A 50,495-nucleotide genomic window follows, 5' to 3' on the forward strand; every position below is an offset into this window, starting at 1 on the left:
AATTCCTGTTTTGCCAATCGGAAACCGCTTGACCACTATCTTTGCTTACTCTAAAGTGGGCAACTGTGTGAAAAAGTGTGTTTTTGTGGGAAATTTCCCCTTTTCATCATGATGCGCAAGCGTCGCAACCCAAGCTCAAAAAAGGTCTTCCGTGTTTCAAGGCGCGTCCGCAATCAATCTCGATGCCAAAGGCAGGATGTCTATCCCTGCCAAGCACCGTGACGCGCTGGCGATTCAATGCGAAGGCCGTTTGACCCTGACCAAGCACCCCGATGGCTGCCTGCTGTTTTTCCCCCGTCCCGTGTGGGAAAGCCACCGCCAGCAAATCGCCGCCTGGCCCATGTCGGCGCGCGCCTGGCAGCGCATCTTCCTCGGCAACGCCGTCGACGTCGAACTGGACTCGGCCGGCCGCGTGCTGATCTCGCCCGAATTGCGCAACGCCGTGGGGCTGTCGCGCGAAGTCATGATGATCGGCATGGGCAGCCACTTTGAAATATGGGATGCCGCCAGGTTGGCCGACAAAGAACAGCAGGCGATCGATGCCGGCACCCCCGATGTACTTTCCAATTTTTCTTTCTAAGGCTCCGTAATGACACAACTCACGGTGCCGGAATTTCAGCATCGCACGGTGCTGCTCGATGAAGCGGTCGATGCGCTCGACCTGTCGGGCGACCGCGCGCACGGTATTTACGTCGATGGCACGTTTGGCCGCGGCGGGCATAGCCGATTGATTTTGTCGCGCCTGGCCGCTGATGCGCGCCTGATCGGCTTCGACAAGGATTTGCAAGCCATCGCCACGGCCGAACAGATCGGCGACCCCCGCTTTGAAATTGTCCATGACAGCTTTGCCACCATGACGGCCAGCCTGGCCGCGGGTGGCGTGCAGCAGGTGGACGGCATCTTGCTCGACCTGGGCATCTCGTCGCCGCAGGTCGACGACGCGGCGCGCGGTTTCAGCTTCCGCAACGACGGACCGCTGGACATGCGCATGGATACGACGCGCGGCATCTCCGCGGCCGAATGGCTGGCGGTGGAAACCGAGCAGAATTTAGAGAAAGTGATACGCGATTATGGGGAAGAACGGTTTGCTTTTCAGATTGCAAAGGCGATTGTTGCTGGCCGGGCAGTCCAGCCAATTTCAAGCACACGACAGCTTGCCGGCATCGTGGCAGGCGCCGTCAAGACCCGCGAGAAGGGTAAGGACCCCGCTACCCGCACCTTTCAGGCAATCCGCATTTTCATTAACAAAGAGCTCGAGGATCTCGAGATCGGTCTGAACCAGGCGTATGCCTGTCTGGCGCCCGGCGCGCGCATGGCCGTGATCAGTTTTCATTCGCTGGAAGACCGCATGGTCAAGCGCTTCTTCGCCTCGAAGGCGAACGTGGAGCAGCCTGACCGCCGCCTGCCGATCCGCGCGGTCGACTTGCCGCAGCCGGAAATGAAGCTGATATTGAAGATGAAGCCGTCCGATGCCGAGATCGAGGGCAACCCGCGTTCGCGTTCGGCCGTGATGCGCGTGGCGCAGCGTTTGCCCATTCCAGTCAGTGGCGGCGTCCGATGACTGGCAAGCTGTGTGTCGTGCTGTCGGCGCTGCTGGTGTGCTGCGGCCTGTCGCTGGTGAACGCGCAGTACCAGTCGCGCCACCTGCTGATCGACCTGGAGCGCGCGCAAGCGCTGTCGCGCCAGCTCGACATCGACTGGGCACAACTGCAGCTGGATCAGTCCACTTTGGGCAAGCATGAACGCATCGAATCGATCGCACGGCGCGACCTGAGCATGACGCCGCTGACGGCGGCGCGTACGCAATACCTGACGGAGGGCGAATAATGAAGTTGGGCGGTAACAGCAACGGCCGGGTGGCGGCATCGAAAGGCGTGCCATTCTCGAAGAACCCCGTACTGGCAGTGCGTCTGCCCGTCTGGCGTTCGCGCGTCGTGCTGTTCCTGCTGTTCTTCGCTTTCGCCGGCCTGGGCGCGCGCGCCCTGTGGCTGCAGGGCGTGTCGACGCAGTTTTTGCAAAAGCAGGGCAAGGCGCGCTATGAGCGCACGCTGGAATTGCCGGCCACGCGCGGCAAGATCACCGACCGCAACGGCCAGGTGCTGGCGTCGTCCGTGCCCGTGAAAGCCATCTGGGCCATTCCCGACGACGTGCTGCAGGCGTCGCCCGAAAAAATCAACGCGCTGGCCGGCCTGCTGGAAATGAACGTCAACGAATTGCGCAAGAAGCTCGATTCGGACCGCAGCTTCGTTTACCTGAAACGCCAGGTCGAGATGGACGTGGCCGACAAGATCTCCAAGCTGGGCATCGACGGCATCGACGAGCGCAAGGAATACAAGCGCTTCTATCCACAGGGCGAAGTGATGACCCACGTGGTGGGCTTTACCAACGTGGAAGACGTGGGCCAGGAAAGCATGGAACTGGCGCAGCAGAAAACCCTCGTCGGCACCACCGGTAGCCGCCGCGTGATCAAGGACCGCCTGGGCCACATCGTCGAAGACATCGGCTTCATCCACGAACCGCATGACGGCAAGGACCTGACCCTGTCCGTCGACAGCAAGATCCAGTACATCGCCTTCACGCAGTTGAAGGAAGCGGTGGAAAAATTCAATGCCAAGGCCGGCGGCGCCGTGGTGCTCGACGTGCACACGGGCGAAGTGCTGGCCCTGGCCAACTACCCGAGCTACGACCCGAACGACCGCCGCAAGCTCACGGGCCAGCAGCTGCGCAACCGCGTCATGACCGACACCTTTGAACCCGGTTCGACCCTGAAGCCGATCACCGTCTCGCTGGCGCTCGACACGGGCCGGGTCAAGCCGACCACCCTGATCGACACGGGCCCGGGCCGCTACACCATCGCCGACCGCACCATTACCGACACCAAGCCGCACGGCGTGATCAGTGTCTCCGAAATCATCGAGATGTCGTCGAACATCGGCACCTCGAAAATCGCGCTGGGCATGCCGTCGCAGGAAATGTGGGAAATGTTTACCAAGGTGGGCTTCGGCCAGCAGCCGAAATGGGGCTTCCCCGGCGCCGTGGCCGGCCGCGTGCGTCCGTATAAATCGTGGCGCCCGGTGGAGCAGGCCACCATGAGCTACGGTAACGGCATTTCCGTGTCGCTGATCCAGCTGGCGCGCTCCTACATGATGTTCGCGCGCGATGGCGACACGATCCCCCTGTCATTCCAGAAGGTCAATGAGCTGCCCGTGGGCCAGCAGGTGATCAAGCCGAAGACGGCCGCCGAAATGCGCGCCATGCTGGAACTGGTGGTCTCCGGCGCGCACGGCTCGGCCAAGCGCGCCCAGGTCGCCGGCTACAGAGTCGGCGGCAAGACGGGCACCGCCTACAAGGTGGAAAACGGCCGCTATGCGATGCCGCGCAAATACATCGGCTCTTTCGTGGGCATGGTGCCGATGTCGGCGCCGCGCTTCATCATTGCCGTGATGATCGATGAACCGACCGGCGCTGCCCACTATGGCGGCCAGGTTGCCGCTCCCGCTTTCGCGGCGATTGCGACCAACGCGCTGCGCGCGATGAACGTACCGCCCGATTCCTCCGTTACCGAAATCGTGGTCCCGGCCAATGCCGGCCCGGAGGCCATGTGAAGTCACTCATGACCATACAAGACATCAGTTTGTGGATCAAAGCGGCTGCCCCGTCCGGGCAGCTGACGTCCGACTCGCGCCGCGTGCAAAGCGGCGACGTGTTTTTCGCCTATGCGGGCGCCACCGATTTTATCGCCGCTGCCATCGCGCAGGGCGCCGCCGCCATCGTGCATGACGCCGTGGAATGGAACGCCGCATGGAATGTGCCTCACCTGCTGGTCAGCGACCTGAAACGCCTGGCCGGCCCCGTGGCGCATGCTTTTTACGACATGCCCGACAGTGCCATGTTCAGTGCCGGCGTGACGGGCACGAATGGCAAGACCTCGTGCGCGCTGTGGCTGGCGCAGGCGCTGGCACGCCTCGGTGTAACCTCGTCCGTCATTGGGACTTTGGGCGTGGGCCTGTGCAAGCCGCGCGGCGCCATCGAATTCGACGTCACCGGCTACACCACGCCCGACGCCGTGCTGCTGGCGCGCAAACTGGCCGCCATGCGCGACGCCGGCGCCAAAGCCGTTGCCATCGAAGTGTCGTCGATCGGCCTGGACCAGGAACGCGCGGCCGGCATGCATTTCGATGTCGCCATGTTCACCAATTTGACGCGCGACCACCTCGATTACCATGGCGACATGGCCACCTACGAGGCCGCCAAAGTCAAGCTGTTCGACTGGCCCGGCCTGAAAACGGCCGTCATCAACCTCGATGACGCCATGGGCTTGCGCCTGGCGGCGCACGTGGACGGCAAGCTGGCGGGCGAATATCCCGTCATCGGCTATACCTTGCAGGATGCAGCCAGCCAGCCGGACTTGCCGGGTGTGCTGATGCTGCGCGCCAGCCAGTTCCGCAGCCGCAATGCCGGCACCGACTTCCACCTGGAATGCGCGCTGGGCGTGGCGCTGGTCAAGACGCAACTGGTGGGGCACTTCAATATCAGCAATGCGCTGGCCGTGCTGGGCGCGTTGCTGGCGCACGGCACCGGCCTGCGCGCCGCCATCGACGGCATCGAATCCTTGCAGCCGGCCCCGGGCCGCATGCAGCAGGTGGGCGGCCAGGAAGCGCCGATGGTCGTCATCGATTACGCGCATACGCCGGACGCGCTGGAAAAGACCCTGGCCGCCTTGCGCCAGGTGGCGCAGGAACGTGGCGGCCAGCTGTGGTGCGTGTTCGGCTGCGGCGGCGACCGCGATCCGGGCAAGCGTCCGCAGATGGGCGCCATCGCGCAGCTGGCCGATCACGTGCTGGTCACCAGCGACAATCCGCGCAGCGAAGATCCGCACGCCATCATCGCGCAGATCGTCGCCGGCATGCGTGCCGACGGCCCGCAGCCGCAGGCCATCGAAGATCGCGCCGCGGCCATCCTGTCGGCCATCAAGCACGCCGCCAAGCCGGACGTGATCCTGTTGGCGGGCAAGGGCCATGAGCCGTACCAGGAAATCAAGGGCAAGAAACTGCCGTTCTCCGACGCCGATCATGCGCAGCTTGCCCTGTCCGCGCGCCTGACCATGATGAGGACGAACTGATGCGCGGCACCCTGACAGAACTGATGCCGTCGCTGGACGGCGCGCAGCTGACGGGCGACGCCGTTTTTGACGGCGTGTCCACCGACAGCCGCAGCGCCCAAGCCGGATCGCTCTTCGTCGCCTTGCGCGGCGAGAGTTTCGACGCCCACGATTTCCTCGAGCAGGTGGCCACGCGCGGCGTCGCCGCCGTGGTGGTCGAGCGCCTGCCCGCAGGCTGGGACAGCGGCAAGGTAGCGGCCATCGTGGTGCCCGATACCCTGGTCGCGCTGGGCCGCATCGCCAATTTCTGGCGCGGCCGTTTCAATGTGCCCGTCATCGGCGTCACCGGCAGCAATGGCAAGACCACCGTCAAGGAGATGATTTCGTCGATCCTGGCGGCGGCCTTTGGCGAAGAAGCGCGCCTGGCCACGCGCGGCAATCTGAATAACGAGATCGGCGTGCCATTGACCCTGTTCCGCCTGAATGTAGAACACAAGGCGGCCGTCATCGAGATGGGCATGAACCATCCGGGCGAAATCGCGCGCCTGGCGGCAATCGCCGCGCCGACCCTGGCGATGGTCAACAACGCGCAGCGCGAGCACCAGGAATTCATGCATACGGTGGCAGCGGTGGCGCGCGAGAACGGCGCGGCGCTGGCGGCATTGGCCGACGACGGCGTGGCCGTCTTCCCGCACGGCGATGAATTCACGCCCGTGTGGCGCGAGCTGGCCGGCGCGCGCGCCGTCATCACCTTCGGCCTGTCGAAAGAGGCGGACGTGAGCTGCACGCATCGCGCGGCCGAGGATTTTGGCAGCGACATGTTCGTCAGCGTGCGCGCGCAGGACGGCAGCTTGCGCCAGTTCTTCGTCGGCTTGCAGGCGGCGGGCGAGCACAATGTGCGCAATGCGCTGGCGGCCGTGGCATGCGCCGTGGGCGCGGGCATCGCCATCGACCATATCAAGCAGGGCCTGGAGGCGTTCGCGCCCGTGAATGGCCGCCTGCAGAAAAAACGTGCCGCCAACGGCGCCACCATCATCGACGACACGTATAACGCCAATCCGGATTCGGCGCGCGCGGCCATCGATGTGCTGGCGCAGGCAGCAAAGCCGCGCATCCTGGTGCTGGGCGAGATGGGCGAAGTCGGCACGCAGGGGCAGCAGTTCCACGAAGAGATCGGCGCCTACGCCGCCGCCAAAGGCATCGAACACGTGCTGGCGACGGGCGGCCTGGCGCGCCATCTGGTGAATGCGGCGCAGGCTGCCGCCAGCCAGGAATCAGGCACGGTCGTGGAGTATTTCGAACAGTTCGACGGTTTGCTGGCGGCGCTTGATGCGCATTTGTCCGGCCGTTCGGATGCAACAGTATTAATCAAGGGCTCCCGCTTCATGAAGATGGAACGGGCCGTGCAGCATTTGATTGGTTCAAACAACAATAACAAGGAAGCTCACTAATCATGCTGCTCTGGCTCGCTCATTATTTCCAGGACGACATTGGCCCATTGCGGGTCTTTAACTTCATCACTTTCCGCGCCGTCTTCGCCACCCTGACGGCGATTTTGATCGGCCTGTGCGCCGGTCCCGCCGTGATCCGCATGCTCACGCGCATGAAGGTCGGCCAGGCCGTGCGCACGGACGGCCCGCAGACGCACCTGAAAAAACACGGCACGCCCACCATGGGCGGTGTGCTGATCCTGATCGCCATCGGCATTTCCACCCTGCTGTGGGCCGACCTGTCGAACCGCTTCATCTGGCCGGTCCTGATCGTCACCCTGGGCTTTGGCGCCGTCGGCTGGGCCGACGACTACCGCAAGGTGGTGCACCAGGATCCGGAAGGCATGCGCTCGCGTGAAAAATACTTCTGGCAGTCGCTGATCGGCATCGTCGCCGCGTTTTACCTGGCGTTCTCCGTCTCCGTGTCGGAACCGGACGCGGGCCACGTGTGGAATCTGATCTACGCCTGGGTGCAGTCGGGCTTCGCCATGGACCTGCCGCCGAAAGCCGATCTGATCGTGCCCTTCTTTAAAACCATCAGCTATCCGCTGGGCGTGTGGGGCTTCATCGCGCTGACCTATTGCGTCATCGTCGGCACCAGCAACGCCGTCAATTTCACCGATGGCCTCGATGGCCTGGCCATCATGCCGACCGTGATGGTGGGTACGGCCCTGGGCCTGTTCGCCTACCTGACGGGTAACGCCACGTATGCGCGCTACCTGTTCATTCCGCACATTCCAGGCGCCGGCGAACTGGTGATCTTCTGCGGCGCGCTGGCCGGTTCCGGCCTGGCCTTCCTCTGGTATAACACGCACCCCGCGAAAGTGTTCATGGGCGACGTGGGCGCGCTGGCACTGGGCGGCGCGCTGGGCACCGTGGCCGTCATCGTGCGCCAGGAAATCGTCCTGTTCATCATGGGCGGCATCTTCGTCGTCGAAACGCTGTCCGTGATCATCCAGGTCGTCTGGTTCAAGTACACCAAGAAGCGCTATGGCGCTGGCCGCCGCGTTTTCCTGATGGCGCCACTGCATCACCATTTTGAACAAAAAGGCTGGAAAGAGACGCAGGTTGTCGTGCGTTTCTGGATCATCACCATGATGCTGGTGCTGCTCGGCCTGACCACCTTGAAGCTGCGCTGATGATGTACGACGCTAAAACCGCACTGGTACTGGGCCTTGGGGAGTCGGGCCTGGCCATGGCCCTGTGGCTGGCCCGCAGCGGTGCGACCGTGCGCGTGGCCGATACAAGGGAAACCCCTGAGCGCCTGGCCGCGCTGCAGACCGCCGTGCCGCAGGCGCGGTTCATCGCCGGCGCCTTCACGGCCGAGCTGCTCGATGGCGTCGATTTCGTCGCCGTCAGCCCCGGCCTGGCGCCGCAGCGCGAACTGGCGCAGATCGCGCCGGCCGCAGCCGAGAAAAATATCCCCGTGTGGGGCGAGATCGAACTGTTCGCCCAAGCCTTGGCCGCGCTCAAGGCGGAACGCGGCTATGCGCCGAAAGTCATCGCCATCACGGGCACCAACGGCAAGACGACGGTCACCAGTCTGGTGGGCCTGCTGTGCGAACGCGCCGGATTGGTCACGCGCGTGGCCGGCAATATCAGCCCGGCCGCGCTGGACGTGCTGCGCGAAGTGCTCGATGCCGAGCCCGCGCCGCTGCCGCTCGATGCGGACGCTGAAGCGGCGGAACCGGTCGCCAGCACCTTGCCGCAAGCGTGGATTTTGGAGTTGTCCAGCTTCCAGCTGCACACGACGTTCAGCCTGCAGGCCGATGCGGCCACGGTCCTGAATCTGTCGCAGGACCACCTGGACTGGCATGGCGACATGGCCTCCTATGCGAGCGACAAGGCGCGCATCTTCGGCGACCAGACCGTGCGCATCCTGAACCGCGACGATGCGGCAGTTATGCACATGGCCGATCCGCTGGCCGCGACGATCACCTTCGGCACGGGCGAACCGGCGGAAGTCGACAGCTTTGGCCTGGTGAATGAACGCGGCATCTTCTGGCTGGCGCAAGCCGTGCCCAGCGAAGAAGTCATCGAGAAAAAACGCCGGAAGAACGATCCGGCGCCGGAACCGGTGCCGACGATGGCCAAGAAACTGATGCCGGCCGACGCGCTGAAGATCCGCGGCCAGCACAATGCCTCGAATGCGCTGGCGGCGCTGGCCCTGTGCCGCGCCATCGGCCTGCCGTTCGCGCCGCTGCTGCATGGCTTGCGCGAGTACCAGGGCGAGCCGCACCGGGTGGAACTGATCACCGCCGTGAATGAAGTCGAATACTACGACGACAGCAAGGGCACCAATGTGGGCGCGACCGTGGCTGCGTTGTCCGGCCTGGGCAAGGCGTTTGGCGGCGCGGAACAGCGTTTGGTGCTGATCGCCGGCGGTGACGGCAAGGGGCAGGATTTTTCGCCGCTGGCTGAACCCGTGTCGCGCTACGTGCGTGCCGTGGTGCTGATCGGCCGCGATGCGCCAGCGCTGCGCGCTGCTCTGGAGCCGGCTGGCGTGGATATCATCGACTGCGCCACCTTGCCGGAAGCCGTCAAGCGCGCCAGCAGCCTGGCGCAGGCCGGCGATGCCGTGCTGCTGTCGCCCGCCTGCGCCAGCCTGGACATGTTCAAGAACTATGCGCACCGCGCGCAGGTGTTTGTCGACGCCGTGCGCGACATCGCGCTGGAAAACGGACAGGATATCTGATGGCCTTCCAACTGCCCTTCAGCTTTGGTTCCGGCTCGGCTGCCAAGCCGCTGGATAGCCGTGCGCGGCAATCGAAGATGATGGACTATGACAAGCCGCTGGTGTGGGTGGTCCTGCTGCTCATGTTGCTGGGCATGGTAATGGTGTATTCGGCGTCGATCTCGCTGTCGGACGCGCGCAAGTTCGCCGCTTACACGAACAATTACTTCGTCGTGCGCCAGGCATTGTTCATCGGTATATCGATCATCGTCGCCGCGCTGGTGTTTCGCATCCGCGTCGCTACCTGGCAAAAGATCGCGCCGTGGCTGTTCATCGGCACCCTGGTGCTGCTGGTGATGGTCTTGATACCGGGCCTGGGCGTGTCGGTCAACGGCGGTCGCCGCTGGCTGAACCTGCCGGGCCTGCGGCCGCAGCCGTCCGAGCTGATGAAGGTGGTGATGGTGCTGTACGCGGCCGATTACACGGTGCGCAAGCAGGAATACATGCACAAGCTGACCAAGGGCTTCATGCCGATGGCGCTGGCTGTGAGCTTCGTCGGCCTGCTGCTGCTGATGGAGCCCGATCTGGGTGCTTTCGGCGTGATCGTCTGCATCGCCATGGGTATCCTGTTCCTGGGCGGCGTCAACGCCATCTGGTTCGGCGGCATCGGCGCCATGCTGACGGCGATCTTCGTCACCATCATCGCCTTGTCGAAATTCCGCCGCGAGCGGTTTTTCGCGTATCTCGATCCGTGGCAGGAAGACAATGCCCTGAACAAGGCTTACCAGCTGACGCACTCGCTGATCGCCTTCGGGCGCGGCGAACTGTTTGGCGTGGGCCTGGGCGGCAGCGTGGAAAAGCTGCACTACCTGCCCGAAGCGCATACGGACTTCTTGCTGGCCGTGATCGGCGAGGAACTGGGACTGGTGGGCGTGCTGATCGTGATCGGCATGTTCTACTGGATTATCAAGCGCGCGTTCGACATCGGCCGCCAGGCGATCGCCATCGACCAGACCTTCGCGGGACTGACGGCGAAAGGCATCGCCATCTGGATCGGCGTGCAGACCTTCATCAACATGGGCGTGAACCTGGGCCTGCTGCCGACCAAGGGCCTGACTTTGCCCCTGATGAGTTATGGCGGCACGGGCGTACTGATTAACTGTATCGGCCTGGCGATCTTGCTGCGCATCGATTACGAAAACCGGATCCTGATGCGCGGAGGCCGGCTATGAACAACGTGACGAACTTGAAAACGACGAAAAGACTGATGATCATGGCGGCCGGCACCGGCGGCCATATTTTCCCGGGCCTGGCGATTGCGCAGACCATGCGCGCGCGCGGCTGGGAAGTGAGCTGGCTGGGCACGACCCATGGCATGGAGCAGGAACTGGTGCCGAAGAGCGGCATTCCCATGGACGCCATCGAATTTTCCGGCATGCGCGGCAAGGGCCTGGCGCATACGCTCAAAGGCGGCTTCAGGATGCTGGCCAGCCTCTTTGCCATCCGCCGCTTCATCGCCAGCCGCAAGCCGGACGTGGTGATGGGCATGGGCGGCTACGTCACCGTGCCTGGCGGCCTGATGGCGCGCCTGAAGGGCGTGCCGCTGGTGCTGGTCAATGCCGATGCGGCGCTGCTGTTGTCGAACAAGACGCTGGTGCCGCTGGCGCAGCAGGTGTGCTTCGGTTTCCCCGCCGATTTCGGCAGCGCCGCCGGCAAGGCCGTCGTCACGGGCAATCCCGTGCGCGCCGAGATCCTCGCCATGGCGCCGCCGGCCTCGCGTTTCGCGGGCCGCAGCGGGCCGCTGCGCATCCTGGTGGTGGGCGGCAGCCTGGGCGCGAAAGCGCTGAACGACAATCTGCCTGCCGCGCTGGCACTGATGCCGGAGGGCGTACGTCCGCGGGTGACGCACCAGTCGGGCAAGAAGAATATCGACGCCCTGCATGCCGCGTATGCGCAGGCGGGCGTGCAAGCCAATGTGGTCGACTTCATCGACGACATGGCCAGGGCGTATACCGAGGCCGACCTGGTGATTTGCCGCGCAGGCGCCATCACTCTGTCGGAATTGACGGCGGCCGGCGTGGCCAGCGTGCTCGTGCCGCTGGTGGCGTCGACCACGAGTCACCAGCGCGACAATGCGCAATGGATGGCAAAACAAGGCGCGGCGATTCATCTGCCGCAGACGGAAATGAGTGCGGCGTCGCTGAGCACCCTGCTGGCGTCCTTGACGCGCGACAGCTGCCAGCAGATGGCGCAGGCGGCACTGGCAGCAGGCAAGCGCGACGCCAATGAGGCGATCGCACACGTATTGGAAAAACTGGCATGAGGTTAGCTCTGTGAAGCATAAAGTAAACAATATCCACTTTGTCGGCATTGGCGGCAGCGGCATGAGCGGCATCGCCGAAGTGCTGGTCAACCTCGGCTACAAGGTGTCGGGTTCCGACCTGGGCAGCAATGCGGCGACGCAGCGCCTGGCGAGCCTGGGCGCGACTGTCATGCTCGGCCACGCGGCCGAGAATATCGGCGACGCCGACGCGGTGGTGACATCGGGCGCCGTCCCGCAAGACAATCCGGAAGTGGTGGCCGCGCGCGCGCGCAAGATCCCGCTGGTGCCGCGCGCCGTGATGCTCGGTGAATTGATGCGTTTGAAACGCGGCATCGCCATCGCGGGCACGCACGGCAAGACGACGACCACCAGCCTGGTCGCGTCCGTGCTGGCGCAGGGCGGCCTCGACCCGACTTTCGTCATCGGCGGACGCCTGACCAGCGCGGGCGCGAACGCCAAGCTGGGCTCGGGCGACTACCTGGTGGCCGAAGCGGACGAATCGGACGCCTCGTTCCTGAACCTGACGCCGATGATCGAAGTGATCACGAATATCGACGCCGATCACATGGACACCTACGAGCACGATTTCGAAAAGCTCAAGCAGGCCTTCGTGCAGTTCACGCACCGTTTGCCTTTCTATGGCCGCGCCATGTTGTGCATCGACGATCCGCACGTGCGCGCCATCATCCCCTTCGTGACCAAGCCGGTCACCACCTACGGCTTCGCGGAAGATGCCGAAGTGCGCGCCATCAATGCGCGCGCCGTGGGCCTGGAAATGCATTTCACCGTGCTGCAGGAAGGCTATCCCGACCTCGACGTGGTGCTGAACCAGCCCGGCATGCACAATGTGCAGAATGCCTGTTCGGCGATCGCTATCGCGCGCGAAATCGGCATCGCCGACAGCGCCACGCAGCAGGGCCTGGCGGAGTTTTCCGGCGTGGGCCGGCGCTTCACGCGCTATGGCGACGTGGCGCTGCCGAACGGCGGCAGCTTCGCCCTGGTCGACGATTTCGGCCACCATCCGGTGGAAACGGAAGTCACCCTGGCCGCCGCGCGCGCCGCCTATCCTGGCCGCCGCCTGGTGCTGGCGTTCCAGCCGCACCGCTACAGCCGCACGCGCGACCTGTTCGAAGATTTCGTCAAGGTGCTCGGTGCGCCCGACGTGCTGCTGCTGTCCGAAGTGTATGCGGCGGGCGAAGCGCCTATCGTCGCCGCCGACGGCCGCGCCCTGGCGCATGCGCTGCGCGCGCGCGGCAAGATCGAACCGATTTTCGTCGAGTCCATGACGGACATGGCCGACACCATCATGAGCGTGGCGCGCGACGGCGACGTCGTGCTGACCATGGGCGCCGGCTCGATCAGCGGCATCCCGCAACAACTGACAACGTATCAATCTCACACTGCAAAGGCCTGACGTGAACCAAGCTTCAGCTATCGACGTTAAACAATTGGGCAAGGTCGGCGTCCTGTTCGGCGGCCGCTCGGCCGAGCGCGAAGTGTCGCTGATGTCCGGCGCGGGCGTGCTGGCCGCGTTGAAAAGCCGTGGCGTGGACGCGCATGGCTTCGACACGGGCGAACGCAGCCTGGCGGAACTGGCCGCAGAAAAATTTGACCGCGTCTTCATCGCGCTGCACGGCCGCTTCGGCGAAGACGGCAGCCTGCAGGGCGCGCTGGAACAACTGGGCATTCCCTACACGGGCAGCGGCGTGATGGCTTGCTCGGTGGGCATGGACAAGGTTTACACCAAGATGATCTGGCTGATGCACGAGCTGCCGACGCCGAAGTACGCGGTGCTGGACGACAGCTCCGACCTGGCCAAGGTCGCCGCGCAACTGGGCTTGCCGCTGATCGTCAAGCCGCCGCATGAAGGTTCGAGCATCGGCATCACGACCGTCAATGAGGCGTCGGCCTTCCAGGCGGCCTATGACATCGCCGCCGGTCTCGATGATTCGGTGCTGGCCGAGGAATTCATCAAGGGCCGCGAGTTTACCGTCGCGATCCTGGGCAAGGGCGCCGCGGCGCGCGCGCTGCCGCCGATTGAAATCGTCGCTCCGCAAGGCAATTACGATTACCAGAACAAGTACTTCACGGACGATACGCAGTATTTCTGCCCGCCGCAGCTGGACCCGGCGATCATCGCCGAGATGGAACGCATCGCCCTGGCAGCGTACCGCGCCCTCGGCTGCGAAGGCTGGGGACGGGTCGATGTGCTGATGCGCGCGGCCGACAGCAAGCTGTTTTTGCTGGAAGTGAATACCTCGCCCGGCATGACGGGCCACTCGCTCGTGCCGATGGCGGCGCGCGCGGAAGGCACCTGCTATGAAGACCTGTGCCTGGAAATCGTTTCCGGCGCAAGCCTGAAAATGCACAAGGGACAGCGCTGATATGTGGCATGACGCTAAAAGCCTGAATACGACTGCCAACGGCTTGTTGGCCGCGGTTCTGGTCGTATGCGTGGCGGCCGGCGTCTGGTGGGTGTCGCAGCGTCCCATGTTCGACCTGCGCAGCATCAAGGTGGAAAGTGTGGACGACAAGGGTCTGCGTCACGTGAATTACCTGACCCTGCGCAGCGGTACCTTGGGCCGCATCAAGGGCAATTTCTTCACGACCAACCTGGAAAGCGTGCGCGGCGTGTTCGAATCGGTGCCCTGGGTGCGCCGTGCCAGCGTGCGGCGCGAGTGGCCGAACCAGCTGATCGTGGCGCTGGAAGAACACGAAGCGCTGGGCACCTGGGGCGAGGATGGACGTCTGCTGTCGGTCAAGGGCGACGTGTTTACGGCCAATGTGGCCGAAGCCGAAGATGACCATGAATTGCCTGCCTTCGCCGGCCCCGATGGCAGCGAGAAGGAAGTGCTGGCCACCTACGTGCAGCTGGCAAAGTGGTTTTCACCTTTGAAGATGGTGCCTGAATCGCTGTCGCTGTCGAGCCGCTATGCGTGGACGGTGAAACTGGATAACGGCATGAGCGTGGCGCTCGGGCGCGAGCAGAATCATACGACCCTGAAGGCGCGGGTCGACCGGCTGGTGGGCATCTACCCGCAGCTGGCGAGCCGGCTGGAGAATATCGACACGATCGATATGCGCTACCAGAATGGCCTGGCGCTCAGTTCCGCCGGCCTGGTGATACCGGCCGAAGGCAAGGATGGCAGGCCGGCGCCGGCGATCAGGAAGAAGAATGGCAGTCCGATTAAAAAACCGACTTAACCCAATAATTTTAATTTATAGCCCATACAGTAGGCGACAGAAATGACAAAAGACGCGAAAAACCTGATCGTCGGCCTCGACATCGGCACCTCGAAAGTGGTGGCGGTGGTAGCCGAAGTGATGTCCGACGGACGCCACGAAGTGATCGGGCTGGGCCAGCACGAATCGAAGGGCCTGAAAAAGGGCGTGGTGGTCAATATCGAGGCCACGGTGGAATCCATCCAGCGCGCGCTGGAAGAGGCCGAGCTGATGGCTGACTGCAAGATCCGCAATGTGTACGCGGGCATTGCGGGCAGCCATATCCGCAGCTTCAATTCCAGCGGCATGGTGGCCATCAAGGACAAGGAAGTGACGGCGACCGACGTGGCGCGCGTCATCGAGACGGCAAAAGCGGTTAACATTCCGACCGATCAGCAATTGCTGCACACGGTGCCGCAAGAGTTCATCGTCGACAGCCAGGAAGATGTGCGCGAGCCTATCGGCATGAGCGGCATCCGCCTGGAAGTGAAGGTGCATATCGTCACCGGAGCCGTGTCGGCGGTGCAGAACATCGTCAAGTGCGTGCGCCGCTGCGGCCTGGAAGTGTCGGACCTGATCCTGCAGCCGATGGCGTCTGCCGATGCGGTGCTCACGCCCGACGAGAAGGAACTGGGCGTGGTGCTGATCGACATCGGCGGCGGCACGACCGATGTGGCGGTATTCTCCGATGGCGCGATCCGCCATACGGCAGTCATTCCCATCGCCGGCGACCAGATCACCAACGACATCGCCATGGCCTTGCGTACCCCGACCGCGGAAGCGGAAGAAATCAAGATCCGCTATGGCGTGGCCAAGCAGGTCCTGGCCGACCCTGGCGAATCGCTGGAAGTGCCAGGCTTGGGCGACCGCGGCCCGCGCAACCTGTCGCGCCAGGCGCTGGCGGCAGTGATCGAGCCGCGCGTCGAGGAACTGTTCGCGATGGTGCACCAGGTGGTGCGCGAATCCGGTTATGAAGGCGTGCTGTCGTCGGGCATCGTGCTCACGGGCGGCACGTCCATCATGCCCGGCATGGTGGAAATGGCGGAAGACATTTTCCTGAAACCGGCGCGCCTGGGCACGCCCGAGTATCGGGGCCAGCTGGCCGACGTGGTGCGCAGTCCGCGCTATGCCACGGTATTGGGCCTGCTGCTGGAAGCGAAGAAGCAATACCTGCGCGGCCACATTGTGACGCGTCAGGACGGCTCGGTGAAGGCAGTCTGGCAGCGCATGAAGGAATGGTTTTTAGGCAATTTTTAAGGGCGTACTTCAAGCCCGGCAGCACAGGTTTTTTGGCAGCATCGCAGGTACACACACATAACTTTATTTTATATTTAACCGCAGTTTTCAATCTCCAGTTCTCCTACCAATATGAGGCCTGGCGCTTGGAAACCGCATCTGATAGGAGCACATCATGGAGTTCGATATGGTCGATAACACAGCTATAGGTACCGTCATCAAGGTCGTCGGCGTCGGCGGTGCGGGTGGCAATGCAGTCCAACACATGATCAACAAAGGCATGTCGGGTGTGGAGTTCATTGCCGCCAACACCGACGCACAGGCCCTGTCGACATCGAAGGCGCACAACATCATCCAGATCGGCGATACCGGCCTGGGCGCCGGCATGAAGCCTGCCGTCGGCCGCCAGCTGGCAGAGGAATCGCGCGCGCGCATCGCCGACGCGCTGCGCGGCGCGCACATGGTCTTCATCGCTGCCGGCATGGGCGGCGGCACGGGCACGGGCGCGGCGCCTATCGTGGCCGAAGTGGCCAAGGAACTGGGCGCGCTGACGGTCGCCGTGGTATCGAAGCCCTTCTCGTACGAAGGCCAGAAGTGCATGGACATCGCCGACGAAGGCCTGGAGCAGCTGTCGCTGCACGTCGATTCGCTGATCATCATCCTCAACGAAAAACTGGAAGAGATCTACGAAGACGAAAGCATGCTGGAATGGATGCAGCACGCCGATGATGTGCTCAACAACGCGGTGGCCGGCATTGCCGAGATCATCAACGTGCCGGGCCACATCAACGTCGACTTCAATGACGTGAAAACCATCATGGGCGAGCAGGGCAAGGCCATGATGGGTACGGCGACCGCTTCCGGGGTCGACCGCGCGCGCATCGCCGCCGAACAGGCTGTCGCTTCGCCGCTGCTGGACGGCATTGATCTCTCTGGCGCGCGCGGCGTGCTGGTCAACGTCACGGCCAGCCGTGGCTTGAAAGGTAAAGAGATCAAGGAAGTCATGGCTGCCGTGCGCGCGTTTGCCGCGCCGGACGCGTCGATCGCGCAAGGTATCGCCTACGACGACGCCATGGGCGACGACATCCGCGTCACCGTGGTGGCCACGGGCCTGGGCCGTGCCAAGAAAAACATCCAGCTGGTACCGCAGCAAGTGCTGCGCACCGGCACCCACAACAGCCCGCTGACCCCGTCGGCTGCCATGGGTAGCGCGCAAGCGGCGACGACGACGGTTGGCGTGGCCACGCCGGCAGCCGGTTTCGACGGCATGAAGGCGCCGGCGGTATGGCGCCGCGAATCGGCTTCCGAGCAGGTGCGCGCGATGGAAAAGAATGGCATGGAAACGTATGACATTCCTGCCTTCCTGCGTAAACAGGCTGATTAAGGTGGTTTGATGCAAGCAACGATAACGGCGGCCTGAGGGTCGCCGTTTTTTTGCCGTTTTTTGACTTTTGCCTTTGCCTTTCCGGCCACTTTCTGCACAAATACGGCAAGTCAGGCATACTATCGCGCAGTGTCGGCATCATGCCGGCAGCATCCTCAACCGACAGTACACAAGGAGTCAACATGACCATCAAGATCGGCGACACCCTGCCAGAAGGCACCCTGGCCGAATTCATCGAAAGCGAAACCGAAGGTTGCGCACTGGGCCCGAACACGTTCAACGTGCAAGACCTGGTCAAGGGCAAGAAGATCGCCATCTTCGGCCTGCCAGGCGCGTACACTCCGACCTGCTCCGCACAGCACGTGCCAGGCTATGTGCAGCACGCTGCCGACCTGAAAGCCAAAGGCGTCGATGAAATCTGGTGCATCTCCGTCAACGACGCGTTCGTGATGGGCGCCTGGGGCCGCGACCAGAAAGCCACGGGCGTGGTACGTATGATGGCTGACGGCAATGCCGCCTACAGCAAGGCCCTGGGCCTGGACGCCGACTTTTCCAAGCACGGCATGGGCACGCGCTCGCAGCGCTACTCGATGCTGGTCGACAATGGCGTCGTGACGCAATTGAACGTCGAGCAGGGCGGCAAGTTTGAAGTGTCGAATGCCGAGACCTTGCTGGGCCAGCTGGCGTAAGCCGACGTGCGGAATTGGCATCACGTTTGCTCTGGCATTGTTGGATTACGCGCTGCGCGCTAATCCAACCTACGCAATAAAAAACGGCGCCATCGGCGCCGTTTTCACATTTACTGTACCTGCGGCTTGGTCGCCTCGAACATGGCCGCATCGATGCTGAACGAATAATCGTCCTGCAGCGCAAAATATCTGCGTGCTTCTTCGGGTGCGCCATCGAACAGGTTGCGGATGGCCGCTACGCGTTCGGCGGGCGTGCGCATGCGCGCCACCCACTCGTCGAACTGCATCGTCAGCTTCCACACGCTGCGCAAACTGTGCGTAAAGCCCGCGTTATTGAATTTGGCGCCCCACTCGCAGCTGCGGTAATCGCGCACGTGCGACGCGTCGCGCAGCATTTCCACCGCCTGCAGGGTGCTGTCGTACAGGGCCGTCTTGGGCGCGACGATATCGACCACTAATAACGTGCCGTTCGGGCGCAGCACGCGCCAGGCTTCCGCCAAGGCGGCGGCCACGTCGTTCCAGTGGTGCGCGGAAAAGCGCGTGACGACCATGTCGAAGCTGGCGTCGGAAAACGGTAACCGGGCCACATCGCCCTGTTGCGTGCGGATGTTGTGCAAGCCGCGCTGCACCCTGGCGCAGTCGACCACGTCGAGCATCGGCTGCGCCAGGTCGTAGGCGACGACGGATGCGGCCACGGGAGCGACGGCGAAGCTGGCGTGGCCGGCGCCGCAGCCCAGGTCGAGTACCACCGGCTTGCTGTGGCGGCGCGCGCACTCCTGCATCAGCACCAGGTCGGCCCCTTGCGCGTGGATCGCGCTGCTCAGGTAGGCATTCGCCGTCTTGCCAAACTGTTCGGTAACGACATCGTGCTGTTGCATGGTTTTCTCCTGTTGATGGGTGAGTTCCTGCAGAATAGGGATAAAATTATCCTGTAACAAGACCATAACTTATACTGGTATATTTACTACCATGCATCCCTGTCATGTCGAGCAAACTCGCTGAATTCATTCGCGCCCGGCGCGAAGACGTCACTCCCGCCATGGCCGGCTTGCCTGGAGGTGGGCGCCGCCGCACGCCGGGCTTGCGGCGCGAAGAGCTGGCGCAGCTGTGCGATGTCAGCCCCACCTGGCTGACGTGGCTGGAGCAGGGGCGGCCCGTGTCGGCGTCGGCCAAGATGCTTTCTCGCCTGGCGCAGGTGCTGCGGCTGAGCGCGGCCGAGCGCGCCTATCTGTTCGAGGTGGCCGACAAGCATGACCCCAGCCACGGCACAGGCGAGGGCGATGGGCCCGCTAGCGCCGAGTTGATGGCCATCGTCGCCGCCATCGACGCGCCCGCGTACATCCTCGACCGCGAATGGAATGCCGTGGCGTGGAACGGAGCCGCGTCCAGCTTGTTCACGGGCTGGCTGCATGGCAACGGGGACGCGCCGAACCAGCTGCGCTTCATGTTCCTGGACGCAGGAGCGCGCGAGCTGGTCGTCGGCTGGCCCGAACGGGCGCAGCGGCTGGTGGCGGAATTCCGCGCCGATATCGGCCGCCAGGCGGACCAGGCGCCGCTGGCCGGCCTGATCGCGGAACTGGCCGGTGCCAGCCTTGAATTTCGCCAGTGGTGGGGCGCGCAGCAGGTGCAGGGCCGCGATGGGGGCTTGCGCCGCTTCCAGCATGCGCAGCAGGGGCTGCTGGAGTTCAATCAGGTGACCTTGCACCTTGCACGCCAGCACGACTTGAAACTGGTGATGCTGTTGCCGGTGTCATAAGGTAAACGGTCGCGCTTGCTATAATCGGGCTGACGGTGTGGCCTTGCCAACCGGTCCTGGCTCCGGCCGTCGCCATGATGACGGTCCCGTTCTTTTGCCCGGAGTCTGTCCTGTTACCCCGCAACCAAAACCTGCGCAGCATCTATGTGATGCTGATCGCCGTCGCCATGTTTTCCCTGATGGACACAGCCATGAAGCTGTTGTCCGCCCATTATCCGCCCATGCAGGTGACGGCCTTGCGCGCCCTGTCGTCCTTGCCGCTCGTGTGCCTGTACCTGCTGTATCGCGGCGCTTTCAAGAACGTGCTGAAGGTGCGCTGGCCGCTGCACTTGCTGCGCGGCGCGCTGGGCGTGCTGATGATCACCTTGTTCGCCTACGGCTTGAAGCGCATGTCGCTGGCCGAGACGTATGCGCTGTTCTTCGTCGCGCCCTTGCTGATCACGGTCCTGTCGGTTTTTATTCTGAAGGAAAAAGTCGATGTCGCGCGCTGGTGCGCCATCGCCGTGGGGCTGCTGGGGGTGCTGGTGGCGCTGCGTCCGGACGGCTCGGGATTCTTTTCGCTGGCCGGCCTGGCCGTGCTGGGTTCGGCCGCCTGCTACGCCATTTCGGCCGTCACGGGACGCATCCTGAGCCGCACGGACGCCAGCGAAAGCATGGTCTTCTGGCTGATGGTGATGATGGCCATCGGCGGCGTGGCCCTGTCGGCGCATGAGTGGGTGAGCATCCGCCGCGAAGACTGGTGGCTGCTGGCGGGCTTGTCCGTCAGCGGCTTCCTGGGCCAGCTGGCCATCACGGAGGCATTTCGCTTTGGCAAGGCGTCCAGCGTGGCGCCGTTCGAATACTCGGCCCTGGCCTGGGGCATGGCCCTGGACTGGCTGCTGTGGCGCGCCTTGCCCGACGAATACACCCTGATCGGCGCGGCCATCATTATCGGCAGCGGCATTTACCTGGTGCGGCGCGAAGCCGTGCACGCCGAGAGCGAACATCCATGACGGCCGGATGTGGTTTTTCTGGCGTGGCTCATGCCGCGCCGCAACGAACATTGAGCAAATAGATATAATCGACAGATGTTAAAACAACGCACTATCAAACAACAGGTCCGCACCATCGGTGTCGGTTTGCACTCTGGCACCAAGGTCGAGCTGACCTTGCGTCCCGCCGCGATCGACACGGGCATCGTGTTTCGCCGCATCGACCTCGATCCCATCGTAGAATTTCCCGCCAGCGCCATGGCCGTGGGCGATACGCGCATGGCTTCCGTGCTGATCAAGGATGGCGCCAGGGTGTCTACCGTGGAACATCTGATGTCGGCCGCGGCCGGCCTGGGCGTGGACAATATGGTTATCGACGTGAATGCGGAAGAAATTCCCATCATGGATGGTTCCGCCTCGTCCTTTGTCTATCTGCTGCAGCAGGCTGGCGTGGAAGAGCAGCAGGCGCCGAAGAAATTCATCAAGGTCATCAAGCCTGTGGAAGTGCGTCACGGCAAGGGTGACGCGGAGAAATGGGCGCGCCTGTCGCCGTACGACGGCTTCAAGCTCGATTTCTTCATCGAATTCAACCATCCTGCCGTCGACGGCACGATGCAGCGCGCCTCCGTCGACTTCGGCGACGTGTCGTATGTGCACGACGTGGCGCGCGCGCGCACCTTTGGTTTCATGCAGGACGTGGAAAGCTTGCGCGGCATGGGCCTGGCGCGTGGCGGTTCGCTGGAAAACGCCATCGTCATGGATGAATACCGCATCTTGAATGCCGATGGCCTGCGCTATGAAGACGAGTTCGTGCGCCACAAGATCCTCGACGCCATCGGCGACCTGTACCTGGTGGGCCACCCCTTGCTCGCGTATTACACGGCGCACAAGTCGGGCCACGCACTGAACAACCAACTGCTGCTGGCGCTGCTGGATCAGCCGGATGCGTATGAAATCGTCTCGTTCGATACCAACGAGGCGGCGCCGCAGTCGTATCTTCGTCAAATGGAGCGCGAGTGGTCGTTGACGTAGGTCGGATTAGGCCGCAGGCCGTAATCCGGCAACCCCGCAGGCGCCAACAATGTTGTCGGATTACGGCCCGAAGGGCCTAATCCGACCTACGTGCTGCCGCCTGGCGTTGCTAATCTTTAGGTTCGCGGTGGTGGCGGACCATATTGCGCAGCGCCGCGATCAATTGCTCGTTTTGCTTCGACGCGGGCAGGGCCGTGCTCAGCTCTTCCAGGGCCGACATGGCTTTTTCCGGCAAGACCAGCGCCCGTGTATGCACGATAGGCGCGATGCTCTTGATGACCTGCACTTTCAGCTTGATGCCTGAAATTTGCCAGCCCTTTCTTTCCAGTTCCCCTTGCAGTTTCGGCAATTGCTGCTTGAGCTTGGCCGCCAGCGCCGCGTTCGGCGTGGCCAGCACCAGCTGGCCGCCCTCGAATTGCAGGATGTCGCAATGCTCGAACATCGCCGGCAAGGCCTTGGCGCAATCTTTTTGCAGGGCGGCCAGGCGCGTGACGGTGGGCATCAGGGATGCCATCGTCGCATTGCCGCGCAGAAAATCGGTCGCGCCCGTCGCGGCCGGGCCTGAGCGGGCAAAGCCGTAGCCGCGGCGCGGTGCCGGAGAATAAGTGGGAGTTCGCATGGCCGAAACATAGCACACTCGCCCGCGCATGACGAGTGCGGCGGCGGGTGCGGCGCAGGCGGGCAGGCCGTATTGCCTTACAGTATGGGAAATGTCCGCACTTTCTGCCATTTGTTTGTCATTAAGCTATTGTTATATGGTGCATTAGCCCAACCTTGGCGGGAACGCATGATAAAATCATCGTCTTTTGCCATAGTCGAACTCCGTGCGGTCACGCGATTGTTACCTCGTTGTCACCTACCGAGCTTTTTTTAACGGCGTTTTTTCAAGAATTCAAGCATGTCATTACTGACCCAGATTTTCGGTAGCCGCAACCAGCGGCTGCTCAAGCAATACCAAAAAACGGTACGCGAGATCAATGCGCTCGAGCCGGCCATCGAAAAGCTGTCGGATGCCGAGCTGCAAGCGAAGACGCCTGCCTTCAAGGAACGCATCGCCGCTGGCGAAGCGCTCGATGCCTTGTTGCCGGAAGCATTTGCCGTCTGCCGCGAGGCCAGCAAGCGCGTCCTGCGCATGCGCCATTTCGATGTGCAGATGATCGGCGGCATGGTCTTGCATTTCGGTAAGATCGCGGAGATGGGCACGGGCGAGGGCAAGACCCTGATGGCCACCCTGCCAGCCTATCTGAATGCCTTGTCGGGCAAGGGCGTGCATATCGTCACCGTCAATGATTACCTGGCGCAGCGCGATGCCGAGACCATGGGCCGCCTGTATGCATGGCTGGGCCTGTCGACTGGCGTGAACATGTCGCAGATGGAGCACAGCGCCAAGCAGCAGGCGTACAACTCCGACATCACGTATGGCACGAATAACGAATTCGGTTTCGACTTCTTGCGCGACAACATGGTCTACGAAGCGCGCGAGCGCGTGCAGCGCAGCCTGAACTTCGGCATCGTCGATGAAGTCGATTCGATCCTGATCGATGAAGCGCGTACGCCGTTGATCATTTCGGGCCAGGCCGAGAACCACACGGACCTGTATTACAAGATCAATGAAGTGCCTGCACTGTTGACTTTGCAGATCGGCGAAGAAACGCCGGACGGCAAGGGCAAGGTTGACGTGCCGGGCGACTACACCAAGGATGAAAAGGCGCACCAGGTGCTGCTGACGGAAGCGGGCCACGAAAAGGCCGAGCGCATCCTGATGGAAATGGGCCTGCTGCCGGAAGGCGCTTCGCTGTACGATTCGGCCAACATCAGCCTCGTGCATCACCTGTATGCGGCCCTGCGCGCGCATGCGCTGTACTTCAAGGATCAGCACTACGTGGTGCAGAACAGTGAAGTCGTCATCGTCGATGAATTCACGGGCCGTCTGATGACGGGCCGCCGCTGGTCCGATGGCTTGCACCAGGCCGTCGAAGCGAAGGAAGGCGTCAAAATCCAGAACGAGAACCAGACCTTGGCCTCGATCACCTTCCAGAACTACTTCCGCATGTACGCCAAGCTGGCCGGCATGACCGGTACGGCCGATACCGAAGCATACGAGTTCCAGGAAATCTACGGCCTGGAAACGGTCGTGATCCCGCAAAACCGTCCGTTGCAGCGCAAGGATCGCCAGGATCAGGTCTACAAATCGTCGGCGGAAAAATACAACGCGATGTTGAACGACATCCGCGACTGCTACGAGCGCGGCCAGCCCGTGCTGGTCGGTACGACCTCAATCGAGAACTCGGAACTGCTGTCGGGCATCCTGACCAAGGCCGGTTTGCCGCACAACGTGCTGAACGCGAAGCAGCATGCGCGCGAAGCGGAAATCATCGCCCAGGCAGGCCGTCCGAAAGCTATCACCATCGCCACCAACATGGCCGGTCGCGGTACGGACATCGTCTTGGGCGGTAACGTCGAAAACCAGATCAAGTTCATCGAAGCCAATCCTGAACTGAGCGACGCCGAGAAGGCCGCCCAGTCGCAGACCTTGCGCGATGAATGGCAATCCTTGCATGACCACGTGGTCAATGCGGGCGGTTTGCACATCATCGGCACCGAACGCCACGAATCGCGCCGCGTCGACAATCAGCTGCGTGGCCGTGCCGGTCGCCAGGGCGATCCGGGTTCGTCGCGCTTCTACCTGTCGCTCGACGATGCGCTGCTGCGCATCTTCGCCGGCGACCGCGTGCGCGCCGTGATGGACCGTCTGAAAATGCCGGAAGGCGAACCGATCGAGGCAGGCATCGTCTCGCGTTCGATCGAGTCGGCCCAGCGCAAGGTCGAAGCGCGCAACTTCGACATCCGCAAGCAATTGCTGGAATACGATGACGTCGCCAACGACCAGCGTAAAGTCATCTACCAGCAGCGTAACGAGTTGCTGGAAACGACAGACATTTCGGACATGATCGGCTCGCTGCGCCATGGCGTGTTCACCGACCTGGTGCACGAGTACGTGCCGCACGAATCGGTCGAAGAGCAGTGGGATATCAAGGGCCTGGAAAATACCCTGTCCAGCGAATGGCAGCTCGACTTGCCGCTGCAGCAAATGCTGGAAGCCGATTCGACCCTGACGGACGAAGAGATCCTGGAAAAAGTGCTGCTCGCGGCCGATGCCGTGTACCAGTCGAAGATCGATATCGTCGGCAAGGAATCGTTTAATGGCTTCGAGCGCAACGTCATGCTGCAAAGCGTGGACAGCCACTGGCGCGAACACCTGGCGGCGCTCGATCACCTGCGCCAGGGTATTCACCTGCGCGGTTATGCGCAGAAGAACCCGAAACAGGAATACAAGCGCGAAGCGTTTGAACTGTTTGGCCAGATGCTCGACATGATCAAGAACGACGTCACGAAGCACGTGATGACGGTGCGCATCCAGTCGCGCGAAGAAGTCGATGCGGCCGAACAGGCGATGCAGCAGTCGCACGTGGAAAACGTGCACTACCAGCACGCCGAATTCGACCCGAACGCGGCGCCGGAAGAACTGCTGGCGCCTGTCGCCGGCGGCAACACGGACAACGTCGACGACATGAGCGTGAGCATGGGTGTCAAAGTGGGCCGCAACGACCCATGCCCTTGCGGCAGCGGCAAGAAGTACAAGGCTTGCCACGGCAAGCTGGCCTAAAGCCTGCTTGACTGCCTGAACAAGAACGGAGACCGCGGTCTCCGTTTTTTTATGTCCGCGATGGCATGAGTTGCGTGTTCATGTGTTCAGGGAAATGCCCAGTATTGCGGCGCCTGCGAGGGAATGCCTTTCAATCCGCCGCGGTTCCTTGCCCGTTGCCCCGTCTTGATCATGGTGGCGATATCGGTCAGCAGGACGCGGTTGCTGGCGAAGTAATCGTGTCCCATGAAGTTCATGATGACGGCCGAGGCATCGACGAGTTCCATGCCGGGGATGCCGACGACGGGGCCGCGGATGTCGCCTATCCTGTCCCAGTCGGAAAAACTGTAGGAAGCGCGGATGGCCTTGTCGTTCGCGGACGCATACAGGGTGGCGGGAAGCTTGAGGCTGGCAAAACGGGGAGCGATCTGCTCGCGGAAGATATCGGCATTGATGTCCGGCGCCGCCAGCACCACCTGCTTGAACAGGGGCCGCAGCTCGGGGCGCTTTTCCAGCAGGTTGGCCAGGGCCACGGTCATCGGGCGGTTGCCCATGCTGTGGGCGATGATGTAGATATCGGTGGCGGAAGAATGGTCCGCGAAGTCGGCCAGGAAGGCCTGCAGGTGCGCCTGCGTCCATTCGGCGGAATTTTCATCGAACTCATAGCCGGCCAAGGTGCCTTTCGACGGCCAGCTGTAGAACACGGGCAGGGCGCCGATATCGAGGTCGACCGCCATCTGCGCCGTGCGCCGGGCGGCGTCGTCAAACGAGTTGCTGTAGCCATGGATGTAGATGAAGGCGGCGTGCCGTTCCGGGGCGGCCTGTATCCTGGCCTTGACGGTGGCGAGAAAATCCGCGCGCGACAGGCGCGTGGTTTCCTTGATCAGCACATATTTTTGCGCATTGTCGCCGGACAGAATGGCGTACCAGGGTGGCAACGGCAGCTCGCCCGGCGCTCTTTTTTCAGGGATGCTGACCACGACGCTGCCATAGCTGAGGTAGGGCGCCGCACGGTTGGGCTGCCAGCCATAATTGTGGCTGCTGGCCTGGTATTGCCTGTCGGTGGCGTAATACACGGTGACGTGCGTGGCGCCGGCTGGCGCGATCTCGTTGCCGGACGCCAGCGTGCCGCCGCTGCCGGTGCTGCCGACCAGATTGCCGAGGCTGCCCGCCAAGCCGCCCGTGCCCGACCATGCGCTGCTCCACGGACTGGGCAGTGATGGCCGCGGTGCCGCGGCAGGTGGTGGAACTTCAGCCGCGGGCGGCGCTGCGGATGCTTGTTCAGTGACGTGGGTGCTGGCGCCATCTGCCGGGCCGCGCGGCACCGTACAGGCTGTCAACCAGCCCAGCAGGCAAAACAGGCATAGCCGATGCAACAGGCACGACAGGCCTGAAGCGCTGCGCCGCATCCTGTTTGACTGACCCTGCGCCATGACATCCTTCCCTGGACGGTGCGATTGCATGACTCACCATCGTCCATTCCCATACCTTAGCGCCGCCAGGTGGCATGGTTCTGATAAATCGCAAGCCTGGCGGCGCTGCCTGCCTGCCCGCTGCGGCGCAGCCGGGGCCAGCGCGACTATTCACTTGCCGCATGTTCACCCGCGCCGCGAAGGCGCTACAATAGCGCTTCCATTTTCCCTCGCAGAAGAACTCCTATGGCCGTCAATTCTCCCAAGCCCGTCGCCGCCGACTTGAAAGCCGTCGCCGGCATTGAAATCGGTGTTGCCGAAGCCGGCATCAAGAAACCCAACCGCAAGGATTTGCTGGTATTGAAACTGGCGCCGACGGCCACCGTGGCCGGCGTGTTCACCTTGAACCGCTTCTGCGCCGCGCCCGTGCAAATTTCGAAAGCCAACCTGGCCGCCGTGACGGCCGGTGCCGCGCCGATCCGCGCGCTGCTGGTCAATACGGGCAACGCGAATGCGGGCACGGGCGAATCGGGCCTGGCCGACGCGCAGGCCAGCTGCGCCGCGCTGGCCGAACTGCTGGGCTGCACGCCGCAGCAAATCCTGCCGTTTTCCACCGGCGTGATCCTCGAACCGCTGCCCGTGCAGCGCCTGGTGGCCGGCTTGCCGCAAGCCGTGGCCGCGCTCACGTCGGACAACTGGTTCTCGGCCGCCGAAGCCATCATGACCACCGACACGCAGCCGAAAGCCGGTTCGCGCACGGTCACCATCGGTGGCCACGCGGTGACCCTGACGGGCATCAGCAAGGGCGCCGGCATGATCAAGCCGAACATGGCCACCATGCTGGGTTTCCTCGCGTTTGACGCCACCGTGGCGCAACCGGTGCTGGACCAGCTGGTGAAGCAGGCGGCCGACAAATCGTTCAACTGCATCACCATCGACGGCGACACGTCCACCAATGACTCGTTCATGCTGGTGGCGACGGGCGCCGGCAGCCTGGTCATCGATTCCATCGATTCGCCGCACTATGCGCAACTGGCGGCCGCCGTCACCGAATTGTCGACGTTCCTGGCGCAAGCCATCGTGCGCGACGGCGAAGGCGCCACCAAGTTCATGACCGTGACCGTGGAAGATGGCCGCAACGTGGAAGAGTGCCGCAAGATCGCCTATTCCATCGCCCATTCGCCGCTGGTGAAAACGGCCTTCTTCGCGTCCGATCCGAACCTGGGCCGCATCCTGGCCGCCATCGGCTACGCGGGCGTGGATGATCTGGACGTGGGTCAATTGAATTTGTACCTGGACGACGTGTGGGTGGCCAAGAATGGCGGCCGCAACCCCGACTACCAGGAACAGGATGGCCAGCGCGTGATGCAGCAAAGCGAAATCACCATCCGTGTAAAACTGGCGCGCGGCGATGCCACGGCGACCCTGTGGACGTGCGACCTGTCGCATGACTACGTGTCGATCAACGCCGACTACCGCTCATGACCGGTCTCGATCAATTCCTGCTGCGCGCGGAAAGCTTGCTGGCGCGCGTGGAAGCGATCCTGCCGCAAGCGACGCCCGCGCCGGACTGGACCAGCTTTGCCTTCCGCTGGCGCCGGCGCCAGGGCGCAGCAGCTTATTTGCAGGCCGTGGCCCACGTGTCGAACATCGCGCTGGATGACTTGCACAATATCGGCACGCAAAAAGCGCAAATTGAACAGAACACGCGTCAGTTCGTCAGTGGCCGTCCGGCCAACAACGTGCTGCTGACGGGTGCGCGCGGCACGGGCAAGTCGTCGTTGATCAAGGCGTGCCTGAACCAGTTTGCCGGCCAGGGCCTGCGTCTGATCGAAGTGGATAAAGCGGACCTGGCCGACCTGCCCGACATCGTCGACCTGGTGGCGGCGCGTTCCGAGCGCTTCATCATCTTTTGCGACGACCTGTCGTTCGAAGAGGGCGAGAGCGGCTACAAGGCGCTGAAAGTGGCGCTCGACGGCAGCATTGCCGCGCAATCGGACAATGTGCTGATCTATGCCACCTCGAACCGCCGTCACCTGATGCCGGAACGGATGTCGGACAACACCAGCTACAAGACGGACGACGACGGCGATCTGCATCCGGGCGAGACGGTGGAAGAGAAAATTTCGCTGTCCGAGCGCTTCGGCCTGTGGCTGTCGTTTTACCCGTTCAAGCAGGATGATTACCTCGATATCGCGGCCCACTGGCTCGCTTCGTTCGGCTGCACGCCGGAGCAGATCGCGGCAGCGCGCGGCGACGCCCTGCGCTGGGCCTTGCAGCGCGGTTCCCGTTCGGGCCGTGTCGCCTGGCAATTCGCGCGCGATTATGCTGGGAAACTACCTGCGGGAAAGTTGCCGCAATGAGCGATGTGAAAGTGACACCGGTGGACGTCGCCGTCGGCATCCTGATGAAACCGAATGGCGACGTGCTGCTGGGCCAGCGCCCGGCCGGCAAGCCGTATGACGGTTATTGGGAATTCCCGGGCGGCAAGGTCGAGCCGGGCGAAGCCATTTTTGATGCCTTGAAACGCGAGTTCGTCGAGGAGTTGGGGCTGTATATCGACAGCGCTGAAGCCTGGTGCGGCGTCGAATATGTGTATCCGCATGCCCATGTGCGCCTGCATTTCTATATCAGCCGCGAATGGCGGGGCGAGCCGCAAAGCCTGGAAGGGCAGGCGTTCGCCTGGCAGGGTACGGTCGGCGTGGAACCCTTGCTGCCGGCCACCATTCCCCTGCTGGAATGGCTCGATGAGGTACGCCTGGAATCGCTGGCCTCGGCCTGATCTGGTGCCAGCGGGTAGCTTCATGCTGCGCGCTGGCGCAAGCTTTCCTGTGACTTTCCTTGTATCGTGCGCGCTTTGCGCTACAGTGCTTGCATCAAGCACCGGGGAGTCTCGCATGCCGCTGACACTGACCTTTACCGATACCGATGAATTGCTGATCGCCGCGCTGCACAAGCGTGCCCGCGCGCATGGGCGCAGCATCGAAGAGGAGCACCGCGACATCCTGCGCAGCGCCTTGCGACCGCTGCCGAAGCGTCCGCTCGACGATATTTTGCGCAGCATGCCCGACGTGGGGCTGGACGCGGATTTCCAGCGCCGCTCCTGACCCGCCATGCCTATGCCCGCCTACCTGGTCGATACGGATGTGATCGTTTCTGCGCGCAAGGGTAGTGCTGCGCCGGCGGGTGTGGTCGCATTTTTCGAGCGGGTGGCGCCGGAGATGCGTTATGTGCCGGTGCAAGTGATCGCGCAATTGCGTGCGGGTATACAGCGCAGCTGGCGGCGCGAAGCGGCGCTGGAAGCACTGGCGCTGGAAGGCTGGCTGGAAGCCGTGCTGGCAGAGTATGCGCCGCGGCTGCTGGAATTCGACCTCGATTGCGCACTCGTGTGCGCGCGGCTGCATGCTCGCGGCCACGCGCACGGCGTCGATGGACAGATTGCGGCGATGGGCATCGCCTACGGCTTGACGGTGGTCAGCGGTAGGCTCGACAGTTTCGCGGCGCAGGGACTGCGCCTGGAAAATCCGTTTAATTGAGGCTGATTGCGGCTTACTGCGGTTTGTTGTCTTCGTCCGCGAGGGGATCTTCGAACGGATCGGCGGCGGGGATCGTGTATTTCTCTTCGGCCCAGGCACCCAGGTCGATCTGTTTGCAGCGTTCCGAGCAGAAGGGGCGGAATTTGTTGGCTTCAGTCCATTCGACTTTGGCGGCACAGGTAGGGCAGTTAACGACGGTCATGGCAATTACAGTTAAAAATTACAGAGCGTGAGCTCGAACGGAACATCGACTTCCAGCGGCTTGGGTTTCAAGTCGCCACCCTGGGTAGTGAAGCGTACCCACAGCATATATTTGTTGGCGGAAATTTCCGGGATGGCGCCGATGTTTTCATCCAGGCTCAGACGCAGCATCTGGTATACCTTGCCTTGCAGCATTTGCTGGTAGCTGCCGCCATTGGCGATCAGTTTAACGGGTCCGCCGGAATCGCGCAGCAGGCGCAAGACCAGGGCCAGCGCATCGAACAGGGGCGCCAGCGGGGCGAACCAGGCATGGATATCGGTCAGGCGCTGCTCGCAGCTGCGTTTTTGCCAGGCAAAGTACGAGGGCAAGTCGAATTCGCAGGCGCCGCCCGGGATGATGGTGCGGCCGCGGATGCTCATCAGCCATTCATTGTCGCGGATATTCTGCCCCGTCTTGCCTTGCGCCGCCACCAGGGCGCCGCTGACGCTGTCGAGTTCGCCGAGGATGGCGTCCAGGGTTTCCGGCTCCACATTCGGATTGCTGCGGTAACCCAGCAGGCTCTGGCGCTGGCGCTCGAGTTCCTGCAGCAGGTCGGACTTCAGGTCGGCGCGACCGGCCACTTCGAGCATGTCAAAAATGGTTGCCAAGGCAACATGGTGCTGCATTGCGTGCTCTTGCTGGATGAAGAACTTGAATTTGTCGTACAGGTCTTCCAGCCGCAACAAAGTACGTATGCGTTCGTTGAAAGGGTATTCGTAGACAATCAAAATAATTCCCTTAAGTAAGGACCTGCAAACAATCCCGTGATTTTGAACCAAGCGTCGACAAATTACAAACGTTGCGGCCCGATTCCGGCCATTCTTTTTGAAAATGCCAGATATAAATCGTGCAACTGGGCAATCTGCGGCGCCAGGGCGGCCAAATCGCCATTATTGTCGATCACGTCGTCCGCCGCCGCCAGGCGCATGGCGCGCGTGGCTTGCGTGGCCATGATGGCTTTGACTTGTTCTTCCGATAAGCCATTGCGTGCCATCACGCGCGACACTTGCAGGCTTTCCAGGCAATCGATGACCAGTACCCGGTTGACCCGCTCCACCCATCCGCCTGACTCGACGAGCAGGGGCACGGCAAAGATCACATAGCTGCCCGTCGCTTCGGCGGCGGCCGCCAGGGTGGCCTGGCGGATGCGCGGGTGCAGGATGGCTTCCAGCCTGGCCTTGGCGGCGGCGTCGGCAAACACCAGGTTGCGCATTTTTGTACGGTCGAGGGCGCCGCGCGCATCGGCGTAGTCGGGGCCAAATTCCGCCACCAGGGCCGGCATGGCGGCGCCGTTCGGTGCCGTCAGGCTGTGGGCGATCTGGTCGGTATCGACGATGGTGGCGCCGTGCGCGGCGAACAGGTCGGCCACCGTGCTCTTGCCGCAACCGATGCCGCCGGTGAGGCCCACGCTGAAATAGGGGGCGTTTTGTATTTGCATGTGTTGATCCATAAGGGGCAGGTCAGCCGGCCAGGCCCAGCGTCAGCTGCGACAGGGGCGTGCGGTACAAGAGGGCGATCAGGCCCGCCGCCGCCAGGTAGGGGCCGAACGGAATCGGCTTGTCGCGCCCGCGCCTGGCGAAGACGATCAGGCCGATGCCAACCACGGCGCCGACCAGCGACGACAACAATATAATCGTCGGCAACATGGTCCAGCCCAGCCACGCACCGAGCGCCGCCAGCAATTTGAAGTCACCATAGCCCATTCCCTCCTTGCCTGTCGCCAGCTTGAAGGCCCAGTACACGGCCCACAGGGCCAGGTAGCCGGCGGCCGCACCGATGACGGCGTCTTGCAGGGGCACGAAGGTGCCGTTGATATTCACCAGCAAGCCTGCCCACAGCAGCGGGAAGGTCAGGTCGTCGGGCAGCATTTGCGTGTCAGCATCGATGAAGGTCATGGCGATCAGCAGCCAGGCAAACACGAGCGTGGCCAGGCCCGTCCAGCCGCTGCCGAAGTGCCAGATCAGGAGCGCCGACAGCGCGCCCGTCAGCAGTTCCACCAGCGGATAGCGTACGGAGATGGGGGCCTTGCAGGCGCTGCACTTGCCGCGCAGCAGCAGGTAACTGATGACAGGGATGTTCTCCATGGCCGTGATGCGGTGGCCGCAAGCGGTACAGTTCGAGTGCGGCAGCATCAGGTTGTAGCGGTCCGTATGCGGCAAGGGCAGGCCGCTTTCTTCCGCCACATAATTATCGGATTCGCGCTGCATCATTTTCGGCACGCGGTGGATCACCACGTTGAGGAAGCTGCCGACGATCAGGCCGAACAGGGCTGCGACGAGGGCGACGGGCAGGTTGCCGGGGGCGGCGAACAGCAGGGTATCTTGCAGCATGGTGGATTTGTCTGAGGTGATGATGTTGCCGCGCAAACATTGCCTGGCACTGCCGCAGTGTAAAACATCTGCCAGCACATGGGGATGTTTTGCGCAGGGTGCAGTCAAATCACGGCGCCCAGCTTGAAAATCGGCAGATACAAGGCGATCACGAGGGCGCCGACCAGCACGCCCAGCACCACCATCAGCGCCGGTTCCAGCAGCGTGGACAGGGTGGCCACGGTGGCGTCGATGTCGGCCTCGATGATGTCGGCCGCGCGCGACAGCATGGCGTCGAGCGCGCCCGATTCCTCGCCGATCAGGGCCAGTTGCGTCAGCAGCGGGGGAAACATGCCGCTGTGCTCCATGGCCAGGGCCAGGCTGCCGCCGGCGCGGATTTCACGCTCGATGCGCGTCGTCGCTTCCTGGTACTGCGCGTGGCCGGAGGCGGCGCCCACCAGGCCGAGCGAGTCGAGCAGCGGCACGCCGGCGGCAAACATGGCGGCCAGGGTGCGCGTCCAGCGGGCGATCGCCGCCTTGCGCAAGAGGGGGCCGAAGACGGGCAGGCGCAATGCCCGCAGTTGCGTGTTGCGCCGCAAGGCGGGCCAGCGGCGCCAGGCCAGGTGCAGCAGCAGGCAAGCGAGCACGAGCGCCGCCAACAGAGCCAGCCAGTAGCGGACAACAAAAGCGGATAAGTCCATGACGAGCAGGGTGGGCAGCGGCAAAGGTGCGCCGAAGCTGTCGAATACCTGGCGGAAGGCGGGCACGACTACGCTCATGATGATGGCCGTGACAGCGATGGCGACGAGCACGATGACCAGCGGATACATCAGCGCGCCGCGCACTTGCCGCCGCAGGGCGATGGCTTTTTCCTGGTGCGTTGCCAGGCGTGCCAGCAAATCCTGCACGATGCCGGCCTGTTCGCCTGCCGCCAGCAGCTTGCAATACAGCTCGTCGAACAGCAGGGGGAACTGGCGGAATGCCTGCTGCAGGCTGCTGCCCGCTTCGATGGCGTGGCGCAAGTCGCGCATCAATTCGGTGACGGCGGGTTTGGCGTGGCCCTTGCCGGCGATGTCGAAGGCGTGCAGCAGCGGCACGCCGGCCGCCATCATGGTCGACAGCTGGCGCGTGAACAGGGCGATATCCTTGCGCGTGATGGCCTTGCCGGGCGCGGCGCGCACAGCCTGAACCCGGGAGGCCAGGATGCCCTGGCGTCGTAGCGCGAGCGTGGCCGCGCCGGCGTCGGCGGCGCGCACGATGCCATCGACCGCGTGGCCATGACGGTCCGTGCCCTTCCATGCAAAGCGCCGCTCGGCCGCCATGTGCACCTCCTGCCGTCACGGTAGCAGCGTCAGGAAAAAGCACCAGCGGCGCCGGCGGCAAGCTTGAGGTGGCTCAGCCTTTTGTGATTTGTACTTCCGTCTGTACCAGGGCCTGGGCCTTCACGTCGGCCGCCTCTTCCTCGTCGCTGTCCGTGCCCTTGCTGATGCTTTCGCCATCGTCGCGGCGCAGGGTCCAGAAGGTCAGCGAGGACAGTACCGTCAGGGCGGCCAGGGTCAGGAAGGTGTGGTGCAGGGCGGTGCTGAGCATGGCGCGGTCCGACTGCGGCATGTCGCCCAGGTACCAGCCCGTGATCAGCGAACCGAAGGCGAGGCCAAAGCTCATCGACAGTTGCTGCATCGAGCTGGCGATGGTGCTGGCCATGCTGGAGTCGCTCTTGTCGACATCGGCATACGCGATGGTGTTCATGCTGGAAAATTGCAGTGAATTGAAAAAGCCCATGCACAGGCTGATGCCGACGATCACGTACAGGGGCGTGCCCGCGCCCACCTGCGAAAACATGGCGATGGTGATGCCGATCAGCACGGTATTGACGATCAGCACCTGGCGGTAGCCGAAGCGGGCCAGCACGCGCGCGGAAATGAATTTCATGCCCATGGCGGCCGCCGCCGACGGCATCATCAGCAAGCCCGATTGCCAGGCGGGCAAGCCCAGGCCCAGCTGGTACAGCAGCGGCAACAGGAAGGGCAGGCCGCCCACGCCCAGGCGCGTGACGAAGCCGCCCACCACGGAGACGCGGAAGGTGCGGATCTTGAACAGGGTCAGGCGCAGCAGCGGGTGCAGCACTTCGCTCGAATGCCAGGCGTACGCGGCCAGCAGGCTGACGGAAATGAGCAGCAGCACAGCAAACGAGGTGGCATCGATGCGATGTTCTCCGAAAATTTCCAGCAGCCACGACAGCAGCGCGATGCCCGTGCCGAACAGCACCAGGCCGATCAGGTCCAGCGGACGGGGCTTGTCGCCATAGTAATCGGGCATGTAGCGGTGCGCCAGGTACAGCGCCACCAGGCCGACAGGCACGTTGACGAAGAAAATCTCGCGCCACGACAGCCAGTGCACGATCAGCCCGCCCACGGTAGGCCCCAGCAGGGGGCCGATCAGGGCGGGGATGATGACGAAGTTCATGGCCGCCAGCAATTGCGACTTGGGAAAGGTGCGGATGATGGTGAGCCTGCCCACCGGCATCATCATGGCCGCGCCCACCCCTTGCAGCAGGCGCGCGGCCACCAGCATGGGCGCATTCACGGACAGGCCGCACAGGATGGAGGCGAGGGTAAAGATGGCAACGGCGGCGGAAAACACGCGCCGCGTGCCGAAGCGGTCGGCCATCCAGCCGCTGATGGGAATGCACACGGCCAGGCTCAGGATGTAGCTGGTGACGACGGCCTTCAGGCTCAGCGGCGTCACCTGCAGGCTGGCGGCCATGGCGGGGATGGCGGTGTTGACGATGGTGGAGTCGAGTTGCTCCATGAACAGGGCAGTGGCGACCACCCAGGGAAGGTAGCTTTTAATCGGGGAACTGGTCATGGATGTGAGCCTGAGGAGGAAGAACGGAGCCGACAGTACGATGAATTGTCACATAAATGGCGCAGGCGTGCCGCCCGTGCCCGTCATTCTGGCAGCGTGCGGGGGGAGGCGTCCATGGAACATTTGTTCCATGGCAATAGATTGCGGGCAAGGCTAGGATGTGTTTCTGGCAGCTCCGGCCTCCTCTTTTTCCGAAAGTCACACTACATGAAAAATGCACTTACGTTCCTTGTTCTGGGCGCGGCCCTGTCCGCATGCGGTGGCGGCAGCGATGGCGGTACGCCGGAAGCACCGGTCACGCCACCCGTCGTGGTCACACCACCTGTCGTGGTGACGCCTCCCGTCGTCCCCGCCGACAGCGTGACGGTGGCATCGGAAGCCGTGGCGAAAGAGGCTGGCCTGAATGTCATTGCCGGTGCCAGCGCTGACGAAAGCGTGTATGACGTGGCCGCCGATATCGGCGACACCTGGCGCATCACGTTTGACAGCGTCAAGAAAACCTATGCCATCCGTGTCTTGTCGACGCAGTTCGGCTTGAGCGACCGCAGCGGCACGTTCAGCGCTGTCACCACCGGTAATCTGACCACCTACACGGCAACGGATTTCAGCGTTACCGTCGATGCGCGCACGCGTCTGCTGTCGGGCAATATCAAATTGGGTAACATGGTCTCGACCGTCAGCGGCAGCGGCTATGCGGTGGGTGACGTGGCCAAGCTGGCCGGCAACTATATTTTCCTGGGTGCCATGCGCAATGCCTCGAACGGCGCTGACCGCTTCAATCCGAAAGGCAGTCTCAAGATCGCAGCTGACGGAGCGGCCCAACTGTGCAATGGCGGCGTGTTCAACGCGCAAGGCGTGTGCTCCGCGGTATCGCCGCAGCTGGAAGCGGAAAACGCCAGCCTGACCCTGGTCAAGGATGCGAAGACCGGCTTGCTCGTCGCTCGCCAGGGTGGCCAGGACTTCGGCATCGTGCACGTGCATGCGGGGGACCGGGGGCTGGCGCTGTTCATCGACCGCTACAGCCGCAACCAGCAGAACGTGTTGCGCGTGGGCACCATCGTGGCGGCCAAACAGCAAAAGATCGGCACCGAAATCGCCGGCAGTTACGCCTGCGCGGCGTCGGGCATCAGCGCGAACATCGTCGTTGCCGGCAGCACCGCCACCATCACCAACAACACCGCTGGCAAGACGCACGCCGAAACCATCACCATCAACAAGCTGGGCCTGGGCGCGCAAGCCGTCGATTTCGATGGCATCGCCGTGTTCAAGGATCCGGCCGACGTGCCGGCCGATTATTCGATGTTCATGCCCGTGTCGTCGAGCATGGCGGTCGAGTTTTCGACCGACCGTTCGTACATGGGCATGTGCGTAAAAAAATAGCAGCTAAGTAATCCTCAGGAAATTATTGTGAATTTATGACGAACAGAACCGGATGCTATGCAAGGCGCTCGCTGCGACGCAGTGCGAGCACTGCTAGCAGTGAGCAACGCCGCAGAGCGCCGGTTATGGAAGTCAGAAATCACAATAATTTATTGGGGGTTACTTAGCGTTTGAGGTGATCCAGCAAGCAGGTCGGGTCAGCCGGTACGGCGTAACCCGACAACACCATCAGCTCGGGAATCGTTCCAACGCATCCATCAACGGCAGCGCCGCATCGGCGATGCGTTCCAGGCTGGCCTCGCGCAGGGCGGCCGTATCCACCGTGTGGCCAGAGTCCAGCCCGGCCCAGCGCAGCAGCGCCGAACACGCGGCGGGCGTGTCGAACATGCCGTGCAAATAGCTGCCGAGGATTTGCCCGTCGCCCGATACGGCCCCCTCGGGCCGTCCATCGATCATGAACGCCGGTTGCCGCAGGGCGGCGCCCTGCGAGACGCCCATGTGGATTTCATAGCCTGCCACGCGCGCGTCGGCCGCGCCGTCAAACGCGCAGTGCCCTGCCACCTGCTGCAGGCGTTTTTCCGCCGTCAATTCAGTCACCATGTCGAGCAGCCCCAGTGCCGTTGATTCTCCCGCCGCGCCTTCCACGCCCAGCGGATCGCGCACGCTCTGCCCCAGCATCTGGAAGCCGCCGCAAATGCCGATTACCTTGCCGCCGTAGCGCAGGTGCTTCGCCAGATAGGCGGGCCAGCCCTGCTGCCGCAGCCAGGCCAGGTCGCCGCGCGTGTTCTTGCTGCCGGGCAGTATCACCAGGTCGGCCGGCGGAATCGGCTGTCCTTGTTGGATGAATTGCAGGTCGATGCCGGGATGGGCGCGCAGCGCATCGACATCCGTGTGGTTGCTGATGCGCGGCAGTTGCGGCACCAGCACCTTGAAGGCGCCGCGTTCTGACTGCATCGCTTCGACGGCGTCTTCCGCGTCGAGGAACAAGCCTTGCAGATAGGGCAGCACGGCCAGCACGGGCTTGCCAGTTTGCTGCTCCAGCCAGTCGATGCCGGGTTGTAGCAGGGAGATGTCGCCGCGGAAGCGGTTGATGACAAAGCCGACAATGCGCGCGCGCTCGCTGTCGGACAAACACGCCAGGGTGCCGATGATGTGCGCGAAGACGCCGCCACGGTCGATGTCGGCCACCAGGATCACGGGACAGTCGACGGCTTCCGCAAAGCCCATGTTGGCGATGTCGCGCGCGCGCAGGTTGACTTCGGCGGGGCTGCCGGCGCCTTCGACGATGACGGCGTCGTACTGCTGGCGCAGGCGCGCGAACGACTCCAGCACGGCGCCCATGGCGATGGTTTTATATTGCTGGTAGTCGCGCGCATCCATCTCGGCGCGCACCCTGCCATGGATGATCACCTGCGCGCCCGTGTTCGACGACGGTTTCAAGAGTACCGGGTTCATGTCGGTGTGCGGCGCGATGCCGCAGGCCAGTGCCTGCAAGGCTTGCGCGCGGCCGATTTCTCCGCCGTCCGCCGTCACGGCGCTATTCAAGGCCATGTTTTGCGGCTTGAACGGCGCAACCGTCACGCCGCGGCGCTTCAACAACCGGCACAGGGCCGCGACGACGGTGCTCTTGCCCGCATCGGACGTCGTGCCTTGCACCATCAGGACGGGGAAGGGGGTGTTCATGGCTGGCGCTCCTGCCATTGCGCGATGATGTCGCTGATCTGGCGCAGCCCTTCGGTAATCGCCGCCGGACCGGGCGAGAGGATATCGGGCGACTTGATCTCGAACAGCATCTGGTTTTTCACGGCGGGAATCGCCTCCCATCCCGGGCGTGCCGCCAGTTGCGCGGGCTGGAATTTCTTGCCGCACCAACTGGCGAGGATGATGTCGGGCGCGCGCCGCAGCACCTCCTGCGGGTCGGCGATGATGCGCTCCTTCGCGCCCGGATGCGCGGACAATTCCGGGAAGGCGTCCGTGCCGCCGGCGATCTCGATCAATTCCGCCGCCCAGCCGATGCCGCTCATCAGGGGCTCATTCCACTCTTCAAAGTACATCACGGGCTTGCGCGTCCAGGCGGCGGCGCGGGCCCGGGCGGCGGCGATGTCCGCGCGCAGGCTGGCGATCAGTTCACGGCCGGCGTCCTCGCGCCGCACCAGCGCGGCCAGTACGGCGATCATGCGCAGGATGCCGTCCACCGTGCGCTGGTTGAACTGGTGCACTTCGACGCCAGCCTTGACCAGGTCGCGGCAAATGTCCGCCTGCATGTCGCAAAAGCCGATCACGAGATCCGGTTTCACTGCCAGGATGCGTTCCAGATTCGTGGACGAAAAGCCGCTGATCTTGGTCTTTTCCTCGCGCGCCCGTGGCGGGCGCACGGTAAAGCCGGAAATGCCGGCGATGACGTCCTTGGCGCCCAGCGCATACAGCGTTTCCACGGCTTCCGTCGACAGGCAGGCGATGCGCTGGTAGTGGCTCATTGAGCGGCCTTGCCGCGGCGCTGGCGTGCAAGTTCCAGCTGTTCGCACATGGCGGCCGTGCCTTCGATCATGCGCGGGCCGGCGCGGTTCAGCAGGTCGCCATTCAGGCGGAACAGATTATTCCTGCGCACGGCCGTCATCGACGGGAAGGCGCGCCACATGGCCAGGCCACCTTCGCTGCGCGGGTCGCTCTTTTCGCTGGTGCCGAAAATGACTTCCGGGTCTTCCTGCAGCACGCCTTCCGGTGTGACGACAGGCGCCACCACCTTCATCGCGGAAAAGATATTTTGTGCGCCGCACACGCGCATGGAGTCGCTGATGATGCTCGCGCCGCTCAAGGTGTACAGGGGCTTGTCCCATACCTGGTAAAACACGCGCACGGGCGGGCGCTGCGCATACCGGGTCGTCAGGCTGGCCAGTTTGGCGCGCAGTTGCGCGGCGGCCGGCTTGGCGGTTTTTTCCGTGCCCATCAGCTGGCCCAGGCGTTCCATGCTGTCCGGGATGTCGGCCAGCTTGCGCGGTTCGCTGTGATAAATTGGCACCTTCAGCTGGCGCAGCATGGCGATTTGGCGCTCGGCGCTGCCATGCATCCACACGACGATCAGGTCCGGTTTCAGGGCGATGATGCGTTCCATGTCGTACTGGCGGTTGTCGCCCACTTGCGTGATCTTCTTTGCCGCTTCCGGATAGTCGCTGTAGCTGACGACACCGGCGATCTTCTCGCCGCCACCGGCTGCGAACAGCAGCTCCGTGACGTGCGGCGCCAGCGCCAGGATGCGCTGCGCGGGCCTGGCCAGGGTGACGGCATTGCCGTCGTCATCGCGCACGGTGATGGCGGCGTGCGCATGGGTCGAGATCAGTCCCGCCAGCAGCAGTGCTGTTTTCAAGTGGTTCATAGCTTCTTCCATGTGGTGAGTGCCTGTTCCAGCTGGAGCCAGGCGTCTTCGTTCGGCGGCAAACCCAGGCGGATGCCGTAGGCGGCGTGGCGGAACAGGCGCACCCAGATGCCCTGCTGCGCCATGTGGCGCCAGAAGGCTTCGGCGTCTTCTTCCGGCCACCATTGAAACAGCGCGCAACCGCCGCTGGCGATGCCGTGGCTGGCGAGCAGCTGGCGCAGGCGTTCGCCTTCATCGCGCAGGCGCAGGCGCATCGCAGCCTGCCAGCGCGCGTCGGTCAGCGCGGCCAGGGCCACTTGCTGCGCCGGGCCGCTGACTGTCCATGGCCCCAGCATGTCGGCCAGCTTGCCGAGCAGCGCGGGATGGGCGGCGACAAAGCCCAGGCGCAGTCCCGCGAGGCCGAAGAATTTGCCGACCGAGCGCAGCACGATGAGCCCCGGCTGGCCCGCATGCTGTCCCAGGCCGGCTTGCGCCTGCGTGTCGCCAAACGCTTCATCGACCACCAGCCAGCCGCCGCGCTGGGCCAGCCTGTTTGCCCAGTCCAGCAGCACCTCGGGCGCGATGTGCGCGCCGGTGGGGTTGTTCGGGTTGCAGACAACCATCACGTCGCAGCTGTCCACCGCATTGGCCAGCTGCGCATACGCTACATGCCGCAAGCTGTGGCCGTGCTGGCCCCAGTGGTGCGCGTGCTCCGCGTACGAGGGCGCGGCGACGACCACGCAGGACGGCGCGCGCAGCCGGGGCAAGGCCTGGATGGCCGCCTGCGTGCCGGCCACCGGCAGCATGGCTGGCGCGTGATAGTAGGCACAGGCGGCGGCGGCCAGCGCCGGGTCGCTTTCCGGCAGACGGTGCCAGGCGCTGGCGCTGCTGGCGGGCACGGGATAACCGTGCGGATTGATGCCGGTCGACAGGTCGATCCAGTCGGCCAGTGGTCGTCCATATTCGCGCGCGGCGTCGCGCAGGTTGCCGCCATGTTCAAGCAAGGTATTTCCCCCGCAGGTAATACAGCCCGGCCAGCAGCGCCACCCAGATCAGCCACAGTACGGCCGTTTCGGCCACCAGGCGCCAGGCGCGGTCGATGTCGCGCGCTTCGGCGGGACGGCCGGCGCCCAGCGGCGGGCGGCGTTCCAGCTCGCCGTCGTAGATGGCGTCGCCACCCAGGGCCAGGCCGAGGGTGCCGGCGCCGCTGGCCATCACGGGCCCCGCGTTCGGACTGTCCCAGCTGGGGGCTTGCCTGCGCCAGCATTGCCAGGCGCGTTTTTTATCCGCCATGGTCTTGCCCATGACGACATACGACAGGGCCGTCAGGCGCGCCGGCAGGTAATTCAATAGGTCGTCGATGCGCGCGGCGCAGCAGCCAAACCAGTCATAACGTTCGTTGCGGTAGCCCCACATCGCGTCGAGGGTATTGGCCAGCCTGAATAGCACGGCGCCGGGGCCGCCCGCCACGGCAAACCAGAACAGGGTACCGAAGACGGCATCGTTGCCGTTTTCCAGCAAGGACTCCGTGCTGGCCTTGGCCAGGCTGGCCGCATCGGCGTTGGCCGTGTCGCGGCTGACGATGCGCGCCGTCAGCAGGCGCGCGTTGTCCAGGTCATCGATGGCCAGGGCCTCGGCGATAGGTTGATTGTGGTCGCGCAGGCTGCGCAGGCCCAGGCACAGATACAGCAAAAAAACGTGCAGGGCCGCACCGGCCAGGCCGCACAGCCACGCGGCGAGGCAGGTGAGGGGGAGCACGGCCAGCGACCACGCCAGCGCGCCGCGCAGAAAACGCCCACGGCCCCGGTTCAGCAGGCGTTCGAGCGCGCTGGCGAGGCGGCCAAAGCCCACCAGCGGATGCCAGCGGCGCGTCTCGCCCAGGATCAGATCGAGCAGCACGCCGGCCGTCATCAGGCCTGCCAGCATGGGCAGCGACAGGCCGCTCAGCATGGACCACCCTTCAGGTGCAGAGGCAGGCCGGCGGCGACAAACACGGCCCTGTCGCAGATGGCCGCCACGGCCTGGTTCAGGCGGCCCGCTTCATCGGTGAAGCAGCGCGAAATGGCGCCATACGGCACGATGCCCATGCCCACTTCGTTCGATACCAGAATAAGGTCGCAATCGGTATCGCCAAGTTCGGCCAGCGCGTACAGCAGATGCGCGCGCTCGCTGTGGAACAGTTCGGGCAGGGCAATGTCGCCCACGTCCGGATAGGTTTCGCCGCTGGAAAACATCAAATTCGTCAGCCACAAGGTCAGGCAGTCGACCAGCAGCAGCCGGCCGGACTGTGCTTCCCGCAGGATGGCGTCGCCCAGGCGCAGAGGTTCTTCCAGTGTCGCCCACTCGGCCGGGCGTTGCGCACGGTGGTGCCTGACGCGCGTGGCCATCTCGTCATCGCCAGCCTGCGCGGTGGCGATGTAGATCACTTCCTTGCCCGACTCGCGGGCCAGCTTTTCCGCATAGGCGCTCTTGCCCGAACGGGCGCCGCCGAAGACCAGGGTGCGCGTCATGGCGCCGTTACCACTCGGTGCCGAGTTGCGCGCCGATGCCGGCCGCATACGCATGCTTGACGACGGCCATCTCGGTGACGGTGTCGGCGATCGCGATCAGTTCGTCCGGTGCGCCGCGGCCCGTGATGACCACGTGCTGCATGGCCGGGCGTTCCAGCAGGTCGGCGATGACTTTATGCACGTCGAGGTAGTTGTATTTGAGGGCGATATTGAGTTCATCGAACAGCACCAGGCCGTAGCTGGGGTCGGCCAGGAAGGTCTTTGCCTGCTCCCATGCCAGTTCGGCTTTTTCGATGTCGCGTTCGCGGTTCTGCGTTTCCCAGGTATAGCCTTCGCCCATCGCATGAAAGCTGATTTCGTCGGGGAAGCGGCGCAGGAATTTTTCTTCGCCCGTCGACATGGCGCCCTTGATGAACTGCACCACGCCTACCTTCATGCCGTGACCCATGGCGCGGATGGCCATGCCGAAGCCGCTCGAACTCTTGCCCTTGCCGTTGCCCGTGTTGACGATGATGATGCCGATTTCCTTGTCGGCCTTGGCGATGGCCGCGTCGATGATGGCCTTCTTGCGCTCCATGCGCACGCGGTGGCGTTGATTTATAGCTGCGGTATTAGCGGCGGTGTCCGCGTTGATGTTATCGCTCATTGTTGATCCTCTTTGGGTATGAATATCTTGCGTTTGCCGTGATCGATGATCTCGATAGGGTGGCCCAGGTAGTCGCTCAGGATGGACGCCTGCATCACCTCGGCCACGGAGCCGGCCAGCCAGCCGCCGTCGCCCATCAGCAGCAGTGCATGCGTCGAGACGCTGTGCGCCAGGTTCAGGTCATGTCCCACCATCACCACGGTTTTATTCTGTTCGCGGCACAGCTTCGACAGCAGGCCCATGACGCTGACCTGGTGCGCCAGGTCCAGCGCATTGGCCGGCTCGTCCAGCAGCAGCAGGGGCGTGTCCTGTGCCAGCATGGCGGCGATGGCCACGCGCTGGCGTTCGCCGCCGGACAGGCTGCGCACGTCGCGTTCGGCCAGGTGCTCCACTTCCATCGATGCCAGTGCCGCCAGGGCGATACGCTGGTCGTCGCTGCCTTCCCAGTAATGGTTGTCGTGATACGGGTGGCGCGCCGACAGCACGGTTTCGATGACGCGGTACGAGAACGCATCGTGGCGCGCTTGCGCCAGGAAGGCCCGTTCACGCGCCAGCGCCTCCAGCGGCCAGTCGACCAGGGCGCGGCCCTGTATCGTCACGTGGCCCGCATCCGGTTCGCGCAAACCGGCCAGCGCGCGCAGCAAGGTGCTCTTGCCCGCGCCATTGCGGCCGATCACGCTCCAGCATTCGCCATCCCTGATGTGCCAGGTGAGGTTTTCCAGCAGGGAGCGCGTGCCTGCCTTCAGGCCGAGTTGGTAGGTGCGGATCATGCTTTTTTCATCCCCTGCGCAATCGGTGCAGTTGGTACAGGAAGACGGGCGCGCCTATCATGGCCGTGACGACGCCGACGGGCAGTTGCAAGGGCGCGAGCACGGTGCGCGCCAACGTGTCCGCCAGTACGAGGAAGGTGCCGCCGGCCAGCGCGGCAGCGGGAATCAACAGGCGATGATCGGGGCCGCAGGCAAAGCGCAGCGCATGCGGCACGATCAGACCGACAAAACCCACGCTGCCGGCGCTGGTGACGGCGCTGGCCGTGAGCAGGCCGGAACAGAAGAACAGACCCTTGCGCAGGGCGCCCACGCGCACGCCCAGGGTGCTGGCCGCTTCCGCGTGCAGGGCCATGACGTTCAGCGAGCGCGCGCCGCGCAAGGCGAAGATCAGGGCACCGGCCAGGACCAGCCAGGGCATCAGCCGCGCGGGCGCGCCGGCCAGGTCGCCGATCATCCAGAACACCATGCTGCGCAAGCGGCTTTCAGGGGCAATTGAGAGCATCAGCGTGACGATGGCCATGCAGGCCGAGGCCAGGATCACGCCCGTCAGCAGCAAGAGCGAGGCGCCGCCTTCGGCCGCCGTGCCGCCGCGCAGGTCGCGGCGGGCAAATAAATACAGCAGCATGGAGACGCCGACGGCGCCGGCAAAGGCGGCCGCGTCGACCACCCACAGCGCGCACATGAACAGCAGCGCGGCCAGCGCGCCGACTGAGGCGCCGGCGGAAATGCCCAACACGTACGGGTCGGCCAACGGGTTGCGCAGCAGCGCCTGCATCATGACGCCGGCCAGCGACAGCGCCGCGCCGGTGACAAAGGCGGTCAGCGCGCGGCCCAGGCGCAGGTCGAGCAGGGTGGCGGCGAGGGTATCGGTCTTGCCCTGCACGACATGGAACAGGGCGGAAGGCAGGTCGGCGAGCGGAATCGCGATCGAGCCGATCATGCCGGAGAAAATCAGGCTGGCAATTGCGCACACGATCAGCACCGTGAGGATCACGGTGGCGCGGTGGCGCATGTTGCGGAAAAATGGGTGCATGTACTGCCTTAAAAACGGGGACTGCAGAACTGCATCTGCGGGCGACGGCGGCATGCCATCGCCCGCAGCTTACATCATTACAACATGGTTATTTCGAGCCGTAACGCAGGCCGACGAAGAAGTTGGAGCCGGCGGTATTGTAGTTACGTGCCAGTTCATACTTCTTGTCAGTGATATTGTTCCAGCGCGCCAGCACCGACCAGTCACGTGCCACTTGATAGGTCGCGAACAGGTTGACCAGGCCATAACCGCCCAGGCTGGTCGTGTTGGCAGGATTTTCAAAGCGTTTGCCCGACAATTGCCATTCGGCGCCTGTGTTCAGTTGACCGATGCTGTAGTCGGCTGCAAAGTTGGCGTGACGCTTGGCGCGGCGCACCAGTGATTTGTCCAGGGTTTGATCGCGTGGATCTTGCAGGTCGATATTGCCGCTGAGGCCAAAGTCGCCAAACTTGCGGCGGCCGGTCAGGGTGATGCCTTCCAGTAATGCCTTGTTGACGTTGTAGGCGCAGCCGAACGGATGCGTGGCCACTTCAACCGGGCAGGTATCCGCATAAATCAGCAAATCGGTCACACGATTGTGATAGTACACGGCGCTCAGTTGCGTCTTGCCATCATCGTAGCGCAGGCCAACTTCCGCATTGCGGCCTTTTTCAGGACGGTTGCTGGCAATGCCGTAACCTGGGTAATACAGTTCATTGTAGGTGGGCTGGCGGAAGCTGGTGCCATAGCTGGCGGTAGCGCGCAAGGCATTGTTGATCTGGTAGCCGTAACCAAGGCTGCCAGTGGTGGTCGAACCGGTTTCCGACATCTTGTCGCGACGCAGGCTGGCGCTGAGCAGGTGCTGCTCGCGCTTCATGGTGTAGGACGCTGCCAGCGACTTGGTGTCGCGGGCACGATTCAAGATTGGCTTGGCGCTGGAGACGACTTCTTCCTTGCGGTAGCTGGCCAGCAATTGCAGCGTGTCGATGCCGATGGCGATGTCATTTTGCCAGTCGAAAGTCGATTGCTTGGTTTCCAGAGAGCTCTTGCCGGCCGCGCCCGCAGAGGTGTCCTCGTTGGCCTTGTCGCGTGCTTCGGCAACTTGGACCTTGCTGTGCCAGCCTGGAACGAATTCATTGTTCATGAATACGCCGATGTTTTCCAGTTTCTGATTGCTGCGCGTATCGTAGCCAGGGCCGCTGTCGTACTGGGCTTCAAGTTTGCTGTTCATGAACACCAGGCCCAGGTCGTGCCCCTTGGCCAACTGGAAGCCAAGCTGGCCCGTGACGCTTTTCTTGTCGTAGCCGTCTTTGTCGGCGTTGTAAGAGAAATTACCTGGTTTGGTAGCCGAAAAGCCGTCGCTTTTTTCCTTGCTGACGTTCAGCGAGTAGCTGAGGCTATTGTAGCCACCGGTTGCACCTGAAACGCTGGCGTCATATTGACGCGTGGCATCGCTGCCAAAGCCGACCGATGCGCCAACCACTGGCGTGCCGCTGCCTTTTTTGGTGAAAATCTGGATGACGCCGCCGATGGCGTCGGCACCGTACAGGGTGCTCAATGGGCCGTAGACGATCTCGATACGGTCGATATTGGCCAGTGGAACCGGGCTCCAGTTGGCGGTGCCCAGGGTCGAGGAACCGATGCGGATGCCGTCCACCAGAACGATATTCTGAGTACTGTTCGCGCCACGAATGAACACCGACGCCGCCGTGCCTGCGCCGCCATTGCGCGTCACTTCGATGCCGCGCTGCTTTTGCAGCAATTCGGTCACGGAACCAGCGCCCGAGCGGGCAATTTCTTCGCTGGTGATGATTTTCGTATCGGCCAGCAATTCGCTGGCTTTTTGTGGAGTGCGGGTCGCGGTAACGATCACCGGGTCGAAGGTATCTGGCGTGGCTTGGGCGAAAGCGGCAGGCGCGGCAATGGCTAGCGCGAGCGACGTGAGGGCCGCGTGGCGGGAAACAGCATGGGTCATGATAATTTTCAGTAAGTAATATGCAACCAGCCGACGTCCCCGTAGGCCAGATTGAACAGAAGTGGGAACTGAAGATGACGATCGAAGATGGCCATGGGCCATTCGGATCGCGAACATCCCCGTTCGCACACTTCCACCTGTCCTGGCCGGTATCCGGGCTGGCAAGTACCGCTATCCCACCTTCCCATGCTCGATGATTGCAAGCACAGTGGTTGTCAGAGATAGCTTGTCGTCCGCTTCCTGTCGGGAGGGGCGACACTTGCTTACCGTTGCGGGGGCAGCACACGCTCGCCGCGGGAGCGGCATCGTGTTTCCCGTTTAACTGCGCTCATGGACATGAACGCGGGCACCAAAACCCCGTCATTATACGTGCAGCGGGCGTGGACTGAAATGCCTGGCTGGACGATTCGATATCAGAAATCGACGACAACCGTCGCGCCGTAGGCGATTTTATGGGCGGAACGGGCGGCCAGCAGGGCGGTTTCCTCCAATGGCAGCCGGGCTTGCAGTGCCGACAGCAGGCGGATGGTGCCCGCGTGGCAGATGATGACCGCCGTTTCGTGTTGTTCACGCAACAGATCGCCTAAAAACGCATCGACGCGGGCGGCCATCGCCAGCACATTCTCGCCGCCGCCGGGGCGGTACCAGGCCAGATCGGCGGCCCAGGCATCGATGTCCGCGCGTGCAATCGCGTGCCAGGGCTGCATTTCCCACGCGCCGAAATCCATCTCGGCCAGCCGCGCGTCGAAGCGCAAGTCGCTGGAAGGCAGGTCTTGCGCCAATGCTGTCGCCAGGCCGGCGCAGCGGCGCAACGGGCTGGCATACAGCGGCACGCCGGCTGGCAGCGTTGCTTGCAGGCTGGCGCGCGCCGTGGCCATTTCGTGCGGCGCCACCGCCACGTCGCTGCGGCCATAGCAGGTGCCGCTGGTCACCTGCGGCGCTGGGTGGCGCACTAAAATCAGTCGCATGTTAATAGAAGCGTATGGGATGCTGGAAGCTGGACAGGATGGCCAGGTAAATCGCCACTTCCGCCACCTGTTGCACGGCGCCCAGGCAGTCGCCTGTGTAGCCTTGCAGGCGGCGCTGGCATTTGCGGCCCAGCCAGAATGCGGCAGCTGTCGCCGCCACGATGGCAAAGACCAGCGTGGCCCAGTTAACTATCCCCAGCACGCCGCAGGCGATGGCGGGCAACAGGGCGCAGGTAGCGGCGATGATGAACTCTTTGGTAGTCATTTCTTGCGCCATCGGCTTGGCCTTGCCTTCGTCGCGCGCATAGTCCATGACCCAGATCAGCGAGACGGCGGCCAGGCGAGACAAAGGATGAGCGATGAATAATGTCGCCACCAGCGTGGCAGGTGGCAGCGAAGCGAGCGCCGTGCATTTGATGGCGAGCAGGCAGATGATGCCGATGGCGCCATATGCGCCGATGCGCGAATCCTTCATGATTTCCATTACCCGCTCGCGCGTCAGCCCACCGCCAAAGCCATCGCACATGTCGGCGAAGCCGTCTTCATGGAAGGCGCCCGTCAGATAAATGCCGGCGGCGACGGCCAGCAGCACGGCCACCGCCGAAGGCAGGAGCCAGCTGGCCAGCAGATACACTGCGCCGGAAATGGCCGCCACCACCACGCCGACCAGCGGGAAGTAGCGCGAGGCGTGCTGCAGCCAGGCCGGCTCGAAACCCACCCAGCGCGGGATCGGCAGGCGCGTGAAGAACTGCAGCGCAATGAAGAAGAGGCGGCATTGATGGACTGCGGCGGAAACGGGGTTGCTCATGGTCTTAGTCTGGCGTGGACTTTTCGCTGACCTGGGCCGAGGCGAAGGTCGCCATCTCGCGCATGAAGTTGACGGCCGCGTGCAGCAGCGGCAAGGCCAGGGCCGAACCCGTGCCTTCGCCGAGGCGCAAATCGAGGTGCAGCAGAGGGCGCGCGCCCAGGCTGGCCAGCAGCTGGCGGTGGCCGTTTTCATCGGAGCAGTGCGAAAACACGCAGTAATCGAGGATGGCGGGCTGCAAACGGGCCGCCACCAACAAGGCGCTGCTGACGATGAAGCCATCGATCAGCAAGATCATGCGCCGTTCGGCCGCCTTCAGCATGGCGCCGGCCATCATGGCGATCTCGAAACCGCCAAAGGTGGCCAGTACGTCGAGTGGCTCATCGAGTGCCGCATGATGCGCGACGGCCGCTTCGATCACCTGCTGCTTGTGCAATATGCCTTCCTTGGACAGGCCGGTGCCGGCGCCCACGCAGTCGGCGACGGGGGTTTGCGTCAGCTTGTGCATCAGCGCGGCGGCGGCGGTGGTGTTGCCGATGCCCATTTCGCCAAAGCCCAGTACATTGCCGTCGAGCGTGGCGACCAGATCCATCCCCGCCTGCATGGCGGCGATGCACTGTTCCTGGCTCATGGCGGCTTCGTTGGCAAAGTTGCGCGTGCCCGGACCCTGCTTGCGGTCGAGCAAGCCTTCGCGCGGGCCGAAGTCGTGGTTGACGCCCGCATCTACTATATACAAGGCGCAATTGTTCTGACGGGCAAAGACATTGATGGCGGCGCCGTCGGCCAGAAAATTTTCCACCATTTGCCAGGTCACGCTTTGTGGATAGGCGGAAATGCCTTCGGCGACGACGCCATGGTCGGCCGCAAAAACGATGATGGCCGGCTGGTGCAATGCCAGTTGCGTGCTTTGCTGGATCAGGCCGATCTGGCGGGCCAGGGTTTCCAGTAGCCCCAGGCTGCCCAGCGGCTTGGTCTTGCTATTGATGGCGTGTTCGAGGGCGCTGGCGAGGGCGGGATTGGCGGTGGGGTTGATGTGTGGGATAGGCATGGGAGTCAAGGTGGATGTGGCAGGGTATTGCCAGCGCTACGATATCACACAGCAATATTTGCCCAACTGCAAATTAGCGCTTGCGGGGCGCGCGGGGCAGGGCTATAATTCGCCCCCTCGCTGAACGATGCATGCAAAT

The 50,495-nt window shown here is 63.3% G+C and carries 48 protein-coding genes and 1 riboswitch; of the genes, 26 read left to right on the forward strand and 22 right to left on the reverse strand.

Annotated features, from left to right (window positions below; translation table 11 throughout):
• Positions 1 to 151: 151 nt before the first annotated feature.
• From mraZ to K0F86_RS15005, 16 genes are all read left to right on the forward strand, one after another.
• Positions 152 to 580, forward strand: coding sequence for a division/cell wall cluster transcriptional repressor MraZ (gene mraZ / locus K0F86_RS14930; protein WP_219135091.1), 429 nt, complete (start codon positions 152 to 154; stop codon positions 578 to 580).
• Between the two features lie 9 nt (positions 581 to 589).
• The gene (gene rsmH / locus K0F86_RS14935; protein ID WP_219135092.1) at positions 590 to 1,561 is read left to right on the forward strand and encodes a 16S rRNA (cytosine(1402)-N(4))-methyltransferase RsmH; all 972 of its coding nucleotides are present in this window, start codon (positions 590 to 592) and stop codon (positions 1,559 to 1,561) included.
• Complete coding sequence (gene ftsL, locus K0F86_RS14940; RefSeq protein ID WP_034748894.1) at positions 1,558 to 1,827, forward strand: cell division protein FtsL; 270 nt, start codon at positions 1,558 to 1,560, stop codon at positions 1,825 to 1,827. Before rsmH ends, ftsL begins: the two co-directional genes overlap by 4 nt.
• The gene (locus tag K0F86_RS14945) at positions 1,827 to 3,605 is read left to right on the forward strand and encodes a penicillin-binding protein 2 (RefSeq protein ID WP_219135093.1); all 1,779 of its coding nucleotides are present in this window, start codon (positions 1,827 to 1,829) and stop codon (positions 3,603 to 3,605) included. Before ftsL ends, K0F86_RS14945 begins: the two co-directional genes overlap by 1 nt.
• 8 nt (positions 3,606 to 3,613) lie before the next feature.
• Positions 3,614 to 5,122 carry a UDP-N-acetylmuramoyl-L-alanyl-D-glutamate--2,6-diaminopimelate ligase gene (locus K0F86_RS14950; RefSeq protein WP_219135094.1) on the forward strand — a complete coding sequence of 503 codons (1,509 nt, stop codon included), beginning with the start codon at positions 3,614 to 3,616 and terminating at the stop codon, positions 5,120 to 5,122.
• Positions 5,122 to 6,552, forward strand: coding sequence for a UDP-N-acetylmuramoyl-tripeptide--D-alanyl-D-alanine ligase (gene murF, locus K0F86_RS14955; RefSeq protein ID WP_219135096.1), 1,431 nt, complete (start codon positions 5,122 to 5,124; stop codon positions 6,550 to 6,552). Before K0F86_RS14950 ends, murF begins: the two co-directional genes overlap by 1 nt.
• A gap of 2 nt (positions 6,553 to 6,554) precedes the next feature.
• Complete coding sequence (mraY, locus tag K0F86_RS14960; protein ID WP_071079386.1) at positions 6,555 to 7,730, forward strand: phospho-N-acetylmuramoyl-pentapeptide-transferase; 1,176 nt, start codon at positions 6,555 to 6,557, stop codon at positions 7,728 to 7,730.
• A complete protein-coding gene (gene murD, locus K0F86_RS14965; protein ID WP_219135097.1) occupies positions 7,730 to 9,286 on the forward strand; it encodes a UDP-N-acetylmuramoyl-L-alanine--D-glutamate ligase in 1,557 nt (518 codons plus the stop codon). The genes mraY and murD overlap by 1 nt, the downstream gene beginning before the upstream one ends.
• Positions 9,286 to 10,497: a putative lipid II flippase FtsW gene (gene ftsW, locus K0F86_RS14970; RefSeq protein ID WP_219135098.1), complete on the forward strand. Its 1,212-nt coding sequence runs from the start codon at positions 9,286 to 9,288 to the stop codon at positions 10,495 to 10,497. The genes murD and ftsW overlap by 1 nt, the downstream gene beginning before the upstream one ends.
• Complete coding sequence (gene murG, locus K0F86_RS14975; RefSeq protein ID WP_219135099.1) at positions 10,494 to 11,588, forward strand: undecaprenyldiphospho-muramoylpentapeptide beta-N-acetylglucosaminyltransferase; 1,095 nt, start codon at positions 10,494 to 10,496, stop codon at positions 11,586 to 11,588. The genes ftsW and murG overlap by 4 nt, the downstream gene beginning before the upstream one ends.
• A gap of 10 nt (positions 11,589 to 11,598) precedes the next feature.
• Positions 11,599 to 13,002 (forward strand): UDP-N-acetylmuramate--L-alanine ligase, encoded by a 1,404-nt coding sequence (gene murC / locus K0F86_RS14980; protein WP_219135101.1) that lies wholly within the window; start codon positions 11,599 to 11,601, stop codon positions 13,000 to 13,002.
• Position 13,003: 1 nt separating this feature from the next.
• The gene (locus K0F86_RS14985) at positions 13,004 to 13,972 is read left to right on the forward strand and encodes a D-alanine--D-alanine ligase (RefSeq protein ID WP_257572163.1); all 969 of its coding nucleotides are present in this window, start codon (positions 13,004 to 13,006) and stop codon (positions 13,970 to 13,972) included.
• Position 13,973: 1 nt separating this feature from the next.
• Positions 13,974 to 14,792: a cell division protein FtsQ/DivIB gene (locus K0F86_RS14990; protein ID WP_219135102.1), complete on the forward strand. Its 819-nt coding sequence runs from the start codon at positions 13,974 to 13,976 to the stop codon at positions 14,790 to 14,792.
• 42 nt (positions 14,793 to 14,834) lie between these two features.
• Positions 14,835 to 16,067 (forward strand): cell division protein FtsA, encoded by a 1,233-nt coding sequence (gene ftsA / locus K0F86_RS14995; protein ID WP_010394955.1) that lies wholly within the window; start codon positions 14,835 to 14,837, stop codon positions 16,065 to 16,067.
• A gap of 154 nt (positions 16,068 to 16,221) precedes the next feature.
• Positions 16,222 to 17,430, forward strand: a complete 1,209-nt coding sequence (gene ftsZ / locus K0F86_RS15000; RefSeq protein WP_219135103.1) for a cell division protein FtsZ — start codon at positions 16,222 to 16,224, stop codon at positions 17,428 to 17,430.
• A gap of 182 nt (positions 17,431 to 17,612) precedes the next feature.
• Positions 17,613 to 18,119, forward strand: a complete 507-nt coding sequence (locus K0F86_RS15005) for a peroxiredoxin (RefSeq protein WP_058050716.1) — start codon at positions 17,613 to 17,615, stop codon at positions 18,117 to 18,119.
• 110 nt (positions 18,120 to 18,229) lie between these two features.
• Here K0F86_RS15005 and K0F86_RS15010 read toward each other — a convergent pair whose 3' ends face one another.
• Positions 18,230 to 18,997 (reverse strand): class I SAM-dependent methyltransferase, encoded by a 768-nt coding sequence (locus K0F86_RS15010; protein WP_219135104.1) that lies wholly within the window; start codon positions 18,995 to 18,997, stop codon positions 18,230 to 18,232.
• Between the two features lie 104 nt (positions 18,998 to 19,101).
• Between K0F86_RS15010 and K0F86_RS15015 the strand changes: the two genes are divergently transcribed.
• From K0F86_RS15015 to lpxC, 3 genes are all read left to right on the forward strand, one after another.
• Positions 19,102 to 19,875 carry a helix-turn-helix transcriptional regulator gene (locus tag K0F86_RS15015; protein WP_219135105.1) on the forward strand — a complete coding sequence of 258 codons (774 nt, stop codon included), beginning with the start codon at positions 19,102 to 19,104 and terminating at the stop codon, positions 19,873 to 19,875.
• Positions 19,876 to 20,024: 149 nt separating this feature from the next.
• A complete protein-coding gene (locus tag K0F86_RS15020) occupies positions 20,025 to 20,867 on the forward strand; it encodes a DMT family transporter (protein WP_219135158.1) in 843 nt (280 codons plus the stop codon).
• A gap of 75 nt (positions 20,868 to 20,942) precedes the next feature.
• Entirely contained in the window at positions 20,943 to 21,878 is a 936-nt protein-coding gene (lpxC, locus tag K0F86_RS15025) for a UDP-3-O-acyl-N-acetylglucosamine deacetylase (protein ID WP_219135107.1), read from the forward strand.
• Positions 21,879 to 21,987: 109 nt separating this feature from the next.
• Here lpxC and K0F86_RS15030 read toward each other — a convergent pair whose 3' ends face one another.
• Entirely contained in the window at positions 21,988 to 22,497 is a 510-nt protein-coding gene (locus K0F86_RS15030) for a DciA family protein (RefSeq protein WP_219135108.1), read from the reverse strand.
• A 279-nt stretch (positions 22,498 to 22,776) separates the two neighbouring features.
• Between K0F86_RS15030 and secA the strand changes: the two genes are divergently transcribed.
• Positions 22,777 to 25,545 carry a preprotein translocase subunit SecA gene (gene secA, locus K0F86_RS15035; protein WP_219135109.1) on the forward strand — a complete coding sequence of 923 codons (2,769 nt, stop codon included), beginning with the start codon at positions 22,777 to 22,779 and terminating at the stop codon, positions 25,543 to 25,545.
• Between the two features lie 86 nt (positions 25,546 to 25,631).
• On the opposite strand, the gene K0F86_RS15040 is transcribed toward secA, so the two are convergent.
• Entirely contained in the window at positions 25,632 to 26,699 is a 1,068-nt protein-coding gene (locus tag K0F86_RS15040) for an alpha/beta hydrolase (protein WP_219135111.1), read from the reverse strand.
• Positions 26,700 to 27,182: 483 nt separating this feature from the next.
• Between K0F86_RS15040 and argJ the strand changes: the two genes are divergently transcribed.
• From argJ to K0F86_RS15065, 5 genes are all read left to right on the forward strand, one after another.
• Complete coding sequence (gene argJ, locus K0F86_RS15045; protein WP_099389994.1) at positions 27,183 to 28,421, forward strand: bifunctional glutamate N-acetyltransferase/amino-acid acetyltransferase ArgJ; 1,239 nt, start codon at positions 27,183 to 27,185, stop codon at positions 28,419 to 28,421.
• Positions 28,418 to 29,299, forward strand: a complete 882-nt coding sequence (locus K0F86_RS15050) for an ATP-binding protein (protein WP_219135112.1) — start codon at positions 28,418 to 28,420, stop codon at positions 29,297 to 29,299. The genes argJ and K0F86_RS15050 overlap by 4 nt, the downstream gene beginning before the upstream one ends.
• Entirely contained in the window at positions 29,296 to 29,718 is a 423-nt protein-coding gene (locus K0F86_RS15055; protein ID WP_219135113.1) for an NUDIX domain-containing protein, read from the forward strand. The genes K0F86_RS15050 and K0F86_RS15055 overlap by 4 nt, the downstream gene beginning before the upstream one ends.
• A gap of 115 nt (positions 29,719 to 29,833) precedes the next feature.
• On the forward strand, positions 29,834 to 30,043 hold the full coding sequence (locus tag K0F86_RS15060; protein WP_219135114.1) for a DNA-binding protein: 210 nt from the start codon (positions 29,834 to 29,836) through the stop codon (positions 30,041 to 30,043).
• Positions 30,044 to 30,049: 6 nt separating this feature from the next.
• On the forward strand, positions 30,050 to 30,472 hold the full coding sequence (locus tag K0F86_RS15065) for a PIN domain-containing protein (protein ID WP_219135115.1): 423 nt from the start codon (positions 30,050 to 30,052) through the stop codon (positions 30,470 to 30,472).
• A gap of 13 nt (positions 30,473 to 30,485) precedes the next feature.
• Here the strand turns inward: K0F86_RS15065 and yacG are convergent, their stop codons facing one another.
• The 6 genes from yacG to K0F86_RS15095 form a co-directional block, all read right to left on the reverse strand.
• Positions 30,486 to 30,674, reverse strand: coding sequence for a DNA gyrase inhibitor YacG (gene yacG, locus K0F86_RS15070; RefSeq protein ID WP_101483945.1), 189 nt, complete (start codon positions 30,672 to 30,674; stop codon positions 30,486 to 30,488).
• Positions 30,675 to 30,685: 11 nt separating this feature from the next.
• Complete coding sequence (gene zapD / locus K0F86_RS15075) at positions 30,686 to 31,441, reverse strand: cell division protein ZapD (RefSeq protein ID WP_219135117.1); 756 nt, start codon at positions 31,439 to 31,441, stop codon at positions 30,686 to 30,688.
• 62 nt (positions 31,442 to 31,503) lie between these two features.
• Positions 31,504 to 32,151, reverse strand: a complete 648-nt coding sequence (gene coaE, locus K0F86_RS15080; protein ID WP_219135118.1) for a dephospho-CoA kinase — start codon at positions 32,149 to 32,151, stop codon at positions 31,504 to 31,506.
• Positions 32,152 to 32,173: 22 nt separating this feature from the next.
• Positions 32,174 to 33,043: an A24 family peptidase gene (locus K0F86_RS15085; protein WP_219135119.1), complete on the reverse strand. Its 870-nt coding sequence runs from the start codon at positions 33,041 to 33,043 to the stop codon at positions 32,174 to 32,176.
• A 104-nt stretch (positions 33,044 to 33,147) separates the two neighbouring features.
• Positions 33,148 to 34,344, reverse strand: a complete 1,197-nt coding sequence (locus K0F86_RS15090) for a type II secretion system F family protein (protein WP_219135120.1) — start codon at positions 34,342 to 34,344, stop codon at positions 33,148 to 33,150.
• 73 nt (positions 34,345 to 34,417) lie between these two features.
• Positions 34,418 to 35,890 (reverse strand): DHA2 family efflux MFS transporter permease subunit, encoded by a 1,473-nt coding sequence (locus K0F86_RS15095; RefSeq protein WP_257572164.1) that lies wholly within the window; start codon positions 35,888 to 35,890, stop codon positions 34,418 to 34,420.
• A gap of 207 nt (positions 35,891 to 36,097) precedes the next feature.
• Here K0F86_RS15095 and K0F86_RS15100 point away from each other — a divergent pair, with 207 nt between their 5' ends.
• A complete protein-coding gene (locus tag K0F86_RS15100; RefSeq protein ID WP_219135122.1) occupies positions 36,098 to 37,270 on the forward strand; it encodes a hypothetical protein in 1,173 nt (390 codons plus the stop codon).
• 228 nt (positions 37,271 to 37,498) lie between these two features.
• Here K0F86_RS15100 and K0F86_RS15105 read toward each other — a convergent pair whose 3' ends face one another.
• The 13 genes from K0F86_RS15105 to cobT all read right to left on the reverse strand — a co-directional run bounded on the left by K0F86_RS15105 (position 37,499) and on the right by cobT (position 50,356).
• Complete coding sequence (locus K0F86_RS15105; protein ID WP_219135123.1) at positions 37,499 to 38,953, reverse strand: cobyric acid synthase; 1,455 nt, start codon at positions 38,951 to 38,953, stop codon at positions 37,499 to 37,501.
• Entirely contained in the window at positions 38,950 to 39,747 is a 798-nt protein-coding gene (locus tag K0F86_RS15110; protein WP_219135124.1) for an ABC transporter substrate-binding protein, read from the reverse strand. The genes K0F86_RS15105 and K0F86_RS15110 overlap by 4 nt, the downstream gene beginning before the upstream one ends.
• Positions 39,744 to 40,643, reverse strand: a complete 900-nt coding sequence (locus tag K0F86_RS15115; protein WP_219135125.1) for a cobalamin-binding protein — start codon at positions 40,641 to 40,643, stop codon at positions 39,744 to 39,746. The genes K0F86_RS15110 and K0F86_RS15115 overlap by 4 nt, the downstream gene beginning before the upstream one ends.
• Positions 40,640 to 41,626 carry a threonine-phosphate decarboxylase CobD gene (gene cobD / locus K0F86_RS15120; protein WP_219135126.1) on the reverse strand — a complete coding sequence of 329 codons (987 nt, stop codon included), beginning with the start codon at positions 41,624 to 41,626 and terminating at the stop codon, positions 40,640 to 40,642. The genes K0F86_RS15115 and cobD overlap by 4 nt, the downstream gene beginning before the upstream one ends.
• Positions 41,619 to 42,572, reverse strand: coding sequence for an adenosylcobinamide-phosphate synthase CbiB (gene cbiB, locus K0F86_RS15125; RefSeq protein ID WP_219135128.1), 954 nt, complete (start codon positions 42,570 to 42,572; stop codon positions 41,619 to 41,621). Before cbiB ends, cobD begins: the two co-directional genes overlap by 8 nt.
• On the reverse strand, positions 42,566 to 43,132 hold the full coding sequence (cobU, locus tag K0F86_RS15130; RefSeq protein WP_219135129.1) for a bifunctional adenosylcobinamide kinase/adenosylcobinamide-phosphate guanylyltransferase: 567 nt from the start codon (positions 43,130 to 43,132) through the stop codon (positions 42,566 to 42,568). The genes cbiB and cobU overlap by 7 nt, the downstream gene beginning before the upstream one ends.
• 7 nt (positions 43,133 to 43,139) lie before the next feature.
• Entirely contained in the window at positions 43,140 to 43,778 is a 639-nt protein-coding gene (gene cobO / locus K0F86_RS15135) for a cob(I)yrinic acid a,c-diamide adenosyltransferase (RefSeq protein ID WP_219135130.1), read from the reverse strand.
• Positions 43,775 to 44,548 carry an ABC transporter ATP-binding protein gene (locus tag K0F86_RS15140; RefSeq protein WP_219135131.1) on the reverse strand — a complete coding sequence of 258 codons (774 nt, stop codon included), beginning with the start codon at positions 44,546 to 44,548 and terminating at the stop codon, positions 43,775 to 43,777. Before K0F86_RS15140 ends, cobO begins: the two co-directional genes overlap by 4 nt.
• Before the next feature lie 7 nt (positions 44,549 to 44,555).
• Positions 44,556 to 45,581 carry an iron ABC transporter permease gene (locus K0F86_RS15145; protein WP_219135133.1) on the reverse strand — a complete coding sequence of 342 codons (1,026 nt, stop codon included), beginning with the start codon at positions 45,579 to 45,581 and terminating at the stop codon, positions 44,556 to 44,558.
• An 88-nt stretch (positions 45,582 to 45,669) separates the two neighbouring features.
• Complete coding sequence (locus tag K0F86_RS15150) at positions 45,670 to 47,535, reverse strand: TonB-dependent receptor domain-containing protein (RefSeq protein ID WP_219135134.1); 1,866 nt, start codon at positions 47,533 to 47,535, stop codon at positions 45,670 to 45,672.
• 126 nt (positions 47,536 to 47,661) lie between these two features.
• Positions 47,662 to 47,904, reverse strand: a riboswitch (cobalamin riboswitch).
• 44 nt (positions 47,905 to 47,948) lie between these two features.
• Positions 47,949 to 48,503: a histidine phosphatase family protein gene (locus K0F86_RS15155; protein WP_219135135.1), complete on the reverse strand. Its 555-nt coding sequence runs from the start codon at positions 48,501 to 48,503 to the stop codon at positions 47,949 to 47,951.
• 1 nt (position 48,504) lies between these two features.
• A complete protein-coding gene (locus K0F86_RS15160) occupies positions 48,505 to 49,311 on the reverse strand; it encodes an adenosylcobinamide-GDP ribazoletransferase (protein WP_219135136.1) in 807 nt (268 codons plus the stop codon).
• Positions 49,312 to 49,315: 4 nt separating this feature from the next.
• Positions 49,316 to 50,356, reverse strand: a complete 1,041-nt coding sequence (gene cobT / locus K0F86_RS15165) for a nicotinate-nucleotide--dimethylbenzimidazole phosphoribosyltransferase (protein WP_219135137.1) — start codon at positions 50,354 to 50,356, stop codon at positions 49,316 to 49,318.
• Between the last annotated feature and the right edge of the window lie 139 nt (positions 50,357 to 50,495).

The organism is Janthinobacterium sp. UMAB-60 (genome assembly GCF_900095235.1).
Lineage (GTDB): Bacteria > Pseudomonadota > Gammaproteobacteria > Burkholderiales > Burkholderiaceae_D > Janthinobacterium.

Excerpts from the sequence above, each read along its gene's own strand:
- K0F86_RS15065 (WP_219135115.1), top strand. The coding sequence starts at position 30,050 with ATGCCTATGCCCGCCTACCTGGTCGATACGGATGTGATCGTTTCTGCG.
- K0F86_RS15095 (WP_257572164.1), bottom strand. The coding sequence starts at position 35,890 with ATGACCAGTTCCCCGATTAAAAGCTACCTTCCCTGGGTGGTCGCCACT.
- K0F86_RS14950 (WP_219135094.1), top strand. The coding sequence starts at position 3,614 with ATGACCATACAAGACATCAGTTTGTGGATCAAAGCGGCTGCCCCGTCC.
- K0F86_RS15110 (WP_219135124.1), bottom strand. The coding sequence starts at position 39,747 with ATGAGCCACTACCAGCGCATCGCCTGCCTGTCGACGGAAGCCGTGGAA.
- cobU (WP_219135129.1), bottom strand. The coding sequence starts at position 43,132 with ATGACGCGCACCCTGGTCTTCGGCGGCGCCCGTTCGGGCAAGAGCGCC.
- K0F86_RS15030 (WP_219135108.1), bottom strand. The coding sequence starts at position 22,497 with ATGCGAACTCCCACTTATTCTCCGGCACCGCGCCGCGGCTACGGCTTT.
- coaE (WP_219135118.1), bottom strand. The coding sequence starts at position 32,151 with ATGCAAATACAAAACGCCCCCTATTTCAGCGTGGGCCTCACCGGCGGC.
- cbiB (WP_219135128.1), bottom strand. The coding sequence starts at position 42,572 with ATGCTGAGCGGCCTGTCGCTGCCCATGCTGGCAGGCCTGATGACGGCC.
- K0F86_RS15105 (WP_219135123.1), bottom strand. The coding sequence starts at position 38,953 with ATGAACACCCCCTTCCCCGTCCTGATGGTGCAAGGCACGACGTCCGAT.
- K0F86_RS15050 (WP_219135112.1), top strand. The coding sequence starts at position 28,418 with ATGACCGGTCTCGATCAATTCCTGCTGCGCGCGGAAAGCTTGCTGGCG.
- K0F86_RS15150 (WP_219135134.1), bottom strand. The coding sequence starts at position 47,535 with ATGACCCATGCTGTTTCCCGCCACGCGGCCCTCACGTCGCTCGCGCTA.
- ftsA (WP_010394955.1), top strand. The coding sequence starts at position 14,835 with ATGACAAAAGACGCGAAAAACCTGATCGTCGGCCTCGACATCGGCACC.
- rsmH (WP_219135092.1), top strand. The coding sequence starts at position 590 with ATGACACAACTCACGGTGCCGGAATTTCAGCATCGCACGGTGCTGCTC.
- K0F86_RS15100 (WP_219135122.1), top strand. The coding sequence starts at position 36,098 with ATGAAAAATGCACTTACGTTCCTTGTTCTGGGCGCGGCCCTGTCCGCA.
- K0F86_RS15085 (WP_219135119.1), bottom strand. The coding sequence starts at position 33,043 with ATGCTGCAAGATACCCTGCTGTTCGCCGCCCCCGGCAACCTGCCCGTC.
- K0F86_RS15015 (WP_219135105.1), top strand. The coding sequence starts at position 19,102 with ATGTCGAGCAAACTCGCTGAATTCATTCGCGCCCGGCGCGAAGACGTC.
- murD (WP_219135097.1), top strand. The coding sequence starts at position 7,730 with ATGATGTACGACGCTAAAACCGCACTGGTACTGGGCCTTGGGGAGTCG.
- K0F86_RS15155 (WP_219135135.1), bottom strand. The coding sequence starts at position 48,503 with ATGCGACTGATTTTAGTGCGCCACCCAGCGCCGCAGGTGACCAGCGGC.
- K0F86_RS15010 (WP_219135104.1), bottom strand. The coding sequence starts at position 18,997 with ATGCAACAGCACGATGTCGTTACCGAACAGTTTGGCAAGACGGCGAAT.
- K0F86_RS15005 (WP_058050716.1), top strand. The coding sequence starts at position 17,613 with ATGACCATCAAGATCGGCGACACCCTGCCAGAAGGCACCCTGGCCGAA.
- K0F86_RS15115 (WP_219135125.1), bottom strand. The coding sequence starts at position 40,643 with ATGAACCACTTGAAAACAGCACTGCTGCTGGCGGGACTGATCTCGACC.
- yacG (WP_101483945.1), bottom strand. The coding sequence starts at position 30,674 with ATGACCGTCGTTAACTGCCCTACCTGTGCCGCCAAAGTCGAATGGACT.
- murG (WP_219135099.1), top strand. The coding sequence starts at position 10,494 with ATGAACAACGTGACGAACTTGAAAACGACGAAAAGACTGATGATCATG.
- K0F86_RS15140 (WP_219135131.1), bottom strand. The coding sequence starts at position 44,548 with ATGATCCGCACCTACCAACTCGGCCTGAAGGCAGGCACGCGCTCCCTG.
- K0F86_RS15055 (WP_219135113.1), top strand. The coding sequence starts at position 29,296 with ATGAGCGATGTGAAAGTGACACCGGTGGACGTCGCCGTCGGCATCCTG.
- ftsZ (WP_219135103.1), top strand. The coding sequence starts at position 16,222 with ATGGAGTTCGATATGGTCGATAACACAGCTATAGGTACCGTCATCAAG.
- ftsL (WP_034748894.1), top strand. The coding sequence starts at position 1,558 with ATGACTGGCAAGCTGTGTGTCGTGCTGTCGGCGCTGCTGGTGTGCTGC.
- mraY (WP_071079386.1), top strand. The coding sequence starts at position 6,555 with ATGCTGCTCTGGCTCGCTCATTATTTCCAGGACGACATTGGCCCATTG.
- K0F86_RS15090 (WP_219135120.1), bottom strand. The coding sequence starts at position 34,344 with ATGGCGGCCGAGCGGCGCTTTGCATGGAAGGGCACGGACCGTCATGGC.
- K0F86_RS14945 (WP_219135093.1), top strand. The coding sequence starts at position 1,827 with ATGAAGTTGGGCGGTAACAGCAACGGCCGGGTGGCGGCATCGAAAGGC.
- secA (WP_219135109.1), top strand. The coding sequence starts at position 22,777 with ATGTCATTACTGACCCAGATTTTCGGTAGCCGCAACCAGCGGCTGCTC.
- K0F86_RS14990 (WP_219135102.1), top strand. The coding sequence starts at position 13,974 with ATGTGGCATGACGCTAAAAGCCTGAATACGACTGCCAACGGCTTGTTG.
- K0F86_RS15145 (WP_219135133.1), bottom strand. The coding sequence starts at position 45,581 with ATGCACCCATTTTTCCGCAACATGCGCCACCGCGCCACCGTGATCCTC.
- argJ (WP_099389994.1), top strand. The coding sequence starts at position 27,183 with ATGGCCGTCAATTCTCCCAAGCCCGTCGCCGCCGACTTGAAAGCCGTC.
- cobT (WP_219135137.1), bottom strand. The coding sequence starts at position 50,356 with ATGCCTATCCCACACATCAACCCCACCGCCAATCCCGCCCTCGCCAGC.
- ftsW (WP_219135098.1), top strand. The coding sequence starts at position 9,286 with ATGGCCTTCCAACTGCCCTTCAGCTTTGGTTCCGGCTCGGCTGCCAAG.
- murF (WP_219135096.1), top strand. The coding sequence starts at position 5,122 with ATGCGCGGCACCCTGACAGAACTGATGCCGTCGCTGGACGGCGCGCAG.
- K0F86_RS15060 (WP_219135114.1), top strand. The coding sequence starts at position 29,834 with ATGCCGCTGACACTGACCTTTACCGATACCGATGAATTGCTGATCGCC.
- K0F86_RS15020 (WP_219135158.1), top strand. The coding sequence starts at position 20,025 with ATGCTGATCGCCGTCGCCATGTTTTCCCTGATGGACACAGCCATGAAG.
- lpxC (WP_219135107.1), top strand. The coding sequence starts at position 20,943 with ATGTTAAAACAACGCACTATCAAACAACAGGTCCGCACCATCGGTGTC.
- cobO (WP_219135130.1), bottom strand. The coding sequence starts at position 43,778 with ATGAGCGATAACATCAACGCGGACACCGCCGCTAATACCGCAGCTATA.
- K0F86_RS15160 (WP_219135136.1), bottom strand. The coding sequence starts at position 49,311 with ATGAGCAACCCCGTTTCCGCCGCAGTCCATCAATGCCGCCTCTTCTTC.